Annotated in this window: 50 protein-coding genes and 1 tRNA gene (2 of these 51 cut by a window edge); 27 read left to right on the top strand and 24 right to left on the bottom strand. The window is 41.3% G+C overall.

Going from position 1 to position 57,671, the window contains the following annotated elements; translation table 11 throughout:
- The 3 genes in view from M5F03_RS14485 to M5F03_RS14475 are tightly spaced (at most 28 nt apart) and all read right to left on the bottom strand, a layout consistent with a single transcriptional unit that may run on beyond the window.
- Nucleotides 1-25: the beginning of an SH3 domain-containing protein gene (locus M5F03_RS14485; RefSeq protein ID WP_078191313.1), read on the bottom strand. Its footprint begins 491 nt before the window's first position; only the first 25 of its 516 coding nucleotides appear in the window; the start codon lies at nt 23-25; its stop codon lies off the left edge, out of view.
- A gap of 5 nt (nt 26-30) precedes the next feature.
- Nucleotides 31-333, bottom strand: coding sequence for a YciI family protein (locus tag M5F03_RS14480; RefSeq protein WP_078191312.1), 303 nt, complete (start codon nt 331-333; stop codon nt 31-33).
- A gap of 28 nt (nt 334-361) precedes the next feature.
- Nucleotides 362-973 carry an inner membrane-spanning protein YciB gene (locus tag M5F03_RS14475; protein ID WP_078191311.1) on the bottom strand — a complete coding sequence of 204 codons (612 nt, stop codon included), beginning with the start codon at nt 971-973 and terminating at the stop codon, nt 362-364.
- 44 nt (nt 974-1,017) lie between these two features.
- Between M5F03_RS14475 and M5F03_RS14470 the strand changes: the two genes are divergently transcribed.
- The gene (locus M5F03_RS14470) at nt 1,018-1,869 is read left to right on the top strand and encodes a PHP domain-containing protein (protein ID WP_180133601.1); all 852 of its coding nucleotides are present in this window, start codon (nt 1,018-1,020) and stop codon (nt 1,867-1,869) included.
- 83 nt (nt 1,870-1,952) lie between these two features.
- Here the strand turns inward: M5F03_RS14470 and M5F03_RS14465 are convergent, their stop codons facing one another.
- The gene (locus M5F03_RS14465) at nt 1,953-2,864 is read right to left on the bottom strand and encodes a bestrophin family protein (protein WP_078191309.1); all 912 of its coding nucleotides are present in this window, start codon (nt 2,862-2,864) and stop codon (nt 1,953-1,955) included.
- 63 nt (nt 2,865-2,927) lie between these two features.
- Nucleotides 2,928-3,641: a RadC family protein gene (radC, locus tag M5F03_RS14460; RefSeq protein WP_249708744.1), complete on the bottom strand. Its 714-nt coding sequence runs from the start codon at nt 3,639-3,641 to the stop codon at nt 2,928-2,930.
- Between the two features lie 112 nt (nt 3,642-3,753).
- On the opposite strand from radC, the gene coaBC reads away from it, so the two are divergent.
- Nucleotides 3,754-5,025 (top strand): bifunctional phosphopantothenoylcysteine decarboxylase/phosphopantothenate--cysteine ligase CoaBC, encoded by a 1,272-nt coding sequence (gene coaBC, locus M5F03_RS14455; RefSeq protein ID WP_249708740.1) that lies wholly within the window; start codon nt 3,754-3,756, stop codon nt 5,023-5,025.
- Between the two features lie 391 nt (nt 5,026-5,416).
- Nucleotides 5,417-5,938 carry a hypothetical protein gene (locus tag M5F03_RS14450; protein WP_249708737.1) on the top strand — a complete coding sequence of 174 codons (522 nt, stop codon included), beginning with the start codon at nt 5,417-5,419 and terminating at the stop codon, nt 5,936-5,938.
- 118 nt (nt 5,939-6,056) lie between these two features.
- Here the strand turns inward: M5F03_RS14450 and dusA are convergent, their stop codons facing one another.
- Complete coding sequence (gene dusA, locus M5F03_RS14445; protein ID WP_249708735.1) at nt 6,057-7,088, bottom strand: tRNA dihydrouridine(20/20a) synthase DusA; 1,032 nt, start codon at nt 7,086-7,088, stop codon at nt 6,057-6,059.
- 284 nt (nt 7,089-7,372) lie between these two features.
- On the opposite strand from dusA, the gene M5F03_RS14440 reads away from it, so the two are divergent.
- The 3 genes from M5F03_RS14440 (at nt 7,373) to M5F03_RS14430 (ending at nt 10,126) form a co-directional block, all read left to right on the top strand.
- On the top strand, nt 7,373-8,788 hold the full coding sequence (locus tag M5F03_RS14440; RefSeq protein ID WP_249708733.1) for a methylenetetrahydrofolate reductase C-terminal domain-containing protein: 1,416 nt from the start codon (nt 7,373-7,375) through the stop codon (nt 8,786-8,788).
- A 185-nt stretch (nt 8,789-8,973) separates the two neighbouring features.
- Nucleotides 8,974-9,405 (top strand): hypothetical protein, encoded by a 432-nt coding sequence (locus M5F03_RS14435; protein WP_249708752.1) that lies wholly within the window; start codon nt 8,974-8,976, stop codon nt 9,403-9,405.
- 76 nt (nt 9,406-9,481) lie between these two features.
- Nucleotides 9,482-10,126 carry a HEPN domain-containing protein gene (locus tag M5F03_RS14430; RefSeq protein ID WP_180059445.1) on the top strand — a complete coding sequence of 215 codons (645 nt, stop codon included), beginning with the start codon at nt 9,482-9,484 and terminating at the stop codon, nt 10,124-10,126.
- Between the two features lie 53 nt (nt 10,127-10,179).
- Here M5F03_RS14430 and M5F03_RS14425 read toward each other — a convergent pair whose 3' ends face one another.
- Nucleotides 10,180-11,376: an MFS transporter gene (locus M5F03_RS14425; RefSeq protein WP_249708731.1), complete on the bottom strand. Its 1,197-nt coding sequence runs from the start codon at nt 11,374-11,376 to the stop codon at nt 10,180-10,182.
- 123 nt (nt 11,377-11,499) lie between these two features.
- On the bottom strand, nt 11,500-12,417 hold the full coding sequence (locus M5F03_RS14420) for a DMT family transporter (protein ID WP_180102855.1): 918 nt from the start codon (nt 12,415-12,417) through the stop codon (nt 11,500-11,502).
- A 940-nt stretch (nt 12,418-13,357) separates the two neighbouring features.
- On the opposite strand from M5F03_RS14420, the gene M5F03_RS14415 reads away from it, so the two are divergent.
- The 5 genes from M5F03_RS14415 (at nt 13,358) to M5F03_RS14395 (ending at nt 18,585) form a co-directional block, all read left to right on the top strand.
- A complete protein-coding gene (locus tag M5F03_RS14415; protein ID WP_111885447.1) occupies nt 13,358-14,485 on the top strand; it encodes a Re/Si-specific NAD(P)(+) transhydrogenase subunit alpha in 1,128 nt (375 codons plus the stop codon).
- Between the two features lie 11 nt (nt 14,486-14,496).
- Nucleotides 14,497-14,817: a proton-translocating transhydrogenase family protein gene (locus M5F03_RS14410; protein WP_078191287.1), complete on the top strand. Its 321-nt coding sequence runs from the start codon at nt 14,497-14,499 to the stop codon at nt 14,815-14,817.
- A gap of 3 nt (nt 14,818-14,820) precedes the next feature.
- Nucleotides 14,821-16,275 (top strand): NAD(P)(+) transhydrogenase (Re/Si-specific) subunit beta, encoded by a 1,455-nt coding sequence (locus tag M5F03_RS14405; protein WP_078191286.1) that lies wholly within the window; start codon nt 14,821-14,823, stop codon nt 16,273-16,275.
- A 365-nt stretch (nt 16,276-16,640) separates the two neighbouring features.
- The gene (locus M5F03_RS14400) at nt 16,641-17,954 is read left to right on the top strand and encodes an ammonium transporter (protein ID WP_372491156.1); all 1,314 of its coding nucleotides are present in this window, start codon (nt 16,641-16,643) and stop codon (nt 17,952-17,954) included.
- Nucleotides 17,955-17,967: 13 nt separating this feature from the next.
- Nucleotides 17,968-18,585, top strand: coding sequence for a hypothetical protein (locus M5F03_RS14395; RefSeq protein WP_180108100.1), 618 nt, complete (start codon nt 17,968-17,970; stop codon nt 18,583-18,585).
- Nucleotides 18,586-18,678: 93 nt separating this feature from the next.
- Here the strand turns inward: M5F03_RS14395 and rsfS are convergent, their stop codons facing one another.
- The 5 genes from rsfS to M5F03_RS14370 form a co-directional block, all read right to left on the bottom strand.
- Complete coding sequence (gene rsfS / locus M5F03_RS14390; RefSeq protein ID WP_086178424.1) at nt 18,679-19,071, bottom strand: ribosome silencing factor; 393 nt, start codon at nt 19,069-19,071, stop codon at nt 18,679-18,681.
- Nucleotides 19,072-19,144: 73 nt separating this feature from the next.
- Nucleotides 19,145-19,942 carry a hydroxypyruvate isomerase family protein gene (locus tag M5F03_RS14385; protein WP_078191282.1) on the bottom strand — a complete coding sequence of 266 codons (798 nt, stop codon included), beginning with the start codon at nt 19,940-19,942 and terminating at the stop codon, nt 19,145-19,147.
- A 42-nt stretch (nt 19,943-19,984) separates the two neighbouring features.
- A complete protein-coding gene (locus M5F03_RS14380) occupies nt 19,985-20,854 on the bottom strand; it encodes an NAD(P)-dependent oxidoreductase (protein WP_249708729.1) in 870 nt (289 codons plus the stop codon).
- A 32-nt stretch (nt 20,855-20,886) separates the two neighbouring features.
- Nucleotides 20,887-21,675: a crotonase/enoyl-CoA hydratase family protein gene (locus M5F03_RS14375; RefSeq protein ID WP_078194187.1), complete on the bottom strand. Its 789-nt coding sequence runs from the start codon at nt 21,673-21,675 to the stop codon at nt 20,887-20,889.
- 111 nt (nt 21,676-21,786) lie between these two features.
- Nucleotides 21,787-24,594 carry a GacS-like sensor histidine kinase gene (locus tag M5F03_RS14370; RefSeq protein WP_249708728.1) on the bottom strand — a complete coding sequence of 936 codons (2,808 nt, stop codon included), beginning with the start codon at nt 24,592-24,594 and terminating at the stop codon, nt 21,787-21,789.
- Nucleotides 24,595-24,747: 153 nt separating this feature from the next.
- Here M5F03_RS14370 and cysM point away from each other — a divergent pair, with 153 nt between their 5' ends.
- The 5 genes from cysM to M5F03_RS14345 all read left to right on the top strand — a co-directional run bounded on the left by cysM (nt 24,748) and on the right by M5F03_RS14345 (nt 30,983).
- A complete protein-coding gene (gene cysM / locus M5F03_RS14365) occupies nt 24,748-25,668 on the top strand; it encodes a cysteine synthase CysM (protein WP_078191278.1) in 921 nt (306 codons plus the stop codon).
- A gap of 32 nt (nt 25,669-25,700) precedes the next feature.
- On the top strand, nt 25,701-26,519 hold the full coding sequence (locus tag M5F03_RS14360; protein WP_078194185.1) for a 3'-5' exonuclease: 819 nt from the start codon (nt 25,701-25,703) through the stop codon (nt 26,517-26,519).
- Nucleotides 26,520-26,525: 6 nt separating this feature from the next.
- Nucleotides 26,526-27,914, top strand: a complete 1,389-nt coding sequence (gene rlmD / locus M5F03_RS14355; protein WP_249708727.1) for a 23S rRNA (uracil(1939)-C(5))-methyltransferase RlmD — start codon at nt 26,526-26,528, stop codon at nt 27,912-27,914.
- Nucleotides 27,915-27,947: 33 nt separating this feature from the next.
- On the top strand, nt 27,948-30,254 hold the full coding sequence (locus M5F03_RS14350) for a RelA/SpoT family protein (protein ID WP_078194183.1): 2,307 nt from the start codon (nt 27,948-27,950) through the stop codon (nt 30,252-30,254).
- Nucleotides 30,255-30,332: 78 nt separating this feature from the next.
- Entirely contained in the window at nt 30,333-30,983 is a 651-nt protein-coding gene (locus tag M5F03_RS14345; protein ID WP_249708726.1) for a hypothetical protein, read from the top strand.
- A 62-nt stretch (nt 30,984-31,045) separates the two neighbouring features.
- Here the strand turns inward: M5F03_RS14345 and secF are convergent, their stop codons facing one another.
- From secF to queA, 8 genes are all read right to left on the bottom strand, one after another.
- Complete coding sequence (gene secF / locus M5F03_RS14340; RefSeq protein WP_249708725.1) at nt 31,046-32,011, bottom strand: protein translocase subunit SecF; 966 nt, start codon at nt 32,009-32,011, stop codon at nt 31,046-31,048.
- Nucleotides 32,012-32,021: 10 nt separating this feature from the next.
- Nucleotides 32,022-33,920, bottom strand: a complete 1,899-nt coding sequence (gene secD, locus M5F03_RS14335) for a protein translocase subunit SecD (protein WP_180022571.1) — start codon at nt 33,918-33,920, stop codon at nt 32,022-32,024.
- Between the two features lie 54 nt (nt 33,921-33,974).
- Nucleotides 33,975-34,304 carry a preprotein translocase subunit YajC gene (yajC, locus tag M5F03_RS14330; protein WP_078191271.1) on the bottom strand — a complete coding sequence of 110 codons (330 nt, stop codon included), beginning with the start codon at nt 34,302-34,304 and terminating at the stop codon, nt 33,975-33,977.
- A 106-nt stretch (nt 34,305-34,410) separates the two neighbouring features.
- Nucleotides 34,411-35,541: a tRNA guanosine(34) transglycosylase Tgt gene (gene tgt / locus M5F03_RS14325; protein ID WP_078194179.1), complete on the bottom strand. Its 1,131-nt coding sequence runs from the start codon at nt 35,539-35,541 to the stop codon at nt 34,411-34,413.
- Nucleotides 35,542-35,621: 80 nt separating this feature from the next.
- A complete protein-coding gene (locus tag M5F03_RS14320; RefSeq protein WP_249708724.1) occupies nt 35,622-36,518 on the bottom strand; it encodes a DUF4303 domain-containing protein in 897 nt (298 codons plus the stop codon).
- Nucleotides 36,519-36,598: 80 nt separating this feature from the next.
- A complete protein-coding gene (locus M5F03_RS14315; protein WP_180010942.1) occupies nt 36,599-37,165 on the bottom strand; it encodes a LemA family protein in 567 nt (188 codons plus the stop codon).
- 54 nt (nt 37,166-37,219) lie between these two features.
- On the bottom strand, nt 37,220-38,248 hold the full coding sequence (locus M5F03_RS14310) for a hypothetical protein (RefSeq protein WP_249708722.1): 1,029 nt from the start codon (nt 38,246-38,248) through the stop codon (nt 37,220-37,222).
- A gap of 21 nt (nt 38,249-38,269) precedes the next feature.
- Nucleotides 38,270-39,310 carry a tRNA preQ1(34) S-adenosylmethionine ribosyltransferase-isomerase QueA gene (gene queA / locus M5F03_RS14305; protein ID WP_180024560.1) on the bottom strand — a complete coding sequence of 347 codons (1,041 nt, stop codon included), beginning with the start codon at nt 39,308-39,310 and terminating at the stop codon, nt 38,270-38,272.
- 178 nt (nt 39,311-39,488) lie between these two features.
- On the opposite strand from queA, the gene M5F03_RS14300 reads away from it, so the two are divergent.
- Nucleotides 39,489-39,575, top strand: a tRNA-Leu gene (locus M5F03_RS14300).
- Nucleotides 39,576-40,096: 521 nt separating this feature from the next.
- Nucleotides 40,097-40,993 (top strand): serine protease family protein, encoded by an 897-nt coding sequence (locus M5F03_RS14295; protein ID WP_180113184.1) that lies wholly within the window; start codon nt 40,097-40,099, stop codon nt 40,991-40,993.
- 174 nt (nt 40,994-41,167) lie between these two features.
- Here M5F03_RS14295 and M5F03_RS14290 read toward each other — a convergent pair whose 3' ends face one another.
- Nucleotides 41,168-43,402, bottom strand: a complete 2,235-nt coding sequence (locus M5F03_RS14290; RefSeq protein WP_180022433.1) for an NADP-dependent isocitrate dehydrogenase — start codon at nt 43,400-43,402, stop codon at nt 41,168-41,170.
- Nucleotides 43,403-44,524: 1,122 nt separating this feature from the next.
- Here M5F03_RS14290 and M5F03_RS14285 point away from each other — a divergent pair.
- The 7 genes from M5F03_RS14285 to M5F03_RS14255 all read left to right on the top strand — a co-directional run bounded on the left by M5F03_RS14285 (nt 44,525) and on the right by M5F03_RS14255 (nt 54,102).
- Nucleotides 44,525-45,802, top strand: coding sequence for a sensor histidine kinase (locus M5F03_RS14285; RefSeq protein WP_180066678.1), 1,278 nt, complete (start codon nt 44,525-44,527; stop codon nt 45,800-45,802).
- A 117-nt stretch (nt 45,803-45,919) separates the two neighbouring features.
- Entirely contained in the window at nt 45,920-48,679 is a 2,760-nt protein-coding gene (gene glnE, locus M5F03_RS14280) for a bifunctional [glutamate--ammonia ligase]-adenylyl-L-tyrosine phosphorylase/[glutamate--ammonia-ligase] adenylyltransferase (protein WP_249708720.1), read from the top strand.
- Between the two features lie 18 nt (nt 48,680-48,697).
- A complete protein-coding gene (locus tag M5F03_RS14275; protein ID WP_078191262.1) occupies nt 48,698-49,624 on the top strand; it encodes a branched-chain amino acid transaminase in 927 nt (308 codons plus the stop codon).
- Nucleotides 49,625-49,707: 83 nt separating this feature from the next.
- Nucleotides 49,708-50,601 (top strand): mitochondrial fission ELM1 family protein, encoded by an 894-nt coding sequence (locus M5F03_RS14270; RefSeq protein ID WP_249708719.1) that lies wholly within the window; start codon nt 49,708-49,710, stop codon nt 50,599-50,601.
- A gap of 88 nt (nt 50,602-50,689) precedes the next feature.
- Entirely contained in the window at nt 50,690-52,159 is a 1,470-nt protein-coding gene (locus M5F03_RS14265) for a phosphoethanolamine transferase (protein WP_249708718.1), read from the top strand.
- A 138-nt stretch (nt 52,160-52,297) separates the two neighbouring features.
- Nucleotides 52,298-53,107, top strand: coding sequence for a polysaccharide deacetylase family protein (locus tag M5F03_RS14260; protein WP_249708717.1), 810 nt, complete (start codon nt 52,298-52,300; stop codon nt 53,105-53,107).
- A gap of 2 nt (nt 53,108-53,109) precedes the next feature.
- Nucleotides 53,110-54,102, top strand: a complete 993-nt coding sequence (locus M5F03_RS14255) for a glycosyltransferase (RefSeq protein ID WP_249708716.1) — start codon at nt 53,110-53,112, stop codon at nt 54,100-54,102.
- Here M5F03_RS14255 and M5F03_RS14250 read toward each other — a convergent pair.
- A complete protein-coding gene (locus M5F03_RS14250) occupies nt 54,099-54,770 on the bottom strand; it encodes a hypothetical protein (RefSeq protein WP_249682523.1) in 672 nt (223 codons plus the stop codon). The two genes, M5F03_RS14255 and M5F03_RS14250, sit on opposite strands and share 4 nt — an antisense overlap.
- 102 nt (nt 54,771-54,872) lie before the next feature.
- Between M5F03_RS14250 and M5F03_RS14245 the strand changes: the two genes are divergently transcribed.
- Nucleotides 54,873-55,541, top strand: a complete 669-nt coding sequence (locus tag M5F03_RS14245; RefSeq protein ID WP_249708715.1) for an SGNH/GDSL hydrolase family protein — start codon at nt 54,873-54,875, stop codon at nt 55,539-55,541.
- 28 nt (nt 55,542-55,569) lie between these two features.
- Here M5F03_RS14245 and M5F03_RS14240 read toward each other — a convergent pair whose 3' ends face one another.
- A complete protein-coding gene (locus M5F03_RS14240) occupies nt 55,570-56,613 on the bottom strand; it encodes a polysaccharide pyruvyl transferase family protein (protein ID WP_249708714.1) in 1,044 nt (347 codons plus the stop codon).
- A gap of 163 nt (nt 56,614-56,776) precedes the next feature.
- Between M5F03_RS14240 and M5F03_RS14235 the strand changes: the two genes are divergently transcribed.
- Nucleotides 56,777-57,671: the 5' portion of a hypothetical protein gene (locus M5F03_RS14235; RefSeq protein WP_249708712.1), read on the top strand. It continues 29 nt past the right edge of the window; the window shows 895 of its 924 coding nt (coding positions 1-895); the start codon lies at nt 56,777-56,779; its stop codon lies off the right edge, out of view.

Below are 57,671 nucleotides of genomic sequence, written 5' to 3'. Positions count from 1 at the left end.
GTAAACTAGAAACAACGACGCGCATGAACCTTATCCTTTAGGAAATGCTTTGTTAAATGGTTTGACATCAATTTGGCCATAAACCCCTTCTTTGAGGAAAGGTTCATCTGCCAACCATTGGTCTAGGGCTTCACGACTATCAAAATCGACAATGATCGTACTGCCATAAAAACCAGCTTGCGGGTTAGCCGGATCTTTAGGCATCGCACCTGCAACAATCAGACGACCTTCATCATCAAGTTTTTGTAGACGTTCAAGATGTTGAGGACGAACCGCAAGGCGCTTTTCCACTGTACCTTCATTATCTGTACAGCTTACGACGAATAATGGCATGACTTTTCCTGATTTTTGACCGAATGGATTATTCTGAGGTCTTAAAGTATTTACGTAATACAATAAACTGAATAATGATAAAGGAAAACATCACGATCATGTCACCAAAAGCAGTGAATTCACCCCAATATTTTCCGTCTGCAAACAAATAAGCGAAAAAGGTGTGTAAACATGACATCACCACGAACATTGCAGCCCATGCATAGTTCAATCGTTTCCAACCGACAGCGGTTAAATTTAAGACTGGACCAAATAAACGTTCGATGAGTGGTTTCTTATCTTTACTAAACAGTGGAGAAAGTAAAAACGCCCCAGCAAACACTAAGTTCAGTAAAACGGCTTTTAACCGAATATAAAAATCATCGCTTAGCATCAGGGTAATACCACCAAAAATCACGGTCATGAACAACACAATCCATTGTTGTTTATCTAGACGGAATTTTTGCATGACAAACAATGCACCATAAACCACAAGCATGGAAATGATGAGACCTGATGTTGCCACAAGAATGTTATTGTTATCGACACCCCCAGCAGAACCAATTAATTGTAATAATGGGTGCTGCGTATCTTTTGGATCTACAGTTTTATATAAATAAAAGAAAATAATGAGTGGCACAAAGTCTAAAAGTGCTTTCATGTTAGAGTATCTAAATCTGATCAAATAAATGACATAGTATAGAGATGCAAGGCGTAGATTTACATACACACAGTAATATTTCTGATGGTACTTTGTCACCAGAGGCTTTGGTGCAGGCCGCAAGTGCTATTGGAATTCATACGCTGGCTTTGACTGATCACGATACGATGGACGGATTGTTGGCAGCAGAGCAAGTCGCTCATGAATTAAAGCTGCAATTAATCTCTGGCGTGGAGATTTCCAGCCAGTGGTCGAGACCTGCGACCAAAAAAAGTTATGGTGTGCATATCGTCGCTTTAAATATGCAAAATCCTGCGCCCATACAAGCCTTATTGATGGATCAAAAGCGTATTCGAGCGGAACGTGCTCGGCAGATTTGTGACTTACTGATACCGTTAATTGGTCAAGATATTTATAGCGATGTGATTGCCAAGGTCGAACATATTCCAGATCGGGTAACACGTACCCATATTGCCAAAACTTTGGTGGAAAAGGGGGTAGTTTCACGTCCACAACAAGCTTTTGATAAATATATTAAAGAAGGCAAAAAAGCTTTTGTAAAATTTGAAGGTCCAAGTCTTGTTGAGACCATTGAGGTGATTCATGCCAGTGGTGGCTTTGCAGTGTTGGCGCATCCAACGCGATATGATTTATCTGCGACCAATATTCGTTATTTGATTGAAATCTTTGCTGAAGCGGGCGGTGATGCAGTGGAATTACCACCGGCAATTGAGCCATTATCGACTCGTCAAATGGTGGATCGTATGATTGCTGCCTTTAACTTAAAAGTTTCTGTTGGGAGTGATTTTCATGGTGACAATATGCCATGGATTAAACTCGGCAACATCCCTCGAGTGAAAGAAGGGCAAGTTGGAATCTGGGAGAGCTTTGCTTAAATGCTCTCACTTACATATCTTCGATATACCAAAAAAAGTGTACGACAAAGCTATGTAAGCGAGGGTTTAGACTCATTGATCAATTACAGTAAATTATGATCTTTGGCTTGAATCGGTGGTGGGGTGGGTTTTCCTAAAGTCCCAAGTAATTCAATTTCAATAGTACGCACCATCGAGTCCAATGGAAGGTCATTGCTTTGTGTACCGAAGGGCTCTTCAATCTCTGAACTCAGCGCATCTAAGCCTAAAAAGGTATAGGCTAAAATTCCGACCAAAAGGGGGGTTGCGAGACCTAAAGTAGAGCCCAAGCTAAAGGGTAAGACAAAACAGAAAAAATAAACGGTTCGATTCAGCAAGACCGAATAAGCAAACGGTAATGGCGTGGTGGCAATCCGGTCACAGCCTGTTTGTACGGTGCTGAGTTCCATCACATGCTGATTCATCTGGGTATAAATAATATCTGAAATTTCACCATCTTTAAGCGCCTGCATTAGCTCCCATTGAATCAAACTCAACGTGTACTGCGGTGCATTGGCTTGTTGGTATAACTGAGTGATGGCATTCGCGCTCATGCCGCTGGTTTCAACTAGTTCAGTGGGGTTGGCGGTTTGATGGCGGAGTCGGTCACGCAAAACATTGGCAAACACAATCACATGTTGGATCACACGTTCACGACGGCCTTGACTGAGTAAACGGCAGTCACGGTCAAAATGGCGTGCATTGGCAATCAAAATGCCCCATAAACGCCGAGCTTCCCACCAACGGTCATAGCAGGCTGAGTTTTTAAAGCCTAAGAAAATCGACAGCACGACACCAATTAGGGTAAAGCCGACCAAAGGAAATTCGGTAAAATGGAAGATATCGACATAGGATAAGCCGCCCACAATGGCAGACAGCAACATAACGATCCCGAGCGGTGGTAAAACCTTAGGTAAAATCGTTCCTCGCCAAGAAAATAGCAGTTTAAAAATACTCGGTTGGTCACGGACGATCATGTTCGAATGATAATTTCTAGTTTTAAAAAATTATGATGATCTTCGGGTTTGCTCAAGCACTTGTCAATAACTGTTTGATGCAGATGAGTGTGCTTGGAGCAAGCCATGTTCAGCAAAGGAAAAACTCCCTTCTGTGGAGATAATGCAATGATCGATCAGTCGAATTTCCACCAGCTGACAAGCCTGCTGAATGAGTCGAGTCAATTCCAGATCGGCAGCAGAGGGTTCTGCACGACCGAAAGGATGATTATGTGCAATGACAATACTGCTGGCGTGTTCAGAAATGACATAACGCAGCAGTTGATTGATGGAAATTTCACAGGTATTGAGGCTGCCATAAAAAAGTTTTTTAAAGTTTATTTTTCTTAAATGCGCATCTAGACAAAGCACGCCAAAGACTTCTTGACGTTCCGATAAAAATTCAAAGCGAAGAAAATTTTGTAATTGTTCAGAATGTTGCAATTCTAAGGCTTCATTTTGAAAATGTTGACTCACATAGCGTTTGCCGAGTTCTTTTACTGCCATGAGCTGCGCATATTTACTGTTTCCAATGCCATGAAACTGGCGTAAATCCTCAAGTGAAGCATCCATCAGTGCTTGCAACTGGCCAAAATGTTGGATCAGGAGTCGTGCGAGCTCGACAGCAGAATGCTGCTGGGAACCAGAGCGTAGGAAAATAGCCAGTAACTCAGCATCGGATAAACTTTGTGCGCCTTGTTGAATCAGGCGCTCACGTGGGCGCTCTTGTTCAGGCCAATTTTTAATTGAATTATTCATTATTCTTAGACTTTTTTATTATCAGTCAATCGGCTTTTTCACAGCAGATTCTTGGGTCAGTGCATATTTAATGCTATTGTGAGCGCCACTGCAACAGATAGGTAGCCTGTTCGTGAGCTTTGATTTAAGTGTAATGCCCACAAAAAATATTCTTTTAGGTGTCACTGGTGGTATCGCAGCCTATAAAAGTGCCATTCTTGTCCGTCGGTTAAAAGATGCCGGATTTGATGTGCGCGTGGTGATGACTCAAGGTGCGCAAGCCTTTGTGACCCCGCTAACGTTTCAGGCGCTTTCAGGCAACCCTGTACATACCGAATTACTCAATCCCGAAGCAGAAGCGGGCATGGGACATATTGAATTGGCACGTTGGGCTGATTTGGTATTGGTTGCTCCTGCAAGTTGCGACACGCTGGCAAAATTTGCGGGGGGGTTAGCAGATGATCTTCTTTCGACACTTTATCTTGCGACAAAAGCGCCGGTCTGGGTTGCCCCAGCAATGAATCAGCAAATGTGGGCAGCCAAAGCGACACAGCGTAATTTAAATACACTGGTTGAAGATGGCGTACATGTGATCATGCCCGATGCCGGTTCTCAAGCATGTGGAGATGTGGGCTTAGGACGCATGCCTGAGCCTGAAGATCTAGCAGATCAAGTGACGGCCTATTTTCATCAAGCACAGCGAGCTATTGCTGAAAAATTTGGCATGCTTGCAGGCAAGCATGTGGCGATTACAGCTGGTCCTACACGTGAGTCGATAGATCCTGTACGTTATATTTCCAACCACAGCACAGGTAAAATGGGTTTCGCACTGGCAGCGGCTTGTTATGCAGCTGGGGCTAAAGTAACGCTGATCGCAGGACCCGTAAGTTTAGATACACCAAATGGTGTACGACGGATTAATGTGCAGTCTGCAATTAAAATGTTAGAGACCAGTCTGCAAATGTTAGATGAAGGCTGTGATATTTTTATTGCAACAGCAGCTGTTGCGGATTATCGCGTGGCAGAAGTTGCAGAGCATAAAATCAAAAAAGCTGGTGATGAACTCAATGTGGCATTAATTAAAAACCCAGATATCGTTGCAACGATTGCGCAGCAGTCAAAACGTCCATTTATGGTTGGATTTGCTGCCGAGACACGCAATGTCGAGGAGTATGCCGCAGGTAAGCTTGTGGCTAAAAAACTCGATATGATTGCGTGCAATGATGTTTCACGTAAAGACATTGGTTTTGCTTCAGACGAAAATGCCATGACCGTGTTCTTCGCCGATCAATATCAAATGGAAAAGCGTGATTTAGAGAAGGCGTCAAAACAAGAAATTGCACAGCAATTGGTGGAAGCCATACATGATGCGCTAAATCATGAGCCTGAAACGGACGATGAATAATTTCAGTTGATGCCTTAAAAATCCCCGCAATGTTCGGGGATTTTTTTATGGCGCATTTATGATGTTTTGTTTAAGGCTCTATATTGAATAAATTACAATAAGATCGATTTCATATTGAAAATATGAAGGCTAGGAAACCACTACCAAAATGGTCATTTTCAACAAAAATATGTCAGCAATAGACCAAGGCTGTCAGTGTTTTAAAACAGCAAAAATATAATTTAAGTGATTGATATCAAAATTAAATATAAAATTGAGAAATCTTGATAATTTGGCTTGTACTGTGTGTTTTATTGGCTATTATGAAGCAAACAATGAGGAATGTTTGGATCGGAATCTGTGATCGGTCTGACTTTTTCATCAAGAATAAATGCATCATGGGGGATGCAATATGTTTCGATGGCTCACCATTTTTTTACTGTTGAGTTTGGCTGGTTGTAGTTATTTTGTCTCGACAGATGAATTATCTCGGCAGATTGAGCAGCAGATGCAGCACGAGTTTGATCAGAATCCAGATTATCGGCAGTACCATTTACGGATTCAAAATATAAAAGTATTAGAGCGTAAGGGATTAAGCTTTAAGGCTCAGGCGACGTTGCAATACGATGGTCAGCCTTACACTGTTTTGGTTGAGATTTACAAAGATTTGCAAGGCTATGCATGGAAAATAGATGAAGAACAATTTGCCTTCATTGACGAAGCTGAAATTGCAAAATATCAGGCGCAGTTAGATCAAGAGTTGAATCATTTGGTTGAAGAATTGGAACAACCAACCGAGGAAATTGAACCTGTTACATCGACGCCTGAGAGTTACGTGGGTTTGCGTGAGGAAGAAGATCCATCCGATTATCAATGGACTGGCTATGATGATGAACCTTTTCCCAAAGGGAACATTACGGTCAATAGTCATTGAGCAATGATGTGACTGTTTAGTTGATTTAGCTGAGTTGTGACGATGTTGTTAAACACGTACTTTGTGAGGCATGAAAATAAAAAAGCCCGCAAAATAGCGGGCTTTTACTTTTAGAAGATTAATCTTCTAAAACGACTTTAGGATGATCACGTAAATAGTCTTCTGTACGTTGCATTGCATCCTTAATATTTTGGATGGCATTTTCCACATCGGCAAAGGTTTTGGCATTGCCACCACTTAAAGCCTGACGCCATTTTCGAGCACCCGGTAGGTTTTGGAATAAACCTAAAATATGACGGGTAATGATAGAAAGAGGTGCACCTTCTTCCATGCGTTTCGCAATATATGGCAGCATTTGATCGATAATATCGAAACGGTTAGGTAATTCGAGATTCCAAAGCTGACCGATCTCAGCCAATAAGTACGGGTTGTGATAAGCCTCACGGCCAATCATCACGCCATCAACATGTTGTAAATGTTGCTGTGTTTCAGCAAAGGTTTTCACCCCGCCATTAATTTCGATCAATAAATTTGGACGTTCTTGTTTCAGACGATAAACATCTTCATAACGTAAAGGTGGCACATCACGGTTTTCTTTTGGCGACAAACCTTGCAGCAGGGCAATACGAGCATGCACGATAAAATTGTTACAGCCAGTCTTTGCAACCGTATCAACAAAATGCAGCATTTCTTCATAAGACTGCATGTCATCAATCCCGATGCGGTGTTTCACGGTCACTGGAATATCAACAGCATTTCGCATTTCAGCAATACATTCTGCAACCAAATCAGGCTCTGCCATCAAGCATGCGCCAATTTTATTGTTCTGAACGCGGTCACTCGGACAGCCGACATTGAGGTTCACTTCATCATAGCCCCAGTCCTGTGCCATCTTGGTACAGGTCGCTAAATCTTTAGGATTTGAACCGCCTAGCTGTAACACAATCGGGTGTTCTTCGTTGTTATAGTCCAAATGACGATTCGCACCGCCAAATAAAATCGCGCCTGTGGTGACCATCTCGGTGTAGAGAATCACATTGGGATTAAATAAGCGTGCAAAGAAACGATAGTCACGAGTCGTCCAATCCATCATTGGCGCAACACTGATTCGTGGTTGAAGTTTATTTTCAATGGGTTGGAGATCAGTCATTAAAAAAACACGCCTTAAAAGAACAAGATGGAAGAACGAAATGGAAAATGGTGAAAAAATTACAAAAGCAGTCCGAAATACGATGAAAAAAACCGCATTTCAAGACGCGCGCAATATTAGCATAAATTGTGGTTTGGGACATGGTCTTGCTAGCGTGACGAATTCAAGGTCAGGCTAGAAAGAGTCGGAAGTGTGGCTTAAGTAATTTAAATTTTTATGTGATTAATCTATAATTTTATAAACTTTATTGTATGGTTTCTCAGCAGATTTAACTGCCTGCCTTTATGTCTTTATTTTCCCAATATCTATTGCAACGCCAGTTTTGTATCTCGTTTGAATATCTAACGACGCAAAAACCGCATTGTGTCCCAACGACATTTGCAGGCTTTCCTGTGTGCATGTCATTGGCTGACCGAGTGCAAAGTGACACAGATATTGCTCCTCTGGAAGCAATGCATGACTACCCTCAAAGCATTGAAAAAATTCTGCATTATTCGGGTAAAGGTCGAGATATCTCAGACTTTCAAACTTTTCTGAAAGATGCTCAGCAGCAGGGGGTAGAGAATTTACTTTTACTCAGTGGCGATAAGCTCAAGCAACATCAGAATGGGGCAAGTGATCCGAGTTTACGGAGTCGCTATTTAGAGTCGGTCAATCAAGTCATGGCAGCCAAAGACTTTGGTGGGTTTTATTTAGGAGTGGCATTTAATCCTTTTAAATATGCAGAAGCAGAAAAGGATGCGCAGTATTTTAAACTGAATAAAAAAATTCAAGCTGGCGCTGACTATGTGATTACACAGTTGGGCTTTGACATGGATGTGTTGAACAGTTACCAACGCTATATGCAGCAATATTATCCATGTGTGCCTGTATTGGCTTGTGTCATGCCGCTGACATTTGCCCGTGCCCGTTTTATGGCCAAGCAAAAAGTTGCAGGCATCGTGCTTTCAGCAGATGTATTAAATTTTTTGCAACAAGAACAGCAAAGCGACGCCATTCAAGCTGAACAGAATGTCTATGCTCGCTGCGCTTTACAAATATTAATGTGTCAGCATTTGGGCTATGCAGGGGTTCATTTATCGGCCTGTCATAAAGCGGAAGAACAAGAGAAGTTGCAAAAAGCAATTTTGCAATTTGCTACATTAACGTTTGCACAATGTTTAGCAGAGTGGAAAATGCTTTGGCGCTCTAGTGTTGATGTGAACTTCCACCCGACGGGCGCAAATAACCATAAGGCTCCAGTTGAACAGGTTTTGAAATATAAAAGTATGCATGTCATGCATGAGTTATTTTTTAGTTCAAAACTGGCCAAAGGGGCGGGATCTTATATTTTTTCGGCCAAATTATGGCAAAAGCCGAAAGCCGATGCGGCCTTGCTGCAAACAGAATTTATCAGTAAACATGGCATCGTGGGCTGTGAAAGTTGTGGGCAATGTCGTTTAGGCGAAACCTTATATATTTGTCCTGAAACCTGTCCTAAAGGATTAGCCAATGGACCCTGTGGTGGCTCAAGCCTTGACCGCTGTGAGTTTGAAGACCGTGAGTGTATACACTCGGTCAAAGCGCGGTTGGCGAAAGCCGTCGGTCAAGAAAAAATGCTGAAGCAAGAGCTCATCCCTACCGTTGCAATTGAAACTCGGCACAGTAGTTCTTGGAAAAACTGGTTCGTTCCACCGACATCGCCACCAACAGAACAATAATGAACTTAAAGCATTATTCAGTCTGAAACTTTATAAATGTGAATCTTTCAGGCGCTAATCATTCTAAAAATCAGACGAATAGTCGTATAAAAAAATGAAAAAGATGAAATAAACAATTAAGATCAACAGCAGATGAAAATCAAAAATTAAAAATGAAATGTGAAGAATTTGGGGAATACCACATGATGAAACAAACCTGCTTAGGAATAGCGTTGGTTTTCACATTGTCAGGCACAACAGGCTGTTCAGTTGTCATGGCAAGCAAGCAGCCAAACAAGAAAAATACCGAAATGATTCAACAAGGGTTATCTCGTAACTTGGTGATTGCTGAATTTGGCGCACCAATCACCTCTGAATATAAAAATGGCAAACGCTATGAAATTTATACCTTTACCCAAGGTTATTCGACTGCCAGTAAAGTCGGACGTGCATTTTGGCATGGTGCTGCAGATGTGGCGACCGTGGGGTTATGGGAACTTTTAGGAACACCTGCCGAATCCGTTTTTAATGGAAATAAAATGTCCTATGAATTGATTTTTGATGAAAATGATCTGTTAGAACGTTATACCTATCTCACACAAGATGAAACCAAATATTTGAATACAGAGATATTTTGATTGCATGCCGGTAAACAATTGCGCTAAGTTCAAATGGTAGAAAAATAAACGAATTATCCATTGGAATTTAGCAGGCATGATGCTACTTGAAGAAATATTCAAAAGTAAAAAGTCGGAACATACCGACCAATTTAATTTACGCATTCATCGAGGTTTAAGTTGGCTGAAAAAGTCGATTGATCTTCAAGATGATCTCGATTTGCAATTTATCAGTTTGTGGGTGTCCTTCAACGCAATATACGCACAAGATTTACAGATTGCTCAGGACAAGCAAAGCTTAAGGCAGTTTTTATATGTGATTTGCCAAAAGGATGCAGAGCATAAAATCTATAATATTTTATGGGAGCGTTTTAGTCAGCCGATACGGTTGTTTTTGGATAATCCCTATGTTTATCAGGGTTTTTGGGATTATCAAAATCAAAAAATTAGCCATGACGCATGCAAAGAGGGCTTGGCGCATGAAAAACAGAAAGTACTACGCGCGCTTAAAGAAAAAGATTCCGTTGATATTTTAATGGTGCTGTTCAATCGCATGTATACGCTACGCAATCAAATGGTTCATGGAGGCGCGACCTATAAAAGTTCGGTCAATCGGAAACAGCTTCAAGATGGCTGCACAATACTGTCGGCACTCTTACCGGTGTTTATGGTGATTCTTTTGGAAAATGCAGAAACCTTGGATTTAGGCAAACCCTTTTATCCCGTGGTGCAGGTCAGTTAATTTGCAAAAATAAAGCCACAGTAATGTGGCTTTATTGCGGTGATGAATACTTCTCATTGTGGATATTTTAATTGCCGCGCAGTATAGAGTTGATCGATCAATACAAAAAATCCAGCAACAATGACTAAGGCAATCCCTGTCATGCAGGTGGTGGTCCAGCCGCCATGATGCCATGCAAATACGCCCAAAGCTGAACCACATGCACCACCGACAAAATAAAAAGTCATGTAAATTGAATTAATTCGAGATCGTGCAATCGGGTTGAGTTGGAAAATAATATTTTGATTACAGCTATGCACCATTGCCAAACCGAGGTTGATTAGACCATAGCCCAAAATATAAAAGGCAAGTGATGATCCACCCAAATACAGCAGTCCCCAACTCAGGGCTAAGATGCTACAACCGAGCCAGGTTAATTTTCGGTTGAAACCCAAATCCGCCCAACGCCCAATCCATTGTGTTGATAGGGCACCAAACACACCAACTAACGTTACAACACCGACCCAAACATCTGCCAAATGAAAAGGTGGCTCAGTCAGTAACATGGCAATGGTGGAAAACAGCATACTCATCGCGGCAAAGACACAGCCCCCAATCAGAGATCGGAAAATTAACCGTGGCTCATGTTTGAGTAATGCGCCCATGGATTGGAAAACTTGGCTGTAGGGCATCCGTGTGATGCTGACCACGGGCAAACGTTTTTTGAGTAAGACGGCTAATACCAACATCAATAGAGCACTGAGGATGTAAATCGATTTCCAATGAAACAGATAGGACAATAAGCCAGAGAGACTGGTTGATAACAGAATGCCGACCAATAACCCACTCATTAAAAAGCCAACAACTGCCCCAATTTTTTCAGGTCGAATCGCAACCGTGACCAAAGGGATGAGGACCTGAGCAGCCACTGAAAATAGCCCGGTGATAATGGTTCCTGCCCAAAGCATGTATAGATTGGTTGAAAAAGCACAGAGGGCTAAACCCACAGTCGCTCCAAGCATGAGCAGTGGAATAAATTTGGCTTTATTCACAATATCGCCAATCGGCACAATAAACAGTAGACCCAAAGCATAAGAAATTTGCGCGAAAGTGACGGTTAGCGCCACTTCTGATTGTGAAATTTGAAAGCTTTGTTGGATGGAAGCCACTAAAGGTTGGCAATAATAATTGGCACCCGCACATAAACCACATGCAGCAGCCATAAGCCACAACAGGGTTTTATCATTGCTAATGTCGATCGAGGCTTTCATAAATTGTCCAGATTTTGGGCGGAAGCGTATGCAAAGAATTTGCTGCCACGCTGTTGTGGTCACTATAAGGAAAATCAAACAGGTCTTAAAGTGTTTCTCTGTGAATAGTATCCAAGCTCGCGATTAGGATTTCTTACTGAGACTGATCATCAAGACACCCAGCATATTCAGACCGCAACCGACCCATTGCCATAGGTTTAAATGTTCATTCAACAACGCGACGGCCAGTAAAATCGTTAAAATGGGCCCGATAGAGGCAATCATGGCCGATTGTGCTGCCCCGAGTCGGACGATACTTTGCATCATCAAAATGGTTGGAAGTACGGTAACCAATAGTCCGAGCGCTAAACCATACAGCCAGACTTGACTCGGGAGTTGTTGAAGCAAGGCAATGGGCTGTGGTGTTGCAAATAGAAAATGAATAATCGTCCCAATGCAGGCAATGCTCAGAGCTAGACCGGTAAAGTGTAAAGAACCAAACTTTTGCATGAGGCCTGGCGTGAGTAATAAGTAAATTGCAAATAGCACGGCACTGGCAAAAACCAAACTACATCCGAGCCAAAAGTACTGATCATGTGGTGTGGCATTTTGTTCTTGTAGCATCACTAACACTGTCCCGCCATAACTTAAAATCAGGGCAAGGATGGTTTTAAAACTCAGTGGCTTTTTGAATAAAACAGCGGAAGCCAGTACAGTTAATGTGGGGTACAGAAAAAGAATAATTCGTTCAAGCGAAGCACTGATATACATCAAGCCACGGAAGTCGAGCCAACTCGAAAAGTAATAGCCGATTAAACCGGAAATGAGCAAGAGCACCCAATCTTTTCGTTGAATCGTTTGATAGGAACATCGACTCAGCCATGCAATGACCAAGAAAAACGGCAATGCACTCATCATGCGTAAAGCCATGAGGACAGTGGCATCGACAAGAGGAGAAAGTGCATAGGCTTGCTTAATAAAGATCGCTTTGGTACTAAACAAGAAGGCAGCAATCAGCGCAAAAATTGCACCGATGAAGTGCGGACTAAGGTTTCTTGACATAAGTTAAGGTGTGCCTCATGACGACTGAACGAATTCGACAGCATTGTTCCGACAAGTTTGAACTGTCATTTTGATTATAAAAAATGCATCGTGTGAGTAAAAATGCAAAAAAAGAATAGTACTTATTCCTTTATGCATAAGGGATTGCTAGATCAAACATGAAAAACAGTGGAAGAAATGACCAATTTGGTTTTGAATTTTTTAATCTCAACATGACTCGGCAGGTCAAATATATCAGGCTGAAACATTTAAGGTGAAAATTGCACATAAATGGTGCAATAGTGTTTTTTTGGGATAGAAAGTCAGTAGCGATATCATGATGCTAAATATTCAAAAAATTATTTTTTTAGCTAAAAAAGGCAATTCTAAGTTAAGGCGAAGCATCAGGTGGGGAGAGCAAGATCTCAATAAACCCGAAATGTGCGCAAAAATCCATCGGATATTCAAGCTGACCGATTTGACGAGACTGTGGCAGAAAAAAAGTCAGTTTTCAATGCAGGTCAGCACGTCAAAACTGTCAAATGAGTCAACGAGCTGATGCAGTCTGAATGAAAGAGTGGCTTTACCTGACTTAAGTCGATTTTTCACGACACGTTCAGGTCATTCTGTGTTGAATGAAAATGTCACAATGATCAACGCAGTGAAACAATCTGCACTAAAACCAGCGAAATTATTTATGTTTTTGGTCTTAAGTAATATTAAAAAGTTATAAATAGGATAAAAATGAGTAATAAATCGACAAATAAAACTGAATAAATGAAATATCGCACTATTCTTTTCATGAATCATGAGTTCAAAATATGGGTATTTATTAAATAAATATTGGGTAGTATTTTAAAAAAGTTCAATTAGAATCCAAAAATTGTACAAAAACACATCCTGAGGGGAGACATCGCGGATTGCGATGTTTACTTAAGAAAAATTAGCTTGAGGAACGCTCATGCAGATCGGAATTCCAGCCGAAACTGTTGTCGGTGAAAATCGCGTCGCTGCGACGCCTGAAACAGTAAAGAAGTTGATCAGCGCTGGTCATAGCGTCGTTATTGAACGTGGAGCAGGGGTAAACGCTGCTTACATCGATAGTGCCTATGAACAAGTTGGTGCCAAAATTACGGATGATGCCTATACCGGTAGTCAAATGATTTTGAAAGTTCGTGCGCCTAAAGGTGACGAAATTCAAAAACTCACAGCGGGTACCACCGTTGTGGGGATGTTTGACCCTTACCGCAACACCGAACTTGACCAATTTGCGTCACAAAACGTGTCTGCATTTGCATTGGAACTTTTGCCACGAACCCTTTCTCGTGCGCAAAACATGGACGTACTTTCATCTCAAGCCAACCTTTCAGGTTATAAATCTGTGCTTTTGGCTGCGGCTGAATATCAACGTATGTTCCCAATGCTGATGACAGCAGCAGGTACCGTAAAACCTGCACGTGTTGTGATCATGGGCGTAGGTGTTGCAGGATTACAAGCCATTGCAACAGCGAAACGTTTAGGTGCCGTAGTTGAAGCAACTGACTTACGTCCTACAGCACGTGACCAAGTTGAATCTTTGGGTGGTAAATGGTTAGACGTACCAATGTCACCAGAAGAGCAACAAAAAGCAGCTGATGCTGCGAAAAATGGTTATGGCTGGATGCCGGGTGAAGACTACATTCGCGACCAAGCGATTATTGTTGATAAAGCCGTATCGAATGCTGACATCGTGATTACGACTGCATTATTGCCGGGTCGTGATGCACCACGTTTAATCAAAGCAGAAACCGTTGCCAAAATGAAACCGGGCTCAATCATTTTAGATATGGCGGTTGAAACTGGCGGTAACGTTGAAGGTTCTGTTTGCGGCGAAAATGTTGTGACTGCAAATGGCGTGAAAATTCTCGGTATTCCAAATATTCCTTCAACAGTTTCGACTGAAGCGTCGGCACTGTATGCACGTAACGTTTTGAATTTCATTGAAACCCTGTTTGATAGCGAAAAGAACTTCGCAATTAACCCTGAAGAAGAAATTCAAAAAGCACTACTTGTCACTCATGGCGGCCAAGTGCTGCTGAAACGTGGTTAAGGAGAATCATCATGGTTGAAACGATTACTATTTTTGTCTTGGCAATCTTTGTTGGTTACTACGTGGTTTGGGGGGTAACACCTGCGCTACACACACCATTAATGGCTGTAACCAATGCTTTGTCATCGATCATTATCGTTGGTGCGATGATTCAAACCGTTGGTATCCCAGGTATTGTGGATGCAAGCGTACAGTTCCAAAGCATTAACGTAGTGAGTATTTTAGGTGCGATTGCCGTTTTCCTAGCAAGTATCAACATTTTTGGTGGCTTTGCGGTGACTGCACGTATGCTTGAAATGTTCAAACCTAAGCAAAAGAAAAAAGAGGGTTAATCCATGGAATTCATTAAAGAATATGCGGATTGGTTCTACCTGATTGGTGCCGTTCTTTTTATCTTAACGTTGCGTGGTTTGTCTGGTCCAAAAACTGCGATTCAAGGTAACCGTTATGGCATGATCGCAATGGCAATTGCTGTAATCACCACATTCTTTGTCGCAGATCATCCAGTGATTTGGATGATTGTGGGTGCAATGGTGTTGGGTGCGGTCGTTGGTATTGCACGTGCAAAAACAGTTCCAATGACGCAAATGCCTGAAACTGTGGCACTGATGCACTCATTGGTCGGTTTGGCTGCGGTACTGATTGCGATCGCTGCGATTCTACATAACAACCAATTGACTGCGGCATTCGCGGAGAATGAAGCGGTATTAACAGCAGCGGGTGTAGAACATGCCCACATGAGCAAAGTTCATTTATTTGAATTGTTTGTAGGCTGTTTCGTGGGTGCGATTACCTTCACAGCGTCGGTATTTGCTTACGGTAAATTGGCTGCGAAGAAATGGGCAAAAACCATTTCAGGTGGATGGGTAAAACCTGTTCAAGCTTTAATTTTCCTAGCGATGTTGGCGTGTGGTATCTACTTCTTTACCACAGGCAACATGAATGCTTTCTGGGCAATGACTGTTCTTGCACTTGCATTTGGTTGGGTATGGATTGCGCCAGTAGGCGGTGGTGATATGCCAGTGGTGGTATCGCTACTGAACTCGTTCTCAGGTTGGGCTGCAGCAGGGATTGGTTTCACGCTTGAAAACAACATGCTGATTGTTGCAGGTTCACTGGTTGGTTCATCAGGTGCAATTCTGTCTTACATCATGTGTAAAGCCATGAACCGTTCAATCATCAACGTTTTGTTTGGTGGTGCAATGGGTGGTACAGCAGTAGCTGCAGCGGATAATGGTGAAAAAGCACAGCGTAATCACCGTTCAGGTTCTGCAGACGATGCTGGTTTCTTGATGTCAAATGCGGACAGCGTGGTGATCGTACCTGGTTATGGTATGGCGCAAGGTCGTGCACAAAATGCCGTGAAAGAATTGTGTGAAATCTTAAAAGAGCAAGGTGTAAAAGTTCGTTTTGCGATTCACCCTGTGGCAGGTCGTATGCCGGGCCACATGAACGTACTTTTAGCTGAAGCTGACGTTGCATATGAAGACATTCTTGAAATGGACGAGATCAACTCAGACTTCCCAGCAACAGATGTAGTACTGGTGATTGGTGCGAACGACGTGGTGAACCCAGCGGCAAAAGACGATCCAAGTTCTCCAATTTACGGTATGCCAATCCTTGAAGCGCATAAAGCACGTACCATTATGGTGATCAAACGTTCTATGGCTACAGGCTACGCAGGTCTAGATAATGACTTGTTCTATAACGATAAAACGATGATGATCTTCGGTGATGCGAAGAAAGTTGTGGAAGATATGACAAAAGCCATTAATGGCGGCGGTCATTAATTCATATTGCCAAAGTCCCGCTGTGATAAAGCGGGATTGAGGAAGATTTAAAACCACCTTCGGGTGGTTTTTTGTTTTCTTTGCTTTTATTTTCTTCGCTTTTGATTAATTGATGCTTCACACTAAAAGTGCACAAATATTTAACGCATCAGGTGCTTGAATCAAATTGATGCGTGTTTTGAAACAAAGGTGCAGATTGATGCGCTGTTTTATTTCATTAAATTCAATCTCAGTGATTCAAAATATTGTCGCGAACTTATTTTGTGACGCAATGCATTGAAAAATAATTAATTGTCTGAAATTTGGTATTCTTTTTGCACAGCATGGTTATTCTTGGGGGAATAATCATGAAAAAAACATACTTGATGGCACCATTTCTGAGTGTCCTGACATCGACTGCATGGGCAGTTGACCCGCAAATCGCCAGTAATATTCAAGAAATTCGTATTTCACTCGACAGTATTTGGGTGGTACTGGGCGGCATCTTGGTGTTCTTTATGCAAGCTGGATTTGCCATGATCGAAAGTGGTTCAGTTCGCAGTAAAAATACCGTGAACGTACTCATGAAAAACTACATGGATGCCTGCTTGGGTGGTCTGGTGTTTTGGTTGGTGGGTTTTGGTCTGATGTTTGGGGTAAATACGACGGGCTGGTTTGGCTTAAGTCATTTTGCACCCGATCAACTGGATGATTGGCACTGGAACCTCCTATTTTTCCAAATGATGTTTGCTGCAACGGCAACCACTATTGCCAGTGGTGCAATGGCAGAGCGGATTCATTTTGTCGCTTATGTGGTGAGTGCGGCCGTTGTATCCGGTTTGATTTATCCTCTCTTTGGTAGTTGGGCATGGGGCAGTTTATTTGGCGGAGACGGTTGGTTAAAAGCACTCGGGTTTATCGATTTTGCAGGTTCGACCGTGGTGCATTCGATGGGTGGCTGGGTGGCCTTAGCGGGCATTATCGTATTGGGTCCACGTTTGGGACGATTTGGACGCAATGGGCAAAGCCATTATTTACCGGGGCATAACTTACCATTAGTGGCATTAGGTGGTTTTATTTTATGGTTAGCATGGTTTGGTTTTAATGCAGGCTCGACCATTAATGCCAATGTCAGCGTAGGACGTATTGCTTTAAATACGCACCTTGCAGCGTGTGCTGCAGCGGTTGCATATATGTTGCTCTGTCTCATCCGATCTAAAGCCATTTTGATCCGCAGCACGATCAATGCCTCACTGGGTGGTTTAGTTGCCATTACGGCAGGCTGTGCAACGATGTCTCCACTGTATGCGGTCATCACCGGTTTATGTGCAGGTGTTATGGTGACCTTCCTACCAATGCTCATGGAAAAAATGAAATTGGATGATGTGGTGGATGCGGTGACGGTACATGGTTTCTGTGGCGCATGGGGAACATTGGCTGCAGGGATCTTCCTTGAAAATAATATGTTTAATGGCGATGTCATCGCGATACAAGGGCTTGGGGTGATTGCAGCCTTTTTATGGGGCTTTGGCGTTGCGTTCATTGTATTTAAGGTCTTGGACAAATTGTTGGGTGGCTTACGTGTGAGTAAGCAACATGAACAACGTGGTTTGGATTATACCGAACATGCTGAATTGTCTTATCCCGAGTTTCAAAAAGATGTGACTTTTGAAACGGATGATATGACCAAGCGTCATTAACAGGAGTAAAGCAATGAGCACCGAACTGTTAAATTTGGCACAACGCCGCGAAGCTTTAGAAAAAGGCTTACAACAATTTATTCATGGGACGTTACTCGACAGTGCGCTACGGCACTGGGAGCAGCAGTACAGCATGAAACCGTCATTTGTCTTGAATCGCTTCTTAAATGATATCTGTACCACAGAGGAGCTTCGCTTTTATCGTAAAGATATGCTGAAGCAAGTCTTGTATGAGTTATCTACCTTAGAAAAGCAGGAACTGTTAAGGGTTGAAAAACCGCAGGAGCAGGAGCAAGAAGACGAGCTCATTGCAGAGACCATTAGCGAAGCTTTTTTAGGCTTTATCGAGTCAGTCATGCTGACGGTGAAGTCTAAAGATCAAGCTGATTTCATCCAAGATGTGATTGAGCAATTAGAAGAAATTGGGCTGGCAATTGCAGCAAATGCACAAATTAATACGGCGAGTTTTGTCGAGTTTTTGCCCTTGACCAGTTATGCCAAAGTTTTAACAAGCATTTATGAAGTGTATTGTGACTTTTATGGACCGATGCGTGCGGACCAAGTTTATGCACAAACCAAGCTGAAAATTAAAGCCAACTATCCTGAGGTGGATTTACACCAACTGCTTTAGTGTAGGGGGGTAAAACACCATGAAGCTGATTGTCCGTGTATGAAATCAAGGGATAAAAAAAGCGACCTATTTAGGTCGCTTTTTTCTGGAAGCTTAAGCTACAGTTTCTGGAGCTGTACGCCATAAGCTTTCTAAATCATAGAATTTACGTGCTGTAGGTAACATCACATGTACCACTACAAAACCGAGATCAATCAGGATCCATTCTGCATCACGTTCGCCTTCAACACCGATAGGGCGGAATCCAGCTTTACGTGCTTCTTCTGCCACGTTGTCTGCAAGAGACTTAATGTGACGAGTTGAAGTACCGCTCGCAATAACAATCGCATCTGCTACGTTGCTGATTGCTTTGATATCAAGTTCAACAATATCTTTGGCTTTTACATCTTCAAGTGCTTCACGTACAACAGCTAAACAAGCTTGTACATCTTTGATATTTGCGAGATCGTGAGAATTAGAAGCGCTGGGCGATGGTTCTAAATTCATAGAGGGTATGATTTCCTGACAATTTTACATGTTCTAATATAGCGGTTTTGTTGATGAATTTCAAATCAACACGTCATTGACCATTGGCTAAATGAGGGAAGTATTTGTCTTTCCACGCAAAAGAATGTGATGAGTTGCTTCGTGGTCGGTATTCAGCCGCGATGTAACCTGTATATTGGCTTTGATCTAACCATTTAAAAATCTCTGCAAATGGAATCTGCGCCGAGTCAGGTTCATGTCGCCCCGGACAGTCAGCAAACTGTATATGACCGATATCCTGAATATTTTCTGCCAAAGTACTGAGAATATCTTCACCCATCATCGCCATGTGGTAGCAGTCATATTGCATCTTCAAAGTAGAGTGTTGTACAGCTTCAAGCATTTCCTGAGCTTGGGCAATATTTTGGACCAAAAAGCGCGGCATATCAGTGCCATTAATCATTTCAAATACTGGTTGAATATGATGTTCAGACAACATGTGGCACGCCAGTTTGAGGTTGCTCGACAAGGTATTTAAACATGGCAGCAAGTCAGCATCTTGTGGCTGTTTGCCGGCTAAAATATTGACACTCGGTACATTTAACGCAGTGGCATAGCGAATGCATTGTTCTAAGGCCTGATGAAATTGATTTTCACGCCCCGGAACTCCCGCAAGACCATCACCGCCTTGCATCAAATCACCCGCAGGGACATTGATTAAACACAGGCTTAAATCATTGATGGTGAGTTGAGTTTGGATCTGCTCAATACTCAGCTCATACGGAAACTGAATTTCTACATGCTTAAAACCGTGTTCACGAGCCAAAGCAAAACGCTCTAACAACGGCACTTCGGTAAAAATCATGGATAAATTAACCGCGAGCTGTGTCATGTATATCGTCCTTGAAGCAATTTACTTCTAAAGTGGGAGTTGTTAGTTTTGTTCGACATGTTGAATGATGGTAGCTAGATCTTTTTCTGCAAAACCATTGTCCTGATGGGCTTTGAGTTGCGATAAAGCAAGGCTGGCAACAGGGATGCTTAACTCAAACTGGGCTGCCAGTTGGACTGCATTATTCAGGTCTTTAGATAAAGTTTGAACTTTCCATTGCACGGGTTCGTACTGATGCGTTGCCATACGTGGGGTTAAAATCTGAAAGGGTTTTGAATCTGCAAATCCACCTGCAAGCGCTGGTGCTAATAACGTGGTGTCTACACCTGATTTCTCGGCCAATGCGACAGCTTCTGCGATTAACGTGCTATTGGCAGCGACGATCAGCTGATTACAAATTTTGGTGGCTTGACCTGTACCTGAGTCGCCCATGCGGGTAACACGTTGAGATAAAACATTGTAAATCAGACTCAAATCTTGAATCGTTTGAGCATCACCACCGGCAAAGATGACCAAGGTGCCTTGTTCAGCACCAGCTGTGCCCCCAGAAACAGGAGAGTCAATCCAAGTGACTTGTTTCAACTTTGCAGCATGAGCCAATTGATGAGTTTGATTCACAGAAAGACTCGAAAAATCGACAATAATTTGTCCTGCCGCTAAATGATTTTCGATGCTTGCATACACCGCGGCAACAGCAGCATCATCTGCGAGACAAGATAAAACCACAGGATAATGGGCAATCTTGTCCAATTGAAGCGCCGTCGCGCCAATCGCAACCAACTCATCACACGCAGCAGCAGTTCTGTTCCACACCGCAACTTCAAATCCTGCCTGAATGAGACGCGTGGCCATACGGCTACCCATCAGCCCCATACCTAGAAATGCAATTTTTGTATTACGATCAAACGCCATGTGCTGTACTCAATCTATCCTGTGTGACTATTTTACTTATATTGGCGTGGTAAAAACTGAACCTCTGGGTTCTTGTCTTTTTTACGTGCCAATTGGCTGTTTTTGCCGAGCAGTAATTTTAATTGCCAGATTTTTTCTAAGCGTAAAGATCGTTTTGGACTATGTTCCATGGCATCTAGCACTTGTTTTGCCGCTGCCAAGGCATCTGGTGAACGTTGTGATAATTCTTCGGCTAACTGCTGCGCTTGAAGCAAAGGCTGTTCATTTAAATGCGTCACTAAGCCAATATCCTTGGCATATTCTGCGTCAAAAATACGTGCTGTAAGGGTTAATTCCTTGGCTAAATCCAGTCCAATCACACCTTTGAGCGAGCGGGTTAAACCCATATCAGGGACTAAGCCCCAACGACTTTCCATAATCGACATTTGCGTTTTCGGGTGGGCAATACGGATATCGGCAGCCAAGGCAAGTTGCATGCCTGCACCAAAGCAAAAGCCTTCAAGTGCAGCAATCACCGGCACAGGAAGCTGCTGCCAAATCAGGAAGGCTTTTTGAAATAAACTTTGACCGGGTTTTAACAGTTCCCACGCGGCGTAGGCACGATTTTTCGGATCATTTAGGTCAGCCAAATCAATGCCAGCACTAAATACATTGGCTTCACCCGTTAAAATGACACAGCGTAAGCTACGATCTTTTTTTAATTTTTCAGCGGTGCTGACCAATTCTTTGAGCAATGCAAAGCTCATTGCATTACGTTTTTCTGGACGGTTTAAGTAAACCGTTGCAATGCCATTATTTTTTTCTACACGTAATAAAGTCATGGTAATTACTCTTGTTGTTACTGCGCCCGAGCATAGCATGCACCCTGACAGGATACATGACAGTGCAGTCACAACAGAAGCTGGACGGCACTGACTTTAGTCGGACTGCGCTTAATTATTTTGTTTGGCTAAGATTTGTTGAGCTGCGTGTTCAACTTGCCCCATGACATTTTTTAACTCATCAAAACGGTTCAGGGTTTCTTGAACAAAAGCATCATCCGCTTTACGGCGTTCCTTACGTAAGGTCGATACAAATTGCTCAAATTGACCTGAAACCTCTTGGAGGGTCGGAGCGCCCACATAGCGGGTTGCGCCATAAAGCCGATGTAGCACATGCTCTAATTGTGGAAAATCTTCATCTTCGATGAGCTGTGCCATTTCATGGATTTCTTGTTCAAAGCTATCGACGAGCATTTTCAGTAAATCGACCGCAAGGTCTTCTTTATTCGCGGCCAACTGCAAGCTTTGCTGCCAATCTAAAATACTTGGCTCTAGGGCTTCAATCACCGAACTTCGCTCTAAAACGGGCACTTTCTTAAAGTTATCGGTAGTCCATTGGGTCAAGATTTGAATAATTTGATCCATTTGAATAGGCTTGGTGACATAGTCATCCATACCGCTTTGTAGGAGCTTTTGTTTTTCATCAGAGAGCGCATGTGCCGTCAAAGCGATAATTGGAAGGCGCTTATGATTTTCAAAAGTCGACTCAAGAGAACGAATGGCACGCGTGGTATCGACACCTGACATCACAGGCATTTGAATATCCATAAAGATGAGGTCAAAAGCTGCCAAACCTTGCTCTTGGCGAGCCTGAATGATTTCAATGGCTTCTTGTCCACTTAAAGCCTTAGTGGTTTTAACATTTAACTCAGAGAGCAGGGCTTCAAGCACAATCAGGTTTGGTAAATGGTCGTCGACTGCCAAAATATGCAGACCTTGACCATTAAATTCTTCATGTTGCTCTTGATCAAACCACGGCTCATTACTCAACAACTGAATCAGCGCTGTACGGCTGAGTGGTTGATGCAATGGACGGGCACGGTACTCGTTCAACATGTTTGGATCGAGCATCATTTGGTAGCCATAAACCGCTAAGTTACCGCTATAACGATGACGAATTTCTTTGAGTAAGGCTTCAGAGTCGCCGCTATGATCGACGATCAACCAAGTATTTTCATTGGTTTGCAACTGATTGAGGCGACTAAATAAATCTAGGATTGACTGCGTTTCAATATGTTCAACATCATAATTTTCTAAATAATGACGTAGGACATTGGCAGTTGCTGGATGTGCCAAGTAGGAAACGACTTGGAGATTGCTAAATTGTGGATGCACAATTTCAATTTCATCATCGACCATAAAGCGCGCAGTAAACCAGAAGGTTGAGCCTTTTTCTGTTGGGGCACGTTCTTGGTTATCTTCAAAACCAATTTGTCCATGCATCAGGCTGACCAATTGCTTGGAAATGGCAAGACCTAAACCTGTACCACCAAATTGGCGGGTCACAGATGCATCACCTTGCGAGAAGGATTCAAACAGTTTCTTACGGTCGGTACCGCTTAGGCCGATACCACTGTCTTGCACACTAAAGTGCAGCAGACATTGACCGATGTCATCATGCTCCATACGGACACGGACAATAATTTCACCATCTGGAGTGAATTTAATTGCATTTGAAATTAAGTTGGTCAAAATTTGCTTGAAGCGTAGGACATCACCAACCACAAATTTCGGCACATTGTCCGCATAGTAGAAGGTCATATCGATGTGTTTTTGTGCTGCCAATGGCGACAACATATCCATCACATCAAAGACGGCTTCTTCTAAGTCGAATTGCGCAGTTTCGAGTTCTAGTTTGCCTGCATCGATTTTCGAGAAATCAAGCACGTCATTAATTAAAGCCAATAAATGCGCAGAAGATTTACGAATCGTTTGTAGATATAAATTTTGTTCATTACTGAGGTTGCCTTGGCGCAGTAAAAGATGAATAAAGCCATCAATACTGTTCAGCGGTGTGCGCAGTTCATGAGAAATATTGGCCAAAAACACCGATTTTGATTGGTTGGCTTGAATTGCTTGGTCACGTGCTTGACGGTAGGTAATATTTTGCACTTCTAAAGTATCAAGCGTGCGTCTTAAGTCATCTTCCGTTTGTTCGGTATGTTCACGTAGCTCTAAGAAACTGAAATGTAAGCGTTTAACCACATTGGCTATATCACGCTGTAATAACCGGAGTTCTCCAGTACTGTTAATGATCATGTGCTGATCTAGAGTGTCGGCATTTAAACGTTGTAACTGCATGCGAATTTCGTACATTGGTGCGATCCAACGACGGGAATAAAAATTCAAACACAGCAAAAGTAATAAGAGCGTCAATAAACCCGTTGCAATCAACACGATTAACACGCGATAGCGGGCAATTTGCAGCGGTTGATTGTCCAGTTCAATGCTTAACCATGCTGGGGTCTGGGTTGAGTCTGAAATTTTCAGGGCGTAAATATGGTTGCCCTGATGTGCAATCGGTCCGATAAAAGACGCTTTACTGTTTAAAGCAGGCCAAATATCTTGATCTTGAAAGCCAATGCTCAGGCGGTTGTTGCCTTTGAGATCTAAAATCGCGGCACGAATCAAATGTTTTTCGTTCAACATGCTTTGCATGGTATTACGAGCTTGATCAAACTGCCACGGATAATGGTTGAGTAACTCTATGGCAGATTCTGATGTAGGTTGATAGCGCGTCAGAATCGCGACAGCCATTTGTTTTTGTTGTGCTTTGGCTGCATTGGAGGTTTCTGTTATTACCAACATCGCACCGACACAAGCCAAAATGGTGATCGGCACGAAAATAAGTGCAATCAACTGACCATAGGCATGATTTAAGTGTAGGCGTTTAAAAAGCTTTTTGTTGATATTTGACATGGTTTAAGCAGTTTATTCCTTATGCCCCGAATATTAGCATGGATTATTTAAAACTGATTGCGCTTTAATCACTTTCGCGAAAAAGCGAGGCAAATGGGTGCAGGCAAAGGCATTTTTTCATACAATAGGCGCACCTCGATATAGGTGTGAATAATGAGTAATACAACCCCTGATTTTCAAGCAGACGATTTTTTATTAGACCATTACGTCGGCAACACGCCGTTAGTGCGTTTACAGCGTCTGGCAAGTCATACTCAAGCAACAGTATTAGCCAAGTTAGAAGGCAATAACCCAGCGGGTTCGGTCAAAGATCGCCCTGCATATAACATGATTATGCAAGCGGAAAAGCGTGGTCAGATTAAACCGGGTGATACGTTGATTGAAGCGACGAGCGGAAATACAGGGATTGCTTTAGCTATGGTTGCAGCAATGCGTGGCTATAAAATGACCTTGATCATGCCTGCAAGTTCTAGCCAAGAGCGTAAAGATGCCATGCGTGCCTACGGTGCTGAACTGATCGAATCTGAAAACATGGAAGAAGCACGTGATCTTGCCCTTCAAATGGAAAAAGACGGCAAAGGTTTAGTCCTAAACCAGTTTGGTAACCCGGACAATGTGGAAGCACATTACCTTACTACTGGGCCTGAAATTTGGAAACAAACAGGCGGTAAAATTACACATTTCGTCAGCTCAATGGGAACCACCGGGACCATTATGGGGATTTCGAAATATTTAAAAGAACAAAATCCGGATATTCAAATTGTTGGTTTACAACCGTCTGAAGGCTCAAACATTGCTGGTATTCGCCGTTGGCCACAAGAATATCTTCCTACGATTTTTGATCCTTCACGCGTTGACCGTATTATGGATATTCCGCAAATTGAAGCGGAAAAAACGGCTCGTCGTTTAGCACGTACAGAAGGTATCAGTGCAGGCACCTCATCGGGTGGTGCGGTATGGGCTTCAGTTAAATTGGCTGAAGAAAATCCGGATGCCGTGATTGTTTGCATCGTATGTGACCGTGGTGACCGTTACTTGTCGACTGGTCTATTCTCTGTTGTTGATCCTGAATAATTACAGTGGCCGATCGGCACTGGTGAGTACTTATGCGTTTACCTGTTTTAATTTTTGATATCGAAACACTGACAGATTTGAAGTCAGGTGCGCATTTGTATGGACTGGATCTGCCTGAGGTGGATCTAGATGCTGCGCTGACTAAACTGCGTCGCCAAGAGGCGGGAACGGATTTTCAGCGTTTGGCCTTGCATGAAATTGTCTGTATCTCTGGACTATGGATTGATGAAAAGGGCATGAAGTTGTTTTCATTTAGCCGTGAAGACAATAGCGAAGCTGAAATTTTAAAAAAATTCGTTTCTATTTTTGAAAAGCGTCATCCGACCTTGGTCAGTTGGAACGGTTCACAGTTTGATTTGCCTGTGATTTTGTTCCGTGCCATGTATCACGGACTATCTGCACCAAGTTTGTTCGATCAGGGCGAGATTGATACGCAAAAGCGCTATAATAACTACCAGAATCGTTATCATCATCGTCATGTAGATTTGATGGATGTCATGGCCATGTTCCATGGTCGTCATTTTCAAAAACTTGACGATGCAGCACATTTACTCGGTTTCCCCGGTAAACGTGGTGATGGTGGCTACCATGTGCCTGAATATGTACGTGAACAACAGTGGACAGAACTGACCAGCTACTGTGAAGGCGATGTGCTCAATACATGGTTGATTTATTTACGCTGGCTGTTGCTGAAAGGACAGTTATTATTGAATGATCATCAGCACTTGATTCAAAGTACGATTCAATATTTACAAACTCAGCCGCAACACGCTGACTTTTTATTGGTATGGCAGCAAACCTCGCAACGTACCGAATTCACCCAATCTGATTTCCCATCTTCCACACATTAGGTACGCATGAAACACAAAGCCAAACCCCAAAAAGCCCAACAACCCATTTATACATTTCAGGTTGAATCGCTTTCACATGAGGGGCGAGGCATAGCGCACTTTGGCACGCATCCAGATCATCCTGCAGAAAAACACGGTAAGAAAGTCTTTATCCGTTATGCCTTGCCGGGTGAAACAGTGCGTGCGCGTATTACCAATGTCGTTAAGCGTCTTGAAGAAGCAGACAGTCTGGAATTGCTGAGTGAAGAGTCTGCTCTACGGGTTAAACCGGCCTGCCCACATTATGGGGTCTGTGGTGGGTGTAGCATGCAACATATCCATCCCGACGAGCAAATTCGTTTAAAACAAGATGTTTTACAATCACATTTGCAACATTTTGCCGGCATTCAGCCTGATCAATGGTTAGCTCCTTTACGTTCATTGCGTGAAGATTACCGTCGTAAAGCGCGTATTGGTGTGCGTTACCTACCTGCAAAAGATAAGCTCGTGGTCGGCTTTCGTGAGAGCCAGTCAAATAAACTGACTTCGATTGACCGTTGTATGGTGTTGGATCGTGAGTTTGGCTCAATCACCACACTCAAACAACTGTTACAAGGTTTGCAAGGTAAAGCAGATATTGGGCATATAGAACTGGCCATGGGAGATCAAGAAATTGCTCTCCTGATTCGTCATACGGCGGAACTTTGCGCGGAAGATGTCAACCAATTAGTAAAATTTGCGTTACATAAAGAGTGGCAACTGTACTTACAACCTGAGGGACCGGACAGCTTACATCGTGTGGATCATCCCGATGCACCGATGCGTCTGCACTATGGTCTAAGTGACTTTGGTGTGGAATTTGGCTTTAATCCTCAAGACTTCACGCAAGTGAATTCCACGATTAATCCGCAAATGGTGAAACTGGCATGTGAATTGCTTCAGTTACAACAGGGTGAGCGAGTTCTAGATCTGTTTTGTGGCTTAGGAAACTTTTCTTTACCACTTGCTCAATGTGTGGGTTCAACGGGTCAAGTCGTTGCAGTTGAAGGGAGTGAAGAAATGGTTCTGCGTGGTGCAGAAAATGCACAAAACAATGGCCTTTCGCAACTGAAATTTTATTCACAAGATTTAACAAAAGATTTTTCGCATCATTCTTGGGCAAAACAAGGATTTGATGCATTATTGATAGACCCACCACGATCTGGTGCAGAAGAAATAATGCGTTATGTGCCCAAATTTGGTGCAAAAAGAATCGTTTATGTGTCATGTAATCCTGCAACACTAGCACGCGATGCTGGAATGCTGGTACAACAAGGCTACCGTTTGAAAAAAGCGGGTGTCATGGACATGTTTACCCATACAGGGCATGTCGAATCGATTGCTTTGTTCGAAAAAGAAAATCAGATAAACGATTAAAAGTTATGAAGCGTAGAAAACTAGGAGTAGGGTATGGTCACAGTACGTGAACAATTACCTGGACGTCTCAATGAGCTGTCTCAGGAAACGACTGTAGAACATGCCGAGCAAGCACAGCATGATTTAGCTGAATGGCTAGAGCGTGTGAGTGGCATGTTTGACGGGGCTCCTCTAAAGCAACTCGAAGAAGTTGCACATCTGACCTTACAGAATGAACTTGAAACAACGGTCAACCATCGCTCAAATACCTTCTATACGGGTATTGAAATGGCGGATATTCTTGCTCATCTGTATGCGGATGAAGATACGTTATCAGCAGCCATGCTGTATCGAAGTGTTCGTGAAGGCGTAACCAGTTTAGAAGAAGTCCAAAGCAAATTTGGCGATCAAGTGCATGCTTTGGTCAAAGGCACGCTTGCTATGGGTAAGTTGTCTGATCTGATTGAGCAAAATAAACGTCTAGAAGATCATTTTAATAATAACCAACGTGAACATTTGACCGGCATTTATAAAATGCTGATTTCGGTGACCGAAGATGTTCGTGTTGTATTAATCAAACTTTCTGAACGTACCTATGCATTACGTGAGTTGGCGCACTCAACCAAAGAGCGACAAGAGCGTGTCGCACGAGAAATTTTAACCATTTATTCGCCGCTCGCGCACCGTTTAGGGATTGCACAGCTTAAGTGGGAGCTTGAAGATCTCGCTTTCCGTTATCTAGCACCTGAACGCTATAAAGAAATTGCCTCTTTACTGAATGAAAAACGTTTAGAGCGTGAGCAATATATTCAGTTCGTGACAGAAAAGTTGCGTAAAGAACTATTAGATCATGGCATTGAGGCCGAGATTAATGGTCGGGTGAAACACATTTATTCGATTTATCGAAAAATGAAGAGTAAGAACCTGAGCTTTGATCAGCTTTATGACATTCGAGCAGTTCGCGTTTTGGTGGATAATGTACCTGAGTGTTATCACACACTGGGGATCGTTCATCAGATTTGGCGTCATATTCCGCATCAGTTCGATGATTATATTACTAACCCGAAAGCCAATGGTTATCGCTCACTGCATACGGCCGTGATTGCAGAGAACAAATCTTTAGAAGTGCAAATTCGTACGCATAATATGCACGAAGAAGCTGAGCTCGGGGTGTGTTCGCACTTTAACTATAAAGAAGGTTCTAAAACCACAGATTATTCATTTAATCATCGCTTACATTCTTTACGTGCAGTGCTTGAACATTATCAAGAACGAAATGATGCTAGCGCCCATAAAGAAGATGAGGCTTCTGAAAACTTCGAACAAATCCAAGAGTTTGAAGATTTTGAGAAAATCTATGTGTTTAGTCGTGATGGTGATATCAAAGAATTACCACGCGGTTCGACTGTGCTCGACTTTGCCTATCATGTGCATACTGAAGTGGGCAACAAGTGCTATGCAGCACGGGTGAACCAACGTTATGTACCTTTAACCTATACCCTAAAAACTGGGGAACAGGTCGAGATTTTAACCAAGAAAGATCGTGAGCCTAACCGAGATTGGTTGGTAAACTCGCTGGGTTATATCAAGACGGCTCGTGCACGTGATAAGTTGCGTCATTGGTTCCGTCAGCAAGACCGTAGTAAAAACTTGGAAGTGGGACGTGAGATTCTGAATAAAGAATTGTCACGTTTGGCGATTCACCCGAAAAGTATCGATTTGAATGATTACTGCAATCATTTTAATGTGAAATTGGGTGAAGATATATTGATTGGCTTGGTGAGTGGTGACATTAGCTTACATGCCTTAATCAATCAGGTTAACCGTCATATGCACCTCGATCAGGATGAGCCTGAACTGGTGTTAAAACCGACCTTGAACCCACGTGCAAGTCATACGCTTTCGGCGCATGGTATTTTGATTGATGGTTTGGACAATGTAGAACTACACATTGCTCAGTGTTGTCAGCCTGTGCATGGTGAATCGATTGCTGGTTATATCACCCTGAATCGTGGCGTAAGTATCCATAAGGTCGCATGTCCGGATTATATCCGTATGATTGGGCAAGAGCCTGAACGTGCGGTTGAAGCGGATTGGGAAATGCAGCCAACTCGTGGTCAAAGTGTGCAAATCGTGGTGGAAGCTTATGACCGTCGTGGTTTGCTTAAAGATCTGACTCAAGTGATTTTCTCAGACCAAATCAATATTCGTCAGGTGAATACCATTTCCGAGAGTGATGGTATTGCCAATATGAAACTGTTGATTGAAGTAAAGGGCTTGGCGCAGTTGTCGAAACTGTTGGCACGTCTAGAACAACAACCGGGCATTATCAGCGCACGTCGATTGGTACAAGGTAGCTAAAAATAAAGCTGTATAAAAAACCCGCTGCGTGCGGGTTTTTATTATATTGGGGGAGAGAAATTATAAAATTGAATGCTTATGCTGCCTTCAGAGCTTTTTGAAAAGCGTCGACAGAATCTAACACAAGCCATTGACCATTGGGTTGCAACAGGCCCCTTTAAAAATGGTAAAGCTGTGTGTGAACATTTTGGCTTAGCGGTTCCTTTAATTTCCCAATTATTAAATAGTCATCGGCAGATTGGAGAGAAATTTGCACGTGAATTAGAGTCACAATTGGGACTCATTAAGGGAAGTTTAGATAATGAGGTTCAGTTTATAGAACAAGACAAGTGCACTGAGGAGCAAGCAAGCTTGGTCCTTTTTGAAATGCAGGTGGTTGAGACACAGGCATTTTCTTTAAAACCGATTTCAAATGATTCATCTCAATATTCAGCATTATTTAAAAACACTCAAGACCTGTATTTGATTCGCATCACAGCATCGTATTATGCCCCTGTATTACAAGAGGGTTGGCTTGTGGTCTGTGATGAACGGCGAGGGGTAGAGAGATCGGATCTAGCCTGTGTATATTTGCGAAATGGCTTAAATTTAATTTTAAACGTGATACAGCAAACAGATGATACGTGGCAATTTGCAAGTCTAGACCAAAAACGACAGGTGGAATTCCTGCAATCCGATATTGAAAAATTAGATTCTATTATTGCGATTTTGCCTAGCTCATTTATTTAAGGTAGTCGCATAAAAAAACCCATCCGAAGATGGGTTTTGATCTGAACTATAAGTCGAAAAGCTTAAGGAATCTCTTCTTCTTCTTCAAATTCAGGCTTCACTTGTACAATGAAGTCTTGACGGTTCAGGCCACGCCATAACGCGAAGGCTGTACCAATGTAGATTGATGAATATGTACCCACAAATACACCAACAAACATTGCAACAGAGAACCATTTCAGACCATCACCGCCCAGTACCATCATCGCTACAACAACCAGTAATAGTGTCATTGAGGTATGAATGGTACGGCGAAGTGTTTCAGTCAAAGCACTGTTCACAACTTCAAGAGGTTCAGCACCGCGAATCTTACGGAAGTTTTCACGAATACGGTCAGATACAACGATGTTATCGTTGAGCGAGAAACCAATAATCGCGAGTAGCGCAGCCAAAACTGTTAAGTCAAACGGCCATTGCATCATGGCAAAGATACCAATGGTCACCACGATATCGTGGAATAAAGACAGTACAGCACCCATCGCAAGTTTGAACTCAAAGCGAATAGTGACATAAACCAGCATGAGCAGTAGGGCAAGACCTACAGCACCCGCAGAACGCACGTAAAGTTCATTACCGACTTGACCACCCACCACATCGACTTTATGCACTTCTGCTTTATTGCTCGGCAATTGAGCGGCAGTCGTAATGGCTTTGGTTAAGTCTTCAGCTTCAATGTCTTTTTGAACTGGCATACGAACCATCAGGTCGCGGTCAGATCCTAAGGTTTGTACTACAGGATCTTTAAAACCAGCTTTTGTCAGCGCTGAGCTCACATCGGTAGATTTTACTGGTTGACTATAGTTCAACTCTGCTGCCACACCGCCAGTAAAGTCCAAACCGAGGTTTAGACCTTTGGTGCAAATAAAAAAGATACTTGCAAGCGTTAAAATAATCGATATAAAGGCTGCCGGTTTGGCAATCTTCATAAATGGAATAATGCGCTCGTTGTCCGGACGGCCGTATTGTTTCGGTTGAGTATTTTCAGTCATCTTCGATCTCCTAAATGCTCAACTTCTTCAGGTTACGTTTTTTACCATAAATGATTTGTACGATTGCACGTGTCACAGTAATTGCTGTGAACATTGAGCAGACAATACCAATCATTAGGGTAACCGCGAAGCCTTTAATTGGGCCTGTACCAATTGCGAACAGAATGAAAGCAACCAAGAATGTGGTTAAGTTGGAGTCAAAGATGGTGTTATACGCACGATCATAACCCGCAACAATCGCCTGTTTCGGCGAGGCACCCCATTTAATTTCCTCTCGTATCCGCTCACAGATCAGTACGTTGGCATCGACCGCCATACCAATGGTAATTACGATACCTGCAATACCCGGAAGGGTGAGGGACGCGCCAATCCAAGACATGATGGTTAAAATCATGGCAAGGTTAACCACGAGTGCAAAGTTGGCAATCAAGCCGAACACACGGAAGAAGACCACCATCCAAATCGCAACCAATAAGAAACCGATTTGAGTTGATAATACGCCTTTGTCAATGTTTTCTTGACCGAGACTCGGACCAATCACACGTTCTTCAACGAAGTACATTGGCGCTGCCAAAGCACCTGCACGTAACATCAATGCAAGTTCAGATGCTTCTTGAGGTGAATCTAGACCGGTAATACGGAACTGAGAACCCAATACAGCTTGAATCGTTGCCGCATTGATGACTACAGATTCGGTATAAGGTGTACGAACTTCAGTTTGTGTACCTGTTGCAGGATCTGCAACATAACTAATTTTTTGTTTGTTCTCGATGAACAAAACAGCCATTCGTTTGCCTACAGCATTACGAGTAGCTTCAGACATCAACTTACCGCCCGCAGTGTCCAAAGTAATATTTACTTCAGCACCACCTGTATCTTGGCTAAAGCCTGATGACGCGTTTTGTACACGTTCACCCGTTAAGATACGGTTACGGTTAAGCAATAATTGACGGCCGCTGTCCAAAGACTCATAAGCAAAAGCTTCTGTACCCGGCGGTAATGAGCCTTTTGCTTGTCCTGTGTAAGGATCGATATATTGATCATTTAAGTCAGAAACTAAGCGGAACTCAAGGTTTGCAGTACGACCAAGTACACGTTTTGCTTCAGCAGTATCTTGTACACCCGGTAATTCAACCACAATACGGTTGCTACCTTGAGTTTGCACCAATGCTTCCGCTACACCTAACTCGTTAATACGGTTACGTAAAGTCGTTAAGTTTTGGTTGACAGCATAAGACTGAATTTCTTGTTTACGTGTATCTGTGTAGCTTAGACGAAGAGTCGAACCATCAGTTGTTGCAACCGCTTGTTGAGTATATTCATTGCCGTTACGACGAAGGAAATCCATAGCTGCAGAACGGTCATCATTATTTGCAAATTGCATCGTAATGGTGTTGTTGTTCAAAGATAAGCTATTGAATTTTAATTTATTGTCACGAAGTTGGCGACGTAAGTCAGCCGCAGACGTTTCCATACGTTGTGAAATGGCTTTATCCATATCCACTTCAAGTAGGAAATGTACACCACCACGTAAATCCAGACCTAGCTTCATTGGTTTAGCACCAATTTTTTGTAGCCATTCTGGGGTAGTAGGCGCAAGGTTCAGTGCGACGACATAATTTTCACCGAGCCCACGACGTAGTGCTTCTTTCGCTTTTAATTGTTGTTCGCTCGAATCAACACGTAATAAAGCGGCATTATTGGTGAAGCTATTGTCATGGCTGGCAATATTTTCAGATTTTAAAATCTGCTCTGCTTTTTGTACGATGCTTTGGTCAATCTGGGTACCGGCTTTGGCACCTGAAATTTGAACAGCAGGTTCATCAGGATACAAACTTGGCAGGGCATATAATGTACTGATGACTAGTACCACTAGAATCAGTAGATATTTCCATGCTGGGTAACGCATTCGTTTTCTTCTTAAAATGAAAAAAGCCGTGCGGGTGCACGACTTATTTTTTGATTAAAGGTTATTTAGAGTGCCTTCAGGCAGAACTGAAATCACACTTGCGCGTTGTACTTTTACTTCTACGCCACGGTTCAGTTCAACAACTGCAAAATCACCTTCGATTTTTGTGATTTTACCCATTAAACCGCCCGCAAAAACAACTTCACTACCAACCCCTAGGCTTTCAATTAGTGCACGATGTTCTTTTGCACGTTTTGATTGAGGGCGCCAGATCAAGAAGTAGAAGATTGCGACAAATACCGCAATCATCAACAGGTTTGCCATCATGCTTGGTTGCTGTGCAGCTTCACCTGCCGCGTGAGCAGTAGAAATAAAAAGGCTCATTTCATTTTCCTAAACTAAAAAAACTGGTTATCAATACTTTGATAAATAAATTGGACTTGTTCAGCAATTTACCTTGTCTTTTTCTTCAGCGCAAATGCTGAAAGAATTAATCTTGAGGACAAGGTGGCACTTCCATGCCGCGACGACGATAAAAGTCTTCAACAAACTCATCAAAAGTGCCATGATCGAGAGCATCACGCATCGCTTCAGTCAGACGCAGGTAATAACGTAAGTTATGAATAGTACCGAGCATCGAACCGAGCATTTCGCCGCATTTCTCAAGATGGAAGAGATAAGATTTGGTGAAATTTGTACAGGTATAGCAGTCGCAATGTGGGTCAAGCGGACTTTGATCATGACGATATTTGGCATTGCGAATACGCACTAAACCATCAGTCACAAAATAATGACCATTACGTGCATTTCGTGTTGGCATCACACAGTCAAACATATCGACACCGCGACGAACCGCTTCTACGATATCTTCTGGTTTACCGACACCCATCAAGTAACGTGGTTTATCCGCAGGCATTTTCTCTGGAAGATAATCTAATACTTTGATCATTTCTTCTTTAGGTTCGCCAACAGACAAGCCGCCAATGGCATAACCATCAAAATCAATTTCTTTCAGACCATTTAAAGATTCATCACGTAAATCTTCATACATGCCGCCTTGGATAATACCAAATAGTGCATTACGGTTTTTCAGCACGTCATGATGTTGAGTCTTACAACGTTTCGCCCAACGTAATGAAAGCTGCAATGATTTTTGCGCTTCTTCATGTGTCGCAGGATAAGGCGTACATTCATCAAAAATCATCACGATGTCTGAATTCAGCGTGTGCTGAATATCCATCGAAATTTCAGGAGATAAAAAGACTTTAGAGCCATCAATCGGAGAGCGGAAAGTCACGCCCTCTTCTTTAATTTTGCGCATAGCGCCAAGGCTGAAGACTTGGAAACCGCCTGAATCTGTCAAAATCGGGTTATTCCATTTCATGAATTGGTGTAAACCACCATGTTCACGAATGACATCTAGGCCTGGGCGAAGATATAAATGGAAGGTATTGCCCAAAATAACTTGGGATTTAATTTCTTTAATGTCACGTGGGAGCATGCCTTTTACAGTACCGTAAGTACCGACAGGCATGAACATAGGTGTTTCAACAACACCATGTTCAAGGGTTAAACGGCCGCGACGAGCACGGCCCGATTGCGCCAATTTTTCAAACTTCATACAAGGTCCAGATCAAGGCGAAAAAACAGTTCGCTGATGGTAAGAGTGCTAAAAGTGCTCTATTTTCCTTGATTCTGCGGTTAAACGCTAGCTTTGTCGGGTGTTAAGTCTGTAAATTTATAGATCGCATCTTGTGACAAGGCTTCATCTGAACTCTTGGCATTAAAATAAAACTGGTTAATTCGCTGCAAAATTTCTTCTTTTTCCATCGCAAATGTGCCTTTCGGGTCTGATGTCATAGCCACGATGCTGTCAATAAGCCTTTGAATATAGGGATTCGTGGTTGCATAGTTTTTTTCTAAGCTTAAAAGATAGACTTCATTGGCAACATGTAAATAGTTATAAGGTTGTATGTCAACGATTTGAGCCAAATCAATCAGCAGGTCTTTATCATACTGAGACAGCTTCATACGCTTGGGTAAGCTGTCGAGCTTGAGTGGTTGTTTGGATTTGAGAAAATCGTCAAGTTGTGTGCTTGGAGTATTTAAAACCTGAGCTGAATAAATTTCTATTTCGGGCTGTGTCGGCACCGTGATAAAAAACAGAATATTGTCCAGTTCTATGCCATAGGACTGAGCCAAGTCGACTTTTGTTTGTTGTATGGCATTGAGCAAGATTGAAAGATGGTTAGCCGATTCCGACTCTATCGTACTTTTTATAGAAGATGGATCAAGGTTTAAATGGCCCACTTCATTTACAGATGTCAGTTTAAACTGCGCCAAGTCTTGACTTAAAGCCAGTAGGCTACGATAGCGCCATTTAGATACATTCCATCGATCATGCGTTGCAAGATATTGAGCAGAATCTTCATCTTCGGCAAAAATACTACGCTGCGTAGAGACTGCGATATAGTCCATGGAAAAATAGGGATTGAACACCAACGTACATGCGTAAATATGGTCGTCTTGGTGCTGCTCATAGAGTTTGAAAAACTCCTGAATCAGCACATTTTTCAGTGCATTAATTTGATTTTGCATATTTTATTTTTCTTTCTAGTTTTGGAGGTACTTGAGCACCTCATCATTATTTTTTTACTTTTGTGCATTAAAGCCCGAACTTAAAAGTTCGGACGATAATCAAAATTTTGGCTGGCAGCTTGATCGCGGAAAGGGCGAACCGCTTTTTTACTCAGCAATAGCGTATTAATAATATTGTTAGGAAACACTTGAATGTGGTTGTTGAACAACTCGACGTTGCGGTTAAAAATAGTAATCGCCGCACCGACATTTTCGTTTTGTTCTTCAATTTCATTCATCATTTTCAGATAAATATCATTGGCTTTGAGCTCTGGGTAGTTTTCAACCACAACATTCAGGCTGCGCATTAGATCTTGATTTAAGGCTTCGATACGCTGTAATTGGCTGACATCGGTACTGCTTACGTTCAAATTCATAATATTTTGACGGAGTTCAGTGACTTTTGCCAAAGTCCCTTGTTCAAAATTGGAATATTGCTCAACCAGTGGCTGTAATCCATCTAAAATTTTGATTTTTTGACGTTCATAGCTGGCTACATCTGACCATGCACGAATGGTTGCATTGTGATGTCGGACAATGTTGTTGCGAATCATGATTGCACCAATCACCAATGCAATGATGATTAAAACAAAGATCAAAAGCCCCATAAAATTTTATCCTCAAGATAAAAGGTCGTAAGTTAAAACATTATTGTATGAAATCTATTTTAAAAACTGCGTTAAATCGTTTTTCAAGTTTTCTAATGCATTTAATTTAAAGGTTCTGAGATGTCCACGCAATGCCGAAACATCTTGAATTCGTTTTGCTTTACTACTGACTTTAAATAAATCTGTAGAGCCAAGATAGCACATTATGCGGTGGCTCGGATGAAATAGCAGATCACCTTCACGGTTTTGAAAAAAATCCGCTAGTCGGAGGACAAAGCCCGGGCTGAGCAATTTAGCGATTTCCATTTGGTTCTCGCCATAAAACTTTAATTTTTGATTGGTTTGAATGTCGCTGCTGTGCCAAGGAAAACTATAAGGATAGCCAAAGTTTTTACCTGTTGCAGATACGGCTAGTCCATGGATGCCAATATCAAAAACAAATACGCCCCACAGGTCTTTATGAATTTCTTTCACCGTGACTTCATCACCGTCTTTGTCACGTACTTTCAGTTCATTCACATAGTGATAATGAAAGACCATGACTTGATGCTGTTGCTGATTTTCGTCTTCCCAAACGGTGCTCGCGAAGGTCTGAATATCATTCGAAAGGCTGCCTTGTTTAAACACGGGGAACATACGTTTAAGATTGCCAATAAATTGTAGATTATTCAGTGGCATCGAAATGTATTGAGGCTGTCGGTTAAAAGCCAATTGGTATTTTTTTGCGATGCATTCGGTTTCCAAAAACGCAATAACATCTTCGAGCGGGTCATCTTTTTCATAGCTAATATAAGCCCAGAACACCATGGCCAACCCCGCAGCAAAGCAAAGCTGTGCCCAGCCATGATCGGGCTGAATCACGATGAACAGCATGAAGCCGATACCCAACGCAGCTAAAGCTAGGGGGAGTAAATTTTCAAATTTGAGTGTAATGGGAGCATTCCATGGATGCAGTTCATCGAGGAGCTCTTGGTGTGTTTTGGCGTTTCGGCCTATATCCCAGAGCCGAGCGATATTCTGAAAAACCACAGCATTCTTTTTTCGACGAATATGGATGGAGTGCTTTACAGAATCTATCGGCATAGGGATGATTTCGGCGTAATTTTATTTGTGGTTAATATTATCAATTAACATCGCATCACCATAACTAAAGAATCGATATTGGCTTTCGACGGCATGGTGATAGGCATTCAAAATATTATCTCGACTGGACAACGCTGACACTAACATGAGCAAGGTAGATTCAGGTAAATGGAAGTTGGTAATTAAACGATCGACTACTTTGAACTCATAACCTGGGTAGATAAAGATTTGTGTATCACCAGTCCAACCCTTGAGTTCGCCGCCATTGGCTTGAGCGGCACTTTCAGTCGCACGAGTCGCTGTAGTACCGACAGCAATAACTTTATTGCCACGTGCTTTTGTCTCACGGATTAAAGCCATAGATTCTTCTGACACGTCACACCATTCGCTGTGCATGATGTGATTTTCAATGTCATTGGTGCGCACGGGTAAAAATGTACCTGCACCCACATGCAAGGTAACAAAGGTTTTATTTACGCCTTTGTCCGCCAATTTTTTGAGTAGCGCTTCATCAAAATGTAAGCTTGCTGTTGGTGCTGCGACAGACGCTAATTTGGTTGGGTCGTTAAACACGGTTTGATAACGTTCGGTATCAATCGCTTCTGCTTCACGGTTAAAGTAAGGCGGAATCGGTAAAGCACCGTATAAATCTAAAACTTGTAAAATAGGCTGTGAAAATTCCACAACAAATAAGTTTTCATGACGGCCTTGAACGGTCACTTTAACTTCGTCTGGACCAATAAATAATTCCGCACCTTCTTTAGGCGTATTACTGGCTTTAATGTGGCAATGTGCGGTTTTTGGGTCAAGAATACGTTCAACCAAGACTTCAACTGCACCACCTGTAGCGCGTTTGCCTTTTAAGCGAGCTTTCATCACTTTGGTATCGTTCAGTACCAATAAGTCACCTTCATTGAGCAAGTCTAAAATGTCAGTGAAATGATGGTCGTGATATTCGCCATTCAGGTCAAGATGGAGCAGGCGTGATGCACTACGTGTTTCAAGCGGATAGCGGGCAATGAGTTCGTCAGGGAGATTGAAGTTAAAGTCAGAAAGTTGCATGTTAAGAAATCTGAAAAGGGGATAATGAAATTTGGCTTAGTATAAGCTTTTTTAGGTTTTAACGCTGAAATTGATGGATTATCCATCTAAAAATTCTTATACGGTTTATTTTTAATCAAATGAGAACATCATGCGTTGACAAGTTTTTGAAACAGTTTATTATACGTTTCAACACCTTCCCGAGGTGGTGAAATTGGTAGACGCGGTGGATTCAAAATCCACTATCAGAGATGATGTGTCGGTTCGAGTCCGACCCTCGGGACCAAAATTCTAAAAAACCCCAAGCTTATTAAGACTTGGGGTTTTTTATTGTCTGAAATTAATGGTTTAAGTTGTTCTTGTCCTGATCTTATCGATTTCATTAGTCATATATCCGGTGGTCACTTTGTGAAATGAGCATCTGAATAAGTATCTAAATTTTGTTCGGATACTCTAGGGCTAAATCAGTAGAACCATTAATAGCAACTCAAGTTGAAAAGCTAATGGTAAAGTCGGGTTCATTTCTAGAAGTGCTATTAGCATTAGCTTGAAAGAAGAAATCTGAATACGTTTTTTGATTGTTGAGGAGGAATTATATTTAAGCTCAAAAGGCTTCTAGGTCGGAAATAATATAAAAGTAAATTTCTAAATTTTGAAAAGAATTAAAGTCAGTTCAAAGGTGATTCGACAGATTTTTTTATGAACTTCTATATTTTTCGTAAATATAATATATTTGTTACAGTTATGAAAGTATAAGTAAATAATCAAAGCTTAGAGTCAGTATTGTCATTAGTTGGGGGAGGGGTAATGAAGAAATTTTTATTAGTTTTTTGTCTAATTTTATCTAATTCTATAGTTTATGGTTATACGATGTATACATATAAGGATAAAAATGGAGAGGTTTTTATTACAAATAGATTGAGTACAAATTCAAATGTAACATTGTTAAAAGTCAATGAATATTCATCAGATTCCGATCAAAAAAAAATGACTTCGACATTATCTAATGGAAAATATACCAATTCTTCACGGAGTGATGGTGTATTATTTAGAAACAATGTTGAAAAATTTTATAAACCTGCAGATTTGGGGCTTGTAGATAGATCAAATTTCAAGTACTTGAAATTAGGTGAGGAAGTTAATATTCAGGAGACTAGAAATGTGCCAGAAACTACGTCTTTACTTGCAGAAAATAGTTTTCAGATATTAGGTTCTAGTAATTTTAAAGATAGAAACTTATCTCATTCAAATTTGTCTTCCCAAGCTAAAAAAATTGGTGCTACTCATGTAGTATTCACAAAGATTAACAGTTCTATAAATTCTTATACCACACAAGATGATCCTAATAATTTGGATTTTATTTATGATTACTCAGTTGGATTTTTTGTAAAAAACGATATCAGTAAAAGTCCTGATTTATTGGGTGTTACGATATCTTCTATACCATTAGATAAAAGGGGATTGTATCAAAGAAATACAGGTGTATATATCGCCATGCTAGTTAAGCAATCTAGAGCTTATTATGCCAATGTATTGATTGGTGATGTTATAGTGAGTATTAATGGTAAAGAAACTTTAGATCCTGAAAACTTTATTAAAGTTAAAGATTTGGAATTAACTAAAAATAAAATAATTACTTTAGAAATACTTAGATCAGTTAATAATGAGCTTAAGAATTTTAAGATACCTATTGAATTTCAATAATATAAATTTAATTTAAGATAATCATTTACTATTTAAATTAAAGTGATGTATTTAATTTTATAATTCATTTGAGAAATAATTACATTCCCTAAAGCGATTCTTTTGTCAAACAAAAAACCAGCGCCGAAGCGCTGGTTTTTTTACATCACTAACTTAAGTTAGTTTTGCATCAACTTATTGAGCAGCCTCAAGAGCAGCATTTAAAGTTGCGCTTGGACGCATTACAGCATTTACTTTTGCTGTATCTACAGCGTAGTAACCACCGATGTCCGCGGCTTTACCTTGAACTTCAGCAAGTTCTGCAACGATTTTTTCTTCGTTTTCAGCAAGTGCTTGAGCAAGAGGAGCGAATTTTGCTTTAAGCTCTGCATCTTCGTCTTGCGCAGCAAGTTCTTCAGCCCAGTATTTAGCAAGGTAGAAGTGGCTGCCACGGTTGTCAAGTTCGCCAGTACGACGTGATGGAGACTTGTCATTGTCAAGCAATTTACCAGTCGCAGCATCAAGCGTATTTGCAAGAAGTTTAGCTTTCGCGTTGTCTTCTTTGATGCCCATTTCTTCAAGAGAAACCGCAAGTGCCAAGAACTCACCTAAAGAATCCCAACGTAAGTGGTTTTCTTCTACAAGTTGTTGTACGTGTTTAGGCGCAGAACCACCCGCACCAGTTTCGTACATGCCGCCACCAGCCATTAGAGGCACGATAGAAAGCATTTTCGCAGAAGTACCCAATTCCATAATCGGGAACAAGTCTGTGAGGTAGTCACGTAGGATGTTACCAGTTACAGAAATTGTATCTAGGCCACGAGCAACACGTTCAAGTGTATAACGCATAGCACGTACTTGAGACATGATTTGAATGTCTAAACCAGTAGTGTCGTGCTCTTTCAAGTAAGTTTGAACTTTCTTGATGAGTTCGTTTTCGTGTGGACGGTACGGGTCAAGCCAGAAGATCGCAGGCATTCCTGAGTTGCGTGCACGAGTCACAGCAAGTTTCACCCAGTCACGGATTGGAGCGTCTTTCACTTGGCACATACGCCAGATATCGCCTTCTTCCACGTTTTGTGACATCAACACTTCACCAGTTTCTAGGTCGGTGATGTTTGCAACACCCGCTTCAGCGATTTCGAAAGTTTTGTCGTGTGAGCCGTATTCTTCAGCTTTTTGCGCCATCAAACCAACGTTAGGTACAGTACCCATAGTGCGTGGGTCAAAGTTACCATTCCATTTACAGAAATTGATCATTTCTTGGTAGATACGCGCGAAAGTAGATTCAGGCATTACAGCTTTACAGTCGTACTGTTTGCCGTCAGCACCCCACATTTTACCGCCACCACGGATCATTGCAGGCATAGATGCATCTACAATTACGTCATTAGGTGAGTGGAAGTTAGTGATACCTTTTGCAGAATCAACCATTGCAAGTGCAGGACGATGTTCTTGGCAAGCGTGTAAGTCAGCAATGATTTCTTCACGAAGAGAAGTCGGAAGAGTTTCAATTTTTTCGTAAAGACCAGACATACCGTTGTTGATGTTAATACCTAACTCATCAAACAATTTGCCGTGTTTTTCGAATGCATCTTTGTAGTAAATCTTCACACAGTGACCGAAAACGATTGGGTGAGACACCTTCATCATGGTCGCTTTTACGTGTAGAGAGAACAAAATGCCTGCTTCTTTACAATCATCTAATTCTTTTTCATAGAAGTCGCAAAGTGCTTTTTTGCTCATGAACATTGAGTCGATGATTTCGCCGTCTTGAAGCGCAACTTTAGGCTTAAGAACAATAGTTTCACCAGACTTAGTGATCAATTCCATTTTTACATTGCGAGCGCGGTCTAAAGTCATAGACTTTTCGCCGTGGTAGAAGTCACCTTCGTCCATGTGAGAAACGTGAGTTTGTGACCACTGTTTCCATTCGCTCATAGAGTGCGGATGTTTCTTCGCGTAATTTTTTACTGCAGTAGGCGCACGACGGTCAGAGTTACCTTCACGAAGTACAGGATTTACAGCAGAACCTAGGCATTTGCTATAACGTGCCTTGATTTCTTTTTCTTCCTCAGTCGCTGGGTTTTCTGGGTAGTTCGGAATTGCAAAACCTTTAGACTGTAATTCTTTAATGCAAGCAGTTAATTGGCCAACTGAAGCACTGATGTTCGGAAGTTTGATAATGTTTGTGCTTGGATCTTGGGTTAATTGTCCAAGCTCTGCCAAGTTATTTGGCACCTTTTGTTCTTCGCTTAGATAGTCTGAAAATTCAGCGAGTACACGTGCTGCAACTGAGATATCGCGTTTAACGATTTCAACGCCAGCAGGTTTAGTAAAGGTTTCAATGATCGGCAGCAGAGAGTAAGTCGCCAATAATGGCGCCTCGTCGGTCAGTGTGTAGATGATAGTTGACTTTCCACCAGCCATATATAGCCCCTTGCTTTAGATTGTGTCTTTGAGGTCCGAGCTTGTGGCTCGCCTCTATGAACCGATTTGCTTAAATAAAACTATGAAAGTATCGGGGTTCATTGCTTTTCAGTCAACGCAAGATCCTGTGATGTGGTCATTTCGTAGAAAAATGATACAAAAGAAGTGCAGTTTGACGCCCAATTTTAGCGCAAAACCGAGAAGGGAAATATTGAAAGCTTGTTATTCATAGCTTAAAGCTATTGAACAATTAAATTTATATCATTTTTTTGGGGCTGATCTGTTCTTTATGGCTCGTTCGAGTTTTAGTTGTAAAGCAAAGCGTTTGATAGGTCAAACCGAATGCCTTAACTTTTAGGTGTAGATTTGGTGCGAAAGTTCGAAAATTAGTCAGGATTGGGGACTTTATTAAAGAACGACGTGAGTTTGATGCCCCGTTTGACTTTGAATGGTCGCGGAATGTTTATGCGATAACTTATATATCTGATGAATAAGGCATGGCACTTTTTCAGCTTCAGTCATTTGGGTGAATGAGTTCATGTGCATTAGAAGCATGAAACGAATCTTTAGCTCAGTTTAATAAAGTAAAAGCGAGCAAGTATGGTTTAATGCTCAAATGACACACACAACTGATAAAAACTAATAAATTAGTCTAATAGAAAAACTTAAAAATAGATTCATTTAGTGTAGCTGACTGAAACGAGCATCCTGATGAGTAATCTGGTCCTGGAATAGTCATAAAACTCACTATTTTTTGTGATGTATTTAAAGAAAATTAAACCCAGTTTTTTAGGTCTTATGTAAATGAATATTTCTTTTGGTCATGTTTTTAGTTTGAATAAAACGCGAAAAGTACGATTTAAAATAAACAGTCAATAAAATTTAAATTAATTTAAGTTTCTAATTTTATTGTTTTAATTTTTGTTTTACCTTTAATGTTATGTTCTTTATAGATATTTTTATTTTCTAATTGGATGAAAGTTCGATTAAATAGCGTATTCGTAAATGATGTTTGTTTTTTTGTTGGGTTTTGTTATTGAGTGTTTGGGCTATTTTTGCTATTAATCTTGAACATAACAGTTGGTTTTTATCTTTAAGATAAACCCTGAGGAGAGCAACGGGATGGCTTTACGTTTACTGGATATTGGTACACAAACCGAATTATTAACTGCCTGTCGTTTGTCTTTATTGATGGGGGTTTATACGGACGACAACCGCATTGCAGAATTTTTAAAGTTCGCGCGTGGTATTGTGCAAGTCGATAATGCTGTCCTCGCATTTAAAAATGAACCTTATATATGGTATGCGTCAGAGCACATATTTAAGGCCTTTATGGCCGAAGCTGATGATGATCGTCTAGATCAGTTTTTTGCTGAACATTCTCGTATAGACCGAGACGCTGAAAATTACCAAGCTTATTCCGACTATATGCAAGAACTTGGATTAGGGCATCAGCGTTTAGTAGCTTTTGATTTAAAATATGATCAAGAATCTATCGGTAAAGTTATTTTATTCGATGATCAAGTCACTGCATTTGAAGCCAAACAATTAAAGATCGTTGAAGAATTTGTACAAAGTCTAGTCAATATTATTCAACTTCGTGTTGAAAATGCCGAATTAAAAGAAGCCTATGAACAGCAGTCGGCACTGAATTTTAGTAAGACTAAATTTTTCCAAATTATTGCGCATGATTTAAGAGCACCTTTTCATGGTCTACTTGGATTTTCTGAAGTTTTGGCACAGGAGCGTCATACCTTAGATGATTCGAGTGTGCAAAATATTGCAGACTATTTATATGACACCACACAATCGACGTATAACCTCTTAGAAAGCCTGTTGAACTGGGCCATGGCAGAAGGTGGTCGCTTTGTTTATCACCCGATTAATTTTGATTTACATCAGTCTGCAAAAATCGTAAGTGATGTCTTAAATAGCTTGGCTGTGAAGAAAAATATTCGACTGATCAATGCCGTGCCTGAAGGCATTAAAGTCAATGCAGATATCAATATGATCACATCAGTGATGCAAAACTTGGTGTCAAACGCATTGAAATTTACCCATACCGATGGTAGAGGTGTGGTGACGATTTCAGCCGATCGAGATGGAGAACGGGTTGTATTCACTATTCAAGATACTGGATTGGGGATGACCCAAGCTCAGATTGATGACTTATTTCAGCAAAAACTGACGGTTAGTATTAAAGGTACGGCAGGAGAACGTGGTACGGGGTTGGGTTTAGTCCTTTGTAAACGTTTTGTGGACTTAAATCAGGGTGAAATTGTGGTGAACTCGAAAGAAGGTGAAGGCACACAATTTAAAGTCTGGTTGCCACAGGCGACGAGCCTGCATCAAACCCTAAATACCGAGAGTAGCAGTGCACAGAAAGATGCGACCTTATAAAGATGGGACCTTAAGTGAACTTTAATACGCATCTATTGGTATAAAAGCCTAAAAATACTTTTCCCTAAGCGTTATCAACTGTTATAACTAGAAAAAAATCACGCTAGGGTTTGTGAAATGAATACGGAGCAATTGCAGAAAACATTACGTGCCAGTCAATATGCTGAACAGGTGCTCGGAATCCATCAGGCCAGTTTAGAACAAGACTATGCAATTGATCAGTTTCAAACCTCGCTCAGTACAGCACAAATTCAACATTTTGTCGCAAGCAGCCTTGCCGATATCCAAGATGAAAATAGCTGGATGCGTGCAATTCGTGTGCTGCGCGCACGTCTGATGTTTCGTTGGATTTGGCAAGATGCCAATCAACTCACCGATGTCGTCACCTTAACTCGAGAGCTTTCAGACTTTGCCGATGCGTCCATCTGTGCGGCAAAAGATTTTGCGCTGAATCCGTTGATTGCGAAATATGGCGAACCGCTAGGCTATAAGGGGAAAGTTCAAGACCTAATTGTGGTTGCCATGGGAAAACTTGGTGCACAGGAACTTAATCTTTCAAGTGATATTGATCTTATTTTTGCCTTTGATGAACAGGGCGAAACCAATGGTCGAAAATGTATCGATGTACAGCAATTCTGTATTTTGTGGGGACAAAAATTAATTTACCTGCTTGACCATATTACCGCAGATGGTTTTGTCTTCCGTGTAGATATGCGCCTTCGCCCATGGGGTGATGGTTCTGCCTTGGCAATCAGTCATGCGGCATTAGAAAAATATTTAAGCCAGCATGGTCGCGAATGGGAACGCTATGCCTGGATTAAGGCACGTATCGTCACGGGCGGTAAGGAAGGCGCAGAGTTACTAGAAATGACCCGACCGTTCGTCTTCCGTAAATATGTGGATTACACCGCTTTCGAAGCTATGCGTGAAATGAAAGCCATGATCGAACGTGAAGTGCTGCGTCGTAATATCGAAGATGACATTAAACTCGGTGCAGGCGGAATTCGTGAAGTAGAGTTTATTGTTCAAGTTTTTCAGCTCATCTATGGCGGTTCAAAACTCGAGCTGCAAGATCGTCAGTGTTTGGTGAGTCTGCACCATTTAGGTGAAGTTGGATTATTAGAAAATACAGCAGTTGCTGATTTAGAAGATGCGTATTTATTTTTACGTCGTATTGAACATGCGATACAAGCGCTAAATGATCAGCAAACCCAATCGTTGCCACATGAGCCTGAACCGCGCCAACGTATTTTAGATACTTTAGGTTTTGCATCTTGGGATGACTTTTTGAATGTGCTCAATCAGAAACGTGCCAAAGTCATTTACCAATTTGAGCATCTTATTAAAGAAAAAGAACCCGATCCGTTATTGGAAAGCTTTAGTCATTTAGAAGCACAGTTAAATGATGTTTTAGATGATGATGCCAAAAATTTAATTCACGAATTTTGGTATGGACATGCGCTGAAAAAATTACCTGCCAAAGCTGTACAGCGCTTAAAAACCTTTTGGCCACATCTCATTGAGGCGATATTACAGTCAGATAAACCTCAGGTGGCCTTACTACGTCTCATGCCTTTGGTGGAGTCGGTGCTGCGCCGTACAGTCTATTTGGTGATGCTGATTGAGAGCAAAGGGGCATTACAACGATTAGTGAAAATGGCAACAGTCAGTCCTTGGATCTGCGAAGAATTGACGCATTATCCCGTGCTGTTGGACGAGTTTTTATCGATGGATTTTGAGCTGCCAAAACGTAAAGATTTAGAAGACTCTCTACGACAACAATTGCTTCGCATTGAAATCGATCAAGTTGAAGATCAGATGCGTGTTCTTCGATTATTTAAAAAATCCAATGTCTTAGCAGTAGCTGCTAGTGATGTTTTGGCCGAAAGCCCGTTGATGAAAGTATCGGATGCATTGACCGATATTGCTGAAGTGTCTGTGAATGCAACCTTGCATTTGGCATATCAAATTGTTGCCAAAAAACATGGCTATCCAATTGATGCAGAAGGGCAGCGTTGTTCGATTGATCACACGGCTTTCGCGGTAATTGGCTATGGCAAGGTGGGTGGCATCGAGCTGGGTTATGGTTCGGACTTGGATTTGGTGTTTATTCACTATATGGATGAACAAGCGGATACCGATGGACAGAAACCAATTAGTGGCTTTGAATTTGCCATGCGGGTTGCACAAAAATTTATGTCCTTAATGACCACGCAAACCCTAGATGGTCGAGTGTATGAGGTGGATACACGTTTACGACCTTCGGGAGAGGCGGGGTTACTGGTGACCAGCTTAAAAGCCTTTGAGCAATATCAACATAAAAATGCTTGGGTCTGGGAGCATCAAGCTTTAGTACGTGCCAGAACCATTGCAGGTGAGCACAGTTTACGGATTGAAATCGAAAACTTGCGCTGCGATATTTTGACTCAGCCACGCGATGAGAACAATGTTCGTGCAGAAGTGCTCAAAATGCGCCAAAAAATGAAAGACCATCTAGGTTCTTCTAAAGAGCAGCAAAAAGATGGAATTTTTCATTTAAAACAAGATGCAGGTGGTATCGTTGACATCGAATTTATGGCACAGTATGCAGTATTAGCATGGAGTGGGTCGAATCCCGATCTCGCCCATTACTCTGACAACGTACGAATCCTTGAGGATGCCGCAAGAACGGATTGCTTATCCAGCGCCGATGCGACAGCATTGATTCAAGCTTATCTCCGTGAACGAGCCGAGAGCCACCGTTTAGCACTTGCGAATCAATCCATGCAAGTTTCAGCTGACGATTGGCACGATACCCGAGTGGTCGTTTGCAAGCTATGGCAAAGATTAATTGATCCAACTGCAACGTTTGCATTGGATAAAAATGACTGTGTATAAAAATTTGGAGTGTGTGCCATGAACTTGGCTGATCGTGATGGTTTTATTTGGCAAGATGGACAATTGGTTGACTGGCGTGAGGCGAAAACTCACGTATTAACACATACATTGCATTACAGCATGGGTGTGTTTGAAGGCGTCCGTGCTTATGAAACTCCGAATGGAACGGCTATTTTCCGTTTAAAAGAACACACTAAGCGTTTATTAAATTCTGCAAAAATTTATCAAATGAAAGTCCCATTTGATCATGCAGCATTAGAACAAGCTCAAATTGATGTGGTTCGTGAAAACAAATTGGCTTCTTGCTACCTACGTCCAATTATTTTTATTGGTTCAGAAAAATTAGGTATTGCAGCAACTGACAATACAATTCATGCCGTTGTTGCTGCATGGAGCTGGGGTGCTTACCTTGGTGATGAAGCGATGGCGAAGGGTATCCGTGTTAAAACGTCTTCATTTACGCACCATCATCCAAACGTGACCATGTGTAAAGCAAAAGCATCTGGTAACTATACTTTGTCAATTCTTGCACACCAAGAAGTGGCACATGCTGGCTATGACGAAGCAATGTTACTCGACCCACAAGGTTATGTATGTCAAGGTTCAGGCGAAAACGTATTCTTAGTACGTGATGGCGTGATTCATACTCCTGACATCGCGGGTGGTGCGCTTGATGGTATTACGCGTCAAACTATTATTACAATTGCGAAAGACCTTGGTTTTGAAGTGGTTGAACGTCGTATTACACGTGACGAATTCTATATCGCTGATGAAGCATTCTTCACAGGTACTGCTGCTGAAGTGACGCCAATCCGTGAATATGATGACCGTCAAATTGGTGAAGGTTGTCGTGGTCCAATCACTGAGCAAATCCAAACTGCATTCTTTAATGCGGTTCAGGGTAAAGACCCTAAATATGCGCACTGGTTAACTTACGTAAAATAAGCTGATCGGTTAAGATGAAAAGGCGAAACTAAGTTTCGCCTTTTTTATTGGCCTGAAGATATTGAAATTTTTGGAACGTGACTATGCATATTGTTTATGTCAGTGATGGTAAAGCAGGACATCGCTCACAAGCTTTGGGTTTATTTAAAGCCATGCAGCGCCAATCTCAGGAAGCAGTCACATTTCAAGAAATTTCAATTGATGATTTGCCTATAGTGACACTTATTTCTGCGCTATTTAGCCATCAGCTTCATGCCGTAGAACACGAGCCAACTTATATTTTTGGCGTCGGCAGCCATACACATTTTCGAGTATGGCTGTTGGGCAAAGTGTATAACAAAGCCAAAACCATTATTTTAATGAAGCCAAGCTTGCCGTTTGCATGGTTTGATTATGCAGTAATTCCACAGCACGATGGTATTCAGGTATCAAATAATGTACTGACCACACAGGGTGCGTTAAATCCTATTGTGAATGAGGAGCGGCATCAGCATGGTCGAATCCTGATCGCTTTGGGTGGCTCTTCAAAACGCCATCAGTGGAATGCAGCTAAAGTACTTCATGCAATTGAACAGATAGTCGAGCAGAATCCAAATTCAGAAATCATTTTGACCACTTCACGGCGCACACCAAAAGCGTTTTTAGCAGAATTAAAACAGTTAAAGAATATTGAAAAAGTACAGATTTTCCCAGTTGAAGACACTCCGCAAGGTTGGATTTTCGAAGAAATGCAAAAAGCTGAAGCGGTTTGGGTAACTGAAGATAGTGTTTCAATGATTTACGAGGCTCTCACCGCGGGTTGTAAAGTCGGGGTGATTGAAGTGGATCGGTTGAAGGAAGATCGGATTACCAAGTCTGTAGATGAAATTTTAAGACAAGGTTTGGTGTCATTACAGACGACTTTAACTGACTTGAATCTCGCTAGCGAATTTAAAGAAACTGACCGTATCGCCAAAAAGATTGTACTCGGTCCCTAAAGTATAGATAATACCCGACGAAAAATTTCTACCAACATTTCAGTCTATCTTGGAAATGTTTGAATAATATTACAGGGTTGTCCGGTCAATGCTAAAAACCTATTTGTTCCCATTTTTGCTTTCAATTGGGTTTTGCGTTGGCTTAGGTTTTTGGGACTATTTATCTGAAATCAAAGATGCTCCTTTATTCTTTGTTTTGGTTCTTTCGAGTACGTTTTTTTTCATTGCAGTAAAACAACTACATAGTTCTATTTTTAAGTACATTTTCCTTGCGCTGTTTTTTGTCATTAGCCTGTATATTGCAAGTGGGACGGGGTTCTTACAAGGACACATGTCTTTGGGAATCGTGGCATCGATGTTTCAAAGTAATACCAATGAAGCCTTTGAGTTTTTATCTGTAGTTGATCCTAAATATATTGTTTTTGCCTTTGTTATTTTTTTAAGTCTTTGTTTTTATATTTTATTTTTTAATCAAGCTAATCAGGGAAATTATCCCAAGCTGATTTTGACACTTATCTTTATTGCTAACGGCATTAGTGTGTTTGGTATTCAAACTGCAATGGCGACGGTTAAATATAAACAAGAAGAGGCCAAACTCCTTGAGGATAATGTGCAAGATATCGATTGGGAAATTCAGCAGGCGAATGCTAGCTATGACAATCAAGTGATTATTATTGGTGAGAGTGTTCAGCGAGATCATTTATCACTCTACGGTTCGAAAGACGATACCACGCCTTTTTTAAATGAGATGCCACTGGATGTTGTAGATCATTACATCGCAACTGCACCGAATACGGTAACTAGTCTGACACGAACGCTGACTTTGGTTGATCAAAATCGTGAACCGCAGATTGCAAAAAATGTTGTGACGCTAGCAAAACAAGCGGGCTATAACACCATATGGATTTCAAATCAGGGATTTATGGGGAAAAATGATACGGCGATTTCTAAAATTGCCATTCATGCCGATCATCAGTTCTTCCTGAAAAGTGGTAACTATATGTCGAGTAATATTGATGACGACAAAATGGTCGAAATATTACAGGCTCAGTTAAAAAAATATGCCAATCAAAAAAATGTAATTTTTATTCATATGATGGGCTCACATCCGGATGCTTGTGAACGTCTGTTTAAGGCACCACGTATGTATGCGAATAAACCTGAAACGATTAATTGTTATTTATCTTCGATCAATAAGTTGGATCACTTTATAGAACAGATATATACCTCTTTGAAGGCTGATCAGCGTAGTTTCAGTGTGACCTATTTTTCTGATCATGGTATGACCGTGGATGAAGATTCATATCATGTAGATAATGAATTTAAAGATAATTATCAGGTTCCATTTTTTGTATTACGTAGCGATGCGCAGGCCAAAAACTACTATAACAAGACTGTGAGTGCCTATGATTATATGCATATTTATGCAGATTTATTGGGGGTGAAAACACCATTATTAGATCCTAAAAAATCGTTGGCGAATATCGAAGATAATCAAAATGTCACCGTTTTTGATTGGGATGATTATGTGCCATATCAGTCTTTAAAAGGTCTGTAGTAATCGACTCAAGCTTATTTATATGGGGTTAAATACTGCTAACGAAATCTTTTACAATCAAGGAAATTATAGGTGTGTACTTTTAAAGCTTCAGAGCGTGTGGCAACATAGCCTGAGTGTGCTTAAAGGCTTATCCCTGTGATTTATATTGTTCTTATTCTTCTGTTATTGGTGATTGCATTCAGCTATAAATATGCTTGGTGGAAACCTGCAGTCGATTGGAAGAAACCGCGTGTATTGATGTATCACATGGTTCGTCAGCATATTGATGGTGCAAAATTTAATAAGCTGCGAGTGAATCCTGAAGAGTTTGAAAAGCAAGTGGCGTGGATGAAGTCCGAAGGATTTCATTTTGTGACCATGCAAGAACTACAAGATGACTGGGGAAAACACCCAGAAAAAACCGTTGCGATTACCTTCGATGATGGATATCTAGATAATTTAGAACATGCCTTTCCGATTTTAGAAAAATATCAAGCGAAAGCCACGATTTACGTGGTGGTAGATCGACATGACCGGGATTGGTCAACCTATAAGAAAGCCCATCATAACAGTGGTGAGTTAGCACGTGAGCCTAAGTTGAATGATGAGCAAGTCAAACAATTGGCAGCCAGTGGTTTAGTCGAAATTGGCTCACATACCATGACGCATGCAAATCTAGATAAATTGAGTGATGAAGCGTGTCTTTCTGAGTTAACTCAATCTAAGCAGCAATTAGAAGAAATGACAGGAAAATCGGTACATAGTTTTGCTTATCCATTTGGAATATATTCGGAACGTGATGTCGGACTAGCAAAACAAGCTGGCTATACCAATGCTGTGACCACCATAGAAGGCATTGATGACTTCAGCCCTGATTTTATGCAATTACGTCGTATTAAAATTAGTGGTAAAGACTCGATGTTTGCAGTGAAGTTAAGACTCAAATTAGGTAAGCGAGAGGGTTGAGCATGCGTATTACATTAGTCATGGCCAGTGCTGAAGATGGTGGTCTAGAAAAGCATGTGATTGAATTGGCGAATGGGTTAAGCCAAAACAATGAGGTTAGCTTGATTGCGCATGAGCGTTTTGCTCATTTACTCGATGCAAAAGTGAATGTTGTAAAAATGGATTTGAGCGGAAGTCGGCATAATCCTTGGACAAAGTATCAGTTAAAAAAGAAAATTATTGAAACTCAGCCAGATGTATTACATGTACATGCAGCAAAAACAGCCCAATTTGTGCATGGAATGGTTAAATCATTTGCTTTCCCCTGTGTCGTAACGGTTCATGGTCAAAAGAAAAAGAATCAGATGAATCAATCATTTGATCATATTGTTGTAGTGAGTGAACAGTTAAAACATCAATTAGAAAATCCATCCAAAACTTCAGTGGTATATAACGGCGTTGAACTGAAGATAGTTCCTCAAGAATTTCAAAAGAATCGTAAGTTCATTGCAGTTGGTCGCTTAAATGAGGTGAAAGGTTTCGACGTTTTACTTCAAGCTTGGCAAGATATTCCTCATCAGTTGACGATTGCAGGCGAAGGGGAACAGCGTCCGTTATTAGAGCAGCTTATTCAAGATTTAAATTTATCCGATCGGGTTCAGCTCATCGGATTTTGTGAAGAGATACAACAGCAGATCAGTGAGCATGAAGCACTTATCGTCTCGTCTTTACGTGAAGGTGGTCCTTACACTTTGGGTGAAGCTTTATTATTAAATCGACCTGTTTTTGGAACCTGTGTTGGGATGATGCCTGAGTTTATTTCCGAAACATGGTTATGTGAAACGAATGATGTCGATGCTTTACAACAACTGATCAAACGCTATTGCGCCTTGGAGCATCCTGAGTCTGTTTTTCAAGATGCATTTAACTTGGCACAACAGCATTTAACCATCGAGCATATGCTATTGAATACAGAACAAGTATATAGGCAGGCGATTGCGAGTCAGGCTGCTTAAACTTGTTTATAGTTAGTGACTTCGATGAACTTTTTAAAGAAAGGCTGAAATACTGGTGGCATGTAGGCTGAACTAATAAATTTGGTGCTTACTTCTGTAATGCCGTAAATTTTACAGAACATAATACGATGATGTCCTTGATTCAGCTTATCTTTTACGCCCATAGAACGGCATAACATGATGTGCATTGGAAAGTTAAAGTCATAACCCGAATCTTTAAAAGATTTTTCCAGTTTACTGTAGCGTTCCTGACGTTTATCTTCATCCAGCTTCCAACGGCGGCTCGTCCAGTTGTATGCCGTTTCAGGCGTTTTAATATTCCGTTCTAACGCATTTTCTGTAATGTCACTGAGTAAAATACGATAGCTATGAGAACCAAAATTTTGGCGACGAGAGCGAATTTTTTTAATAAAAGAACCAAAAAAGTTAAATAAAAAACCTTCGGTTTGGAATGCAAATCGAGTACGTACACGATCTTGCTCCAATGAAGTCACTGACTTTAAATAGATAATACAATCTTGATGCTGGTTTGCTTCACACGCTAAAAGAACAACCGCATCACAACCTAAATGATCACCTTGAAAAGAAAAATCACGCTGCGATAAAGTGATTAAGCTTTCTGGATGGACATGATAAGTTTCTGAAGATAGGCCGAAATTTGTTTGCATGTGGACTCACATCAAATGAAATAAATTTGAACGATTCACGATAGTGTAACATGGCTGATTTTGTAGCGTATAATGACGTATTCGCTGAGATTGGAAAAAAGAATGGGCAATTCACTTCGTTATGTTGCTTTAGGTGGTTGTAATACCGCTGGTGAAGTACACAACATCGGTAATGCATATCCTGAACGTATTGCACAGGCACAAGGCTGGGCACTTGAAAACTATGGTTATACCATGTCGAGTACACGTGAAGGCATTCAATTTTTTAATCTGAAAAATGTCGCTGAAGCTGATGTGATTAGCATTCAATTTGGTGGGGTAGACAGTTGGTTGACATTCAAAGGTTCACCTTTTGTCCTGTATTATCCAGATTCACCATGGCGTAAATTCCTGAGAAAAATCGTCAAAAAAATCAAGAAATATGCACGAAAAATTCATTGGCATAATGTTGTAGGCGAAACGAATGTTGTGCCATATCAAGAGTATATCGATAATATTCGTTATATGATTGATCATAGCAAAGCTCAATATATTCTTTTAGTAGAAACTTATCCGAACAAAGATAAATCACGTGAACCACGTATTCTTAAATACAACCAAGCACTGAAAGATTTGAGTGATGGTAAACGTGTACTGTATGTTCCTAATTATGAAATATTGAATCAAGACCTAGTTAACAACTATGATGATTCAACCCATTTATCATCTCAAGGTCAGCAAGTTGTGACGGATGCTGCATTAGCTGCGATTCGACAAGCTGAAGCGCAATAAAAAAAAGCCGCTCAATGAGCGGCATTTTTTAGGCACAAATTTGGCTAAAAATCTGTTCATGTTTTAACTTAGTTTTCTGATCAAAGGACTGAAGTTTGAGCTTTTCTTCATCGCTATATTTAGCCTTTGCATAAAGTTGTTCAAGACTCAGTTGATTTAAATCTTCTAGACGAATATGGCGATCTGTTACCTGTGCATCACTGAGGAGGTTATGCGTTTTTGAGGTATTTGATGCCACGATCAGCACTGGGATTTGCATCTGTAAACAAAAACATAAGCAGTGATAACGACCAGTGATCACCAAATCACTTGCTAGCATTTTTTGCTTAAACGCCAGTGTGTCATCAATACAATAATTAAAGTCTTGATAATAACGACGCGGTTTATACAGTCCAAAGGTGAGTTTAGAAAGAAGATTATATTGTTTTAATTTCTTCATTTTTTTGGGATTGTAGCCAATCGTATGCGCATCTAAGGGCAAATTTTTGGTGATCGGATGATAGTCAAAGTGCTGCTTTTCAGCATAGGCAAATAGGGCATCACTGACATGGCTATACACCGAATCATTCACAATGACTTGAGCAGGACGTGTTAATGCAGATTCTGTTGTATGGGCTGGATTAAATCGATGACTCGAATAAAAGGTTAAATCGGCAGCATATTCACAATGTGGATGCTGCGGCTTCAACGTTGCTAGACTTTTCTGATCGCGTACATAGAGCCCATCAAAATCTTGAATCAGTTCATTCCATGATGTTGGGTTATTTTCCCAAGTACTGTTCAACAGAAATACAGGTATGCCTTGTTGTTTGGCGATAGATCCAAGTTTGAGGAGAAATTCACCAAAAGGCGCTGCATCATGCAGTGTACCTTCTCCATTGATAAGGACAATATCGATATCTTTTAATAACACAAGCCATTTTTCTTCAGAAATCGTTTGCCCCGTACAAAGTTGAGAAAACTTCGCATCAGGATGATTTTTCTGTATTAGACTGTACAGATTATTCATTACGACTTCGCAACCATGGTGTAGGTTGGTACGGGTATCATTGAGAATAAAAAAGTGTTTCAAAAAGGTTACCTATTGTTCAAGATCAAAATGGCATTGGAAATCATAACGTTTAATTTTGGTGGGCAAATCATTCTGCCTCAACCCTTAATATAGTGTAATAGTGATGATAAAACGATTGTTTATTGTGCGGACCCCATTACAGTTATTTAATGCCTTTGAGGCAATGCAACGGTTTCATCAAGCCGATACGCAAAATGAACTGTTAGTGGTTTATGGTTCACTGCGAGACCATCGCATGATGCAACAGATGTTACAGACACTTCAGGGCTGGAATCGTATTGTATATCAACCTTTTATGGGGTGGAAAAAGAAGTTTTATGCATTTCAGTTGAAAAAGCATTTTCCAGATCATAGTCAATATGACGATATTTTTACAGGGATGATTCAGCATATTCCACTGCATCTCATGAATAGTTTAAATGCAAAAAATTATTGGTTAATTGATGATGGTAATGAAACTCGGATGATTGTGGAACATCTAAATCAGGGCACTTACTACACAAAAGATCGATCACAAGGGTTGTTCGGGATTAGACAAAACCCTGAAGTTTTAAAAAAAATCCAATTATTTACCTTATATGACGATTTAGAAACTACACATCCGGTGACGATCAATGATTATCGGATCTTTAAACAAAACGCACGTACGCTAGAGACAAAAAATGGTTGCGATTTAGTCATTGGTTCGAATCTTGTGGGAACGTATCTTAAGTCAGTAGCTGAATATTTAAGTATTTTAAAATCGCTTAAACAGCAAATGGCGGATCGACATTTATACTATGCACCACATCGATATCTGAGTGAAAGTACCGTTCAAGCGATTGAAAGCATGGGCTATGAAATTTTGAAATATGATACGATTTTAGAGCTTTTTCAGTATGAGCAGGGCTGGTGTTTTGAGCGTTATTATTCGATACGTTCGACTGCTATCGACACCCTGACACAGCTTTATGGTGCAGCAGGGGCATTTATACGTTTAGATGAGTCGCACTTTGTAAATCATGCGAAATGGCAAGAATGCAATGAAATTTGGAATACAGCACAGCATGTGATCAGTT

Source organism: Acinetobacter amyesii (genome assembly GCF_023499985.1).
GTDB lineage: Bacteria > Pseudomonadota > Gammaproteobacteria > Pseudomonadales > Moraxellaceae > Acinetobacter > Acinetobacter amyesii.
This window is presented reverse-complemented; position numbering and strand designations above follow the sequence as displayed.

Excerpts from the sequence above, each read along its gene's own strand:
- secF (WP_249708725.1), bottom strand. The coding sequence starts at position 32,011 with ATGACTGAAAATACTCAACCGAAACAATACGGCCGTCCGGACAACGAG.
- M5F03_RS14375 (WP_078194187.1), bottom strand. The coding sequence starts at position 21,675 with ATGACTTTATTACGTGTAGAAAAAAATAATGGCATTGCAACGGTTTAC.
- M5F03_RS14395 (WP_180108100.1), top strand. The coding sequence starts at position 17,968 with ATGAGCACCGAACTGTTAAATTTGGCACAACGCCGCGAAGCTTTAGAA.
- M5F03_RS14275 (WP_078191262.1), top strand. The coding sequence starts at position 48,698 with ATGAACTTGGCTGATCGTGATGGTTTTATTTGGCAAGATGGACAATTG.
- glnE (WP_249708720.1), top strand. The coding sequence starts at position 45,920 with ATGAATACGGAGCAATTGCAGAAAACATTACGTGCCAGTCAATATGCT.
- M5F03_RS14245 (WP_249708715.1), top strand. The coding sequence starts at position 54,873 with ATGGGCAATTCACTTCGTTATGTTGCTTTAGGTGGTTGTAATACCGCT.
- tgt (WP_078194179.1), bottom strand. The coding sequence starts at position 35,541 with ATGAAGTTTGAAAAATTGGCGCAATCGGGCCGTGCTCGTCGCGGCCGT.
- M5F03_RS14265 (WP_249708718.1), top strand. The coding sequence starts at position 50,690 with ATGCTAAAAACCTATTTGTTCCCATTTTTGCTTTCAATTGGGTTTTGC.
- M5F03_RS14250 (WP_249682523.1), bottom strand. The coding sequence starts at position 54,770 with ATGCAAACAAATTTCGGCCTATCTTCAGAAACTTATCATGTCCATCCA.
- M5F03_RS14255 (WP_249708716.1), top strand. The coding sequence starts at position 53,110 with ATGCGTATTACATTAGTCATGGCCAGTGCTGAAGATGGTGGTCTAGAA.
- M5F03_RS14430 (WP_180059445.1), top strand. The coding sequence starts at position 9,482 with ATGATGCTACTTGAAGAAATATTCAAAAGTAAAAAGTCGGAACATACC.
- M5F03_RS14420 (WP_180102855.1), bottom strand. The coding sequence starts at position 12,417 with ATGTCAAGAAACCTTAGTCCGCACTTCATCGGTGCAATTTTTGCGCTG.
- M5F03_RS14285 (WP_180066678.1), top strand. The coding sequence starts at position 44,525 with ATGGCTTTACGTTTACTGGATATTGGTACACAAACCGAATTATTAACT.
- dusA (WP_249708735.1), bottom strand. The coding sequence starts at position 7,088 with ATGACTGATCTCCAACCCATTGAAAATAAACTTCAACCACGAATCAGT.
- M5F03_RS14400 (WP_372491156.1), top strand. The coding sequence starts at position 16,641 with ATGGCACCATTTCTGAGTGTCCTGACATCGACTGCATGGGCAGTTGAC.
- M5F03_RS14350 (WP_078194183.1), top strand. The coding sequence starts at position 27,948 with ATGGTCACAGTACGTGAACAATTACCTGGACGTCTCAATGAGCTGTCT.
- rsfS (WP_086178424.1), bottom strand. The coding sequence starts at position 19,071 with ATGAATTTAGAACCATCGCCCAGCGCTTCTAATTCTCACGATCTCGCA.
- M5F03_RS14410 (WP_078191287.1), top strand. The coding sequence starts at position 14,497 with ATGGTTGAAACGATTACTATTTTTGTCTTGGCAATCTTTGTTGGTTAC.
- rlmD (WP_249708727.1), top strand. The coding sequence starts at position 26,526 with ATGAAACACAAAGCCAAACCCCAAAAAGCCCAACAACCCATTTATACA.
- M5F03_RS14370 (WP_249708728.1), bottom strand. The coding sequence starts at position 24,594 with ATGTCAAATATCAACAAAAAGCTTTTTAAACGCCTACACTTAAATCAT.
- M5F03_RS14475 (WP_078191311.1), bottom strand. The coding sequence starts at position 973 with ATGAAAGCACTTTTAGACTTTGTGCCACTCATTATTTTCTTTTATTTA.
- M5F03_RS14270 (WP_249708719.1), top strand. The coding sequence starts at position 49,708 with ATGCATATTGTTTATGTCAGTGATGGTAAAGCAGGACATCGCTCACAA.
- radC (WP_249708744.1), bottom strand. The coding sequence starts at position 3,641 with ATGAATAATTCAATTAAAAATTGGCCTGAACAAGAGCGCCCACGTGAG.
- M5F03_RS14310 (WP_249708722.1), bottom strand. The coding sequence starts at position 38,248 with ATGCCGATAGATTCTGTAAAGCACTCCATCCATATTCGTCGAAAAAAG.
- M5F03_RS14320 (WP_249708724.1), bottom strand. The coding sequence starts at position 36,518 with ATGCAAAATCAAATTAATGCACTGAAAAATGTGCTGATTCAGGAGTTT.
- M5F03_RS14290 (WP_180022433.1), bottom strand. The coding sequence starts at position 43,402 with ATGGCTGGTGGAAAGTCAACTATCATCTACACACTGACCGACGAGGCG.
- M5F03_RS14480 (WP_078191312.1), bottom strand. The coding sequence starts at position 333 with ATGCCATTATTCGTCGTAAGCTGTACAGATAATGAAGGTACAGTGGAA.
- cysM (WP_078191278.1), top strand. The coding sequence starts at position 24,748 with ATGAGTAATACAACCCCTGATTTTCAAGCAGACGATTTTTTATTAGAC.
- M5F03_RS14440 (WP_249708733.1), top strand. The coding sequence starts at position 7,373 with ATGTCTTTATTTTCCCAATATCTATTGCAACGCCAGTTTTGTATCTCG.
- M5F03_RS14470 (WP_180133601.1), top strand. The coding sequence starts at position 1,018 with ATGCAAGGCGTAGATTTACATACACACAGTAATATTTCTGATGGTACT.
- M5F03_RS14295 (WP_180113184.1), top strand. The coding sequence starts at position 40,097 with ATGAAGAAATTTTTATTAGTTTTTTGTCTAATTTTATCTAATTCTATA.
- M5F03_RS14360 (WP_078194185.1), top strand. The coding sequence starts at position 25,701 with ATGCGTTTACCTGTTTTAATTTTTGATATCGAAACACTGACAGATTTG.
- M5F03_RS14380 (WP_249708729.1), bottom strand. The coding sequence starts at position 20,854 with ATGGCGTTTGATCGTAATACAAAAATTGCATTTCTAGGTATGGGGCTG.
- M5F03_RS14450 (WP_249708737.1), top strand. The coding sequence starts at position 5,417 with ATGTTTCGATGGCTCACCATTTTTTTACTGTTGAGTTTGGCTGGTTGT.
- secD (WP_180022571.1), bottom strand. The coding sequence starts at position 33,920 with ATGCGTTACCCAGCATGGAAATATCTACTGATTCTAGTGGTACTAGTC.
- M5F03_RS14385 (WP_078191282.1), bottom strand. The coding sequence starts at position 19,942 with ATGACACAGCTCGCGGTTAATTTATCCATGATTTTTACCGAAGTGCCG.
- M5F03_RS14405 (WP_078191286.1), top strand. The coding sequence starts at position 14,821 with ATGGAATTCATTAAAGAATATGCGGATTGGTTCTACCTGATTGGTGCC.
- M5F03_RS14465 (WP_078191309.1), bottom strand. The coding sequence starts at position 2,864 with ATGATCGTCCGTGACCAACCGAGTATTTTTAAACTGCTATTTTCTTGG.
- M5F03_RS14425 (WP_249708731.1), bottom strand. The coding sequence starts at position 11,376 with ATGAAAGCCTCGATCGACATTAGCAATGATAAAACCCTGTTGTGGCTT.
- yajC (WP_078191271.1), bottom strand. The coding sequence starts at position 34,304 with ATGAGCCTTTTTATTTCTACTGCTCACGCGGCAGGTGAAGCTGCACAG.
- M5F03_RS14315 (WP_180010942.1), bottom strand. The coding sequence starts at position 37,165 with ATGGGGCTTTTGATCTTTGTTTTAATCATCATTGCATTGGTGATTGGT.
- M5F03_RS14415 (WP_111885447.1), top strand. The coding sequence starts at position 13,358 with ATGCAGATCGGAATTCCAGCCGAAACTGTTGTCGGTGAAAATCGCGTC.
- M5F03_RS14345 (WP_249708726.1), top strand. The coding sequence starts at position 30,333 with ATGCTGCCTTCAGAGCTTTTTGAAAAGCGTCGACAGAATCTAACACAA.
- queA (WP_180024560.1), bottom strand. The coding sequence starts at position 39,310 with ATGCAACTTTCTGACTTTAACTTCAATCTCCCTGACGAACTCATTGCC.
- M5F03_RS14435 (WP_249708752.1), top strand. The coding sequence starts at position 8,974 with ATGAAACAAACCTGCTTAGGAATAGCGTTGGTTTTCACATTGTCAGGC.